The sequence below is a fragment of the Lactiplantibacillus xiangfangensis genome (assembly GCF_001438845.1).
GTDB lineage: Bacteria > Bacillota > Bacilli > Lactobacillales > Lactobacillaceae > Lactiplantibacillus > Lactiplantibacillus xiangfangensis.
In genome coordinates, this window is record NZ_JQCL01000057.1 from 182911 (window position 1) to 240581 (window position 57671).

At 44.3% G+C, this 57671-nt stretch carries 56 protein-coding genes (1 of these 56 running past the window's edge); 23 read left to right on the plus strand and 33 right to left on the minus strand.

Going from position 1 to position 57671, the window contains the following annotated elements; translation table 11 throughout:
- Positions 1-130: 130 nt before the first annotated feature.
- The 6 genes from apf to IV64_RS06440 form a co-directional block, all read right to left on the minus strand.
- Positions 131-733 (minus strand): aggregation-promoting factor, encoded by a 603-nt coding sequence (apf, locus tag IV64_RS06415; RefSeq protein ID WP_057706340.1) that lies wholly within the window; start codon positions 731-733, stop codon positions 131-133.
- A gap of 404 nt (positions 734-1137) precedes the next feature.
- Complete coding sequence (locus tag IV64_RS06420; RefSeq protein WP_057706343.1) at positions 1138-1512, minus strand: glycine cleavage system H family protein; 375 nt, start codon at positions 1510-1512, stop codon at positions 1138-1140.
- Between the two features lies 1 nt (position 1513).
- Positions 1514-2425: a sce7725 family protein gene (locus tag IV64_RS06425; protein ID WP_057706345.1), complete on the minus strand. Its 912-nt coding sequence runs from the start codon at positions 2423-2425 to the stop codon at positions 1514-1516.
- Positions 2422-3138 (minus strand): hypothetical protein, encoded by a 717-nt coding sequence (locus IV64_RS06430; protein ID WP_057706347.1) that lies wholly within the window; start codon positions 3136-3138, stop codon positions 2422-2424. Before IV64_RS06430 ends, IV64_RS06425 begins: the two co-directional genes overlap by 4 nt.
- The gene (locus IV64_RS06435) at positions 3138-5513 is read right to left on the minus strand and encodes an ATP-dependent DNA helicase (RefSeq protein WP_057706598.1); all 2376 of its coding nucleotides are present in this window, start codon (positions 5511-5513) and stop codon (positions 3138-3140) included. The genes IV64_RS06430 and IV64_RS06435 overlap by 1 nt, the downstream gene beginning before the upstream one ends.
- 155 nt (positions 5514-5668) lie before the next feature.
- On the minus strand, positions 5669-6040 hold the full coding sequence (locus IV64_RS06440; RefSeq protein ID WP_237757317.1) for a hypothetical protein: 372 nt from the start codon (positions 6038-6040) through the stop codon (positions 5669-5671).
- Positions 6041-6226: 186 nt separating this feature from the next.
- Between IV64_RS06440 and IV64_RS06445 the strand changes: the two genes are divergently transcribed.
- Positions 6227-7435, plus strand: coding sequence for an acetate/propionate family kinase (locus IV64_RS06445; protein ID WP_057706349.1), 1209 nt, complete (start codon positions 6227-6229; stop codon positions 7433-7435).
- 390 nt (positions 7436-7825) lie between these two features.
- A complete protein-coding gene (locus tag IV64_RS06450) occupies positions 7826-9028 on the plus strand; it encodes an NAD(P)/FAD-dependent oxidoreductase (protein ID WP_057706350.1) in 1203 nt (400 codons plus the stop codon).
- A 79-nt stretch (positions 9029-9107) separates the two neighbouring features.
- Here IV64_RS06450 and IV64_RS06455 read toward each other — a convergent pair whose 3' ends face one another.
- From IV64_RS06455 to IV64_RS06525, 15 genes are all read right to left on the minus strand, one after another.
- Positions 9108-9629, minus strand: coding sequence for a hypothetical protein (locus tag IV64_RS06455; RefSeq protein ID WP_057706353.1), 522 nt, complete (start codon positions 9627-9629; stop codon positions 9108-9110).
- A complete protein-coding gene (locus IV64_RS06460) occupies positions 9619-10251 on the minus strand; it encodes an ATP-binding cassette domain-containing protein (protein WP_057706355.1) in 633 nt (210 codons plus the stop codon). The genes IV64_RS06455 and IV64_RS06460 overlap by 11 nt, the downstream gene beginning before the upstream one ends.
- A gap of 15 nt (positions 10252-10266) precedes the next feature.
- Positions 10267-10995 carry a hypothetical protein gene (locus IV64_RS06465; protein ID WP_057706357.1) on the minus strand — a complete coding sequence of 243 codons (729 nt, stop codon included), beginning with the start codon at positions 10993-10995 and terminating at the stop codon, positions 10267-10269.
- A gap of 1 nt (position 10996) precedes the next feature.
- Positions 10997-11683, minus strand: a complete 687-nt coding sequence (locus tag IV64_RS06470) for a hypothetical protein (RefSeq protein WP_057706359.1) — start codon at positions 11681-11683, stop codon at positions 10997-10999.
- A complete protein-coding gene (locus tag IV64_RS06475; protein WP_057706362.1) occupies positions 11670-12464 on the minus strand; it encodes a hypothetical protein in 795 nt (264 codons plus the stop codon). Before IV64_RS06475 ends, IV64_RS06470 begins: the two co-directional genes overlap by 14 nt.
- 51 nt (positions 12465-12515) lie before the next feature.
- On the minus strand, positions 12516-12926 hold the full coding sequence (locus tag IV64_RS06480; RefSeq protein ID WP_057706364.1) for a hypothetical protein: 411 nt from the start codon (positions 12924-12926) through the stop codon (positions 12516-12518).
- Positions 12927-13271: 345 nt separating this feature from the next.
- Positions 13272-14063, minus strand: a complete 792-nt coding sequence (locus IV64_RS06485) for a CPBP family intramembrane glutamic endopeptidase (protein WP_057706366.1) — start codon at positions 14061-14063, stop codon at positions 13272-13274.
- 230 nt (positions 14064-14293) lie between these two features.
- Entirely contained in the window at positions 14294-15073 is a 780-nt protein-coding gene (locus IV64_RS06490) for a CPBP family intramembrane glutamic endopeptidase (RefSeq protein ID WP_057706367.1), read from the minus strand.
- 200 nt (positions 15074-15273) lie between these two features.
- Positions 15274-16422, minus strand: coding sequence for an RNA-guided endonuclease InsQ/TnpB family protein (locus tag IV64_RS06495; protein ID WP_083491597.1), 1149 nt, complete (start codon positions 16420-16422; stop codon positions 15274-15276).
- Between the two features lie 410 nt (positions 16423-16832).
- A complete protein-coding gene (locus IV64_RS06500; RefSeq protein WP_057706372.1) occupies positions 16833-17903 on the minus strand; it encodes an ABC transporter substrate-binding protein in 1071 nt (356 codons plus the stop codon).
- Positions 17900-18715: an ABC transporter permease gene (locus IV64_RS06505; protein WP_057706374.1), complete on the minus strand. Its 816-nt coding sequence runs from the start codon at positions 18713-18715 to the stop codon at positions 17900-17902. Before IV64_RS06505 ends, IV64_RS06500 begins: the two co-directional genes overlap by 4 nt.
- On the minus strand, positions 18712-19545 hold the full coding sequence (locus IV64_RS06510; RefSeq protein WP_057706376.1) for an ABC transporter permease: 834 nt from the start codon (positions 19543-19545) through the stop codon (positions 18712-18714). The genes IV64_RS06505 and IV64_RS06510 overlap by 4 nt, the downstream gene beginning before the upstream one ends.
- Before the next feature lie 12 nt (positions 19546-19557).
- Entirely contained in the window at positions 19558-20655 is a 1098-nt protein-coding gene (locus IV64_RS06515) for an ABC transporter ATP-binding protein (RefSeq protein WP_057706378.1), read from the minus strand.
- Positions 20656-20676: 21 nt separating this feature from the next.
- Positions 20677-21219 carry a helix-turn-helix domain-containing protein gene (locus tag IV64_RS06520; RefSeq protein WP_057706380.1) on the minus strand — a complete coding sequence of 181 codons (543 nt, stop codon included), beginning with the start codon at positions 21217-21219 and terminating at the stop codon, positions 20677-20679.
- A 206-nt stretch (positions 21220-21425) separates the two neighbouring features.
- The gene (locus IV64_RS06525) at positions 21426-21893 is read right to left on the minus strand and encodes an ASCH domain-containing protein (RefSeq protein WP_057706382.1); all 468 of its coding nucleotides are present in this window, start codon (positions 21891-21893) and stop codon (positions 21426-21428) included.
- Positions 21894-22086: 193 nt separating this feature from the next.
- Here IV64_RS06525 and IV64_RS06530 point away from each other — a divergent pair, with 193 nt between their 5' ends.
- The 4 genes from IV64_RS06530 to IV64_RS06545 all read left to right on the plus strand — a co-directional run bounded on the left by IV64_RS06530 (position 22087) and on the right by IV64_RS06545 (position 25209).
- A complete protein-coding gene (locus IV64_RS06530; RefSeq protein WP_057706383.1) occupies positions 22087-22575 on the plus strand; it encodes a GNAT family N-acetyltransferase in 489 nt (162 codons plus the stop codon).
- On the plus strand, positions 22575-23102 hold the full coding sequence (locus tag IV64_RS06535; RefSeq protein WP_057706385.1) for a GNAT family N-acetyltransferase: 528 nt from the start codon (positions 22575-22577) through the stop codon (positions 23100-23102). Before IV64_RS06530 ends, IV64_RS06535 begins: the two co-directional genes overlap by 1 nt.
- 102 nt (positions 23103-23204) lie before the next feature.
- Complete coding sequence (locus IV64_RS06540; RefSeq protein ID WP_057706387.1) at positions 23205-23390, plus strand: hypothetical protein; 186 nt, start codon at positions 23205-23207, stop codon at positions 23388-23390.
- Between the two features lie 445 nt (positions 23391-23835).
- Positions 23836-25209, plus strand: a complete 1374-nt coding sequence (locus IV64_RS06545; RefSeq protein ID WP_057706600.1) for a glycoside hydrolase family 1 protein — start codon at positions 23836-23838, stop codon at positions 25207-25209.
- 50 nt (positions 25210-25259) lie between these two features.
- Here IV64_RS06545 and IV64_RS06550 read toward each other — a convergent pair whose 3' ends face one another.
- The 3 genes from IV64_RS06550 to IV64_RS06560 are packed head-to-tail and all read right to left on the minus strand — an operon-like array spanning position 25260 to position 29926.
- Positions 25260-26276: a LacI family DNA-binding transcriptional regulator gene (locus IV64_RS06550; RefSeq protein WP_057706390.1), complete on the minus strand. Its 1017-nt coding sequence runs from the start codon at positions 26274-26276 to the stop codon at positions 25260-25262.
- 14 nt (positions 26277-26290) lie between these two features.
- Positions 26291-28582, minus strand: a complete 2292-nt coding sequence (locus IV64_RS06555; RefSeq protein WP_057706392.1) for a glycoside hydrolase family 3 N-terminal domain-containing protein — start codon at positions 28580-28582, stop codon at positions 26291-26293.
- A 27-nt stretch (positions 28583-28609) separates the two neighbouring features.
- Complete coding sequence (locus IV64_RS06560; protein ID WP_057706394.1) at positions 28610-29926, minus strand: PTS sugar transporter subunit IIC; 1317 nt, start codon at positions 29924-29926, stop codon at positions 28610-28612.
- Positions 29927-30126: 200 nt separating this feature from the next.
- On the opposite strand from IV64_RS06560, the gene IV64_RS06565 reads away from it, so the two are divergent.
- Genes IV64_RS06565 through IV64_RS06580 form a run of 4 tightly spaced genes read left to right on the plus strand, consistent with a single transcriptional unit; the run spans position 30127 to position 32659 of the window.
- Positions 30127-30486: a GntR family transcriptional regulator gene (locus IV64_RS06565; protein WP_057706396.1), complete on the plus strand. Its 360-nt coding sequence runs from the start codon at positions 30127-30129 to the stop codon at positions 30484-30486.
- Entirely contained in the window at positions 30483-31376 is an 894-nt protein-coding gene (locus tag IV64_RS06570) for an ATP-binding cassette domain-containing protein (protein WP_057706400.1), read from the plus strand. Before IV64_RS06565 ends, IV64_RS06570 begins: the two co-directional genes overlap by 4 nt.
- A 14-nt stretch (positions 31377-31390) precedes the next feature.
- Positions 31391-32392 (plus strand): hypothetical protein, encoded by a 1002-nt coding sequence (locus IV64_RS06575; RefSeq protein WP_057706401.1) that lies wholly within the window; start codon positions 31391-31393, stop codon positions 32390-32392.
- A 51-nt stretch (positions 32393-32443) separates the two neighbouring features.
- Complete coding sequence (locus IV64_RS06580; protein WP_057706404.1) at positions 32444-32659, plus strand: DUF3955 domain-containing protein; 216 nt, start codon at positions 32444-32446, stop codon at positions 32657-32659.
- A gap of 86 nt (positions 32660-32745) precedes the next feature.
- Here the strand turns inward: IV64_RS06580 and IV64_RS06585 are convergent, their stop codons facing one another.
- Positions 32746-34116 carry an aldehyde dehydrogenase family protein gene (locus IV64_RS06585; RefSeq protein ID WP_057706406.1) on the minus strand — a complete coding sequence of 457 codons (1371 nt, stop codon included), beginning with the start codon at positions 34114-34116 and terminating at the stop codon, positions 32746-32748.
- Between the two features lie 449 nt (positions 34117-34565).
- Here IV64_RS06585 and fba point away from each other — a divergent pair, with 449 nt between their 5' ends.
- Positions 34566-35429, plus strand: coding sequence for a class II fructose-1,6-bisphosphate aldolase (gene fba, locus IV64_RS06590; protein WP_057706408.1), 864 nt, complete (start codon positions 34566-34568; stop codon positions 35427-35429).
- A gap of 337 nt (positions 35430-35766) precedes the next feature.
- Here the strand turns inward: fba and IV64_RS06595 are convergent, their stop codons facing one another.
- The 3 genes from IV64_RS06595 to IV64_RS06605 form a co-directional block, all read right to left on the minus strand.
- Complete coding sequence (locus tag IV64_RS06595) at positions 35767-37089, minus strand: MFS transporter (RefSeq protein WP_057706411.1); 1323 nt, start codon at positions 37087-37089, stop codon at positions 35767-35769.
- Positions 37090-37237: 148 nt separating this feature from the next.
- Positions 37238-38140: an SPFH domain-containing protein gene (locus IV64_RS06600; RefSeq protein ID WP_057706413.1), complete on the minus strand. Its 903-nt coding sequence runs from the start codon at positions 38138-38140 to the stop codon at positions 37238-37240.
- 4 nt (positions 38141-38144) lie between these two features.
- Positions 38145-38354, minus strand: coding sequence for a hypothetical protein (locus IV64_RS06605; protein WP_057706415.1), 210 nt, complete (start codon positions 38352-38354; stop codon positions 38145-38147).
- A 947-nt stretch (positions 38355-39301) separates the two neighbouring features.
- On the opposite strand from IV64_RS06605, the gene IV64_RS06615 reads away from it, so the two are divergent.
- The 7 genes from IV64_RS06615 to IV64_RS06645 all read left to right on the plus strand — a co-directional run bounded on the left by IV64_RS06615 (position 39302) and on the right by IV64_RS06645 (position 46380).
- On the plus strand, positions 39302-40060 hold the full coding sequence (locus IV64_RS06615) for a WxL domain-containing protein (protein WP_057706419.1): 759 nt from the start codon (positions 39302-39304) through the stop codon (positions 40058-40060).
- A gap of 68 nt (positions 40061-40128) precedes the next feature.
- Positions 40129-41178 carry a WxLIP family cell surface protein gene (locus tag IV64_RS06620; protein ID WP_057706421.1) on the plus strand — a complete coding sequence of 350 codons (1050 nt, stop codon included), beginning with the start codon at positions 40129-40131 and terminating at the stop codon, positions 41176-41178.
- Positions 41179-41211: 33 nt separating this feature from the next.
- The gene (locus IV64_RS06625; protein WP_057706424.1) at positions 41212-42762 is read left to right on the plus strand and encodes an Ig-like domain-containing protein; all 1551 of its coding nucleotides are present in this window, start codon (positions 41212-41214) and stop codon (positions 42760-42762) included.
- A 198-nt stretch (positions 42763-42960) separates the two neighbouring features.
- The gene (locus tag IV64_RS06630) at positions 42961-44373 is read left to right on the plus strand and encodes a C69 family dipeptidase (protein ID WP_057706426.1); all 1413 of its coding nucleotides are present in this window, start codon (positions 42961-42963) and stop codon (positions 44371-44373) included.
- A 62-nt stretch (positions 44374-44435) separates the two neighbouring features.
- The gene (locus tag IV64_RS06635; RefSeq protein ID WP_057706428.1) at positions 44436-44687 is read left to right on the plus strand and encodes a hypothetical protein; all 252 of its coding nucleotides are present in this window, start codon (positions 44436-44438) and stop codon (positions 44685-44687) included.
- A 139-nt stretch (positions 44688-44826) separates the two neighbouring features.
- On the plus strand, positions 44827-45390 hold the full coding sequence (locus IV64_RS06640) for a biotin transporter BioY (RefSeq protein WP_057706430.1): 564 nt from the start codon (positions 44827-44829) through the stop codon (positions 45388-45390).
- Positions 45391-45408: 18 nt separating this feature from the next.
- Positions 45409-46380 carry a biotin--[acetyl-CoA-carboxylase] ligase gene (locus IV64_RS06645; RefSeq protein ID WP_057706601.1) on the plus strand — a complete coding sequence of 324 codons (972 nt, stop codon included), beginning with the start codon at positions 45409-45411 and terminating at the stop codon, positions 46378-46380.
- A gap of 73 nt (positions 46381-46453) precedes the next feature.
- Here the strand turns inward: IV64_RS06645 and IV64_RS06650 are convergent, their stop codons facing one another.
- Positions 46454-47620 carry a hypothetical protein gene (locus IV64_RS06650; protein ID WP_057706432.1) on the minus strand — a complete coding sequence of 389 codons (1167 nt, stop codon included), beginning with the start codon at positions 47618-47620 and terminating at the stop codon, positions 46454-46456.
- A gap of 161 nt (positions 47621-47781) precedes the next feature.
- Here IV64_RS06650 and IV64_RS06655 point away from each other — a divergent pair, with 161 nt between their 5' ends.
- Positions 47782-48321, plus strand: a complete 540-nt coding sequence (locus IV64_RS06655) for a PadR family transcriptional regulator (RefSeq protein WP_057706434.1) — start codon at positions 47782-47784, stop codon at positions 48319-48321.
- A 5-nt stretch (positions 48322-48326) separates the two neighbouring features.
- Positions 48327-49760 carry an MFS transporter gene (locus IV64_RS06660; RefSeq protein WP_057706436.1) on the plus strand — a complete coding sequence of 478 codons (1434 nt, stop codon included), beginning with the start codon at positions 48327-48329 and terminating at the stop codon, positions 49758-49760.
- 153 nt (positions 49761-49913) lie between these two features.
- On the opposite strand, the gene IV64_RS06665 is transcribed toward IV64_RS06660, so the two are convergent.
- Together IV64_RS06665 and IV64_RS06670 are read right to left on the minus strand one after the other, a co-directional pair.
- Positions 49914-50180, minus strand: coding sequence for a hypothetical protein (locus IV64_RS06665; RefSeq protein WP_057706438.1), 267 nt, complete (start codon positions 50178-50180; stop codon positions 49914-49916).
- A 117-nt stretch (positions 50181-50297) separates the two neighbouring features.
- Entirely contained in the window at positions 50298-51260 is a 963-nt protein-coding gene (locus tag IV64_RS06670; RefSeq protein ID WP_057706441.1) for an L-lactate dehydrogenase, read from the minus strand.
- 363 nt (positions 51261-51623) lie between these two features.
- On the opposite strand from IV64_RS06670, the gene IV64_RS06675 reads away from it, so the two are divergent.
- Positions 51624-52940 (plus strand): ammonium transporter, encoded by a 1317-nt coding sequence (locus IV64_RS06675; protein WP_057706445.1) that lies wholly within the window; start codon positions 51624-51626, stop codon positions 52938-52940.
- A gap of 132 nt (positions 52941-53072) precedes the next feature.
- Here the strand turns inward: IV64_RS06675 and IV64_RS06680 are convergent, their stop codons facing one another.
- A complete protein-coding gene (locus IV64_RS06680) occupies positions 53073-54059 on the minus strand; it encodes a LacI family DNA-binding transcriptional regulator (protein ID WP_057706448.1) in 987 nt (328 codons plus the stop codon).
- A 13-nt stretch (positions 54060-54072) separates the two neighbouring features.
- On the minus strand, positions 54073-55557 hold the full coding sequence (locus IV64_RS06685) for a sucrose-6-phosphate hydrolase (protein ID WP_057706450.1): 1485 nt from the start codon (positions 55555-55557) through the stop codon (positions 54073-54075).
- A 204-nt stretch (positions 55558-55761) separates the two neighbouring features.
- Between IV64_RS06685 and IV64_RS06690 the strand changes: the two genes are divergently transcribed.
- Positions 55762-57591 carry a beta-glucoside-specific PTS transporter subunit IIABC gene (locus IV64_RS06690; RefSeq protein ID WP_057706452.1) on the plus strand — a complete coding sequence of 610 codons (1830 nt, stop codon included), beginning with the start codon at positions 55762-55764 and terminating at the stop codon, positions 57589-57591.
- Between the two features lie 11 nt (positions 57592-57602).
- On the plus strand, positions 57603-57671 hold the beginning of the coding sequence (locus tag IV64_RS06695; RefSeq protein ID WP_057706455.1) for a Nif3-like dinuclear metal center hexameric protein. Its footprint extends 771 nt past the window's final position; only the first 69 of its 840 coding nucleotides appear in the window; the start codon lies at positions 57603-57605; its stop codon lies beyond the right edge, outside the window.

A 57671-nucleotide genomic window follows, 5' to 3' on the forward strand; every position in this document is an offset into this window, starting at 1 on the left:
CATGCTAATTTTCTAATGATAAGTAGTGCTATCGCAACGCTTGAACTAGTTTTAGAGCTTTCAATCTTTAGCTCAGACAAAAAAGCACCCAATTCGCAAAGGAATTGGGTGCTGAGTTGAATTTTAAATTTTAGTACCAGCCGTTTGATAACCAGTGGCTCTTAGCGTTGTCCCATGAACCGTAACGGGAAGCAACGTAGCTATCAGCAACGCGTTCTTGGTTAGCAGCGGAGTAGTCACCGTTTAAGTATGAAGCACTTAATTGGTACTTACCGATGTATTGACCGTTACGTGCTGAGTATGAACCGCCAGATTCTTTTCCAGCGATCCAAGCTTTAGCGGAACCACCACTATAGTTAGAAGTTGAAGCGGTGTTAGTGCTTTGAGTGGTCGTCTTAGCAACTGGTGCGCTGTAGCTTTGCGTCTGAGTTTGGCTCGATTGAGTGCTTTGAGTCGTTGCTGCAGGTTGGCTAGTTTGAGTTGCTTGAGTGGTCGTGGTTGCGGCAGCGCCGTTACCGTTGACTTCAAGTTGTTGACCAACAAAAATTAAGTTAGCATTCTTTAATTGGTTAGCTTTGGTAATGGCGTCAATCGTGGTGTTATGTTCAGCAGCGATTGCGGAAACCGTATCACCGGATTTAACAGTTACAGTTGCGGCTTGAGCGGTTGCGCCAATGGCAAAGAGACTAGCAGTAGCGGCAGCGGTAGATAATAAAGCATTCTTAATTTTCATACGTTAGGTACACTCCTATTTTTTAGTCTGAATTTGGCTTGGCCCCGTGTTTCTTCCAAGCGCTTTAACTATGAAATAGTATAACTGCTGATTGTGACAGGATAATAGCAGTAACTTTACGAATTCAGGGGTTAACTGTAATAAAAGGGCCTTTTTGTAATCTTTTGTAATATAAATATGGGGTTTAAGTGATTGAAAAAAAGTAAAATTGCGATTAATGGTTTAACAGATTAAAGATTATCGCACGATTGATTAAATAATAATTTGATAAAAAAAGCCCGTCCAACAGCGTTTATACGCTATGGACGGGATAAATGTTAAATTGTAACGGTAAGTTGGTGGCACGTTCAGACAGAAATGTAAACGCTTTTACGAAAACTGAATACTTACTTTTGGTAACAGCACTAATCCGCCTTTAAAATTAATAACCAGTTATTTTTCTGTGCGTTATTTGCTAAATCACTGGGTTGAGCGGTCAAATCAGTATTGATTTTTTGGACAGTTCCGCTAAATGGCGTCGTAAAAGGATGGGCCCCCTGGTCATCAGTAACGGTGGTCAGGACATCACCAGTCGTCAGGTGTTGGCCTTCCGAAGGCAATGTTAGGCCAGTAATACTCGTCAAAGGTGCGGTAGCTGGATCCGTTAACCCCAGGACGAGTCGCTGGTGAGACTTAGTCTGGAGCCAGATGTCACCGTATAGCATTGGCGCGTGTTTTTCGTGATATTCGTCACGGTAGAAGTGAAACATTTGTTTCCAAGCAGATTCATGTTTTGCCATTTTATTCTCCTATTAAACGGTGCATCAGTTGTAAGTGGTGCATTAATGATAGCTTTTTAACGGTGCCGAGTCCAGGAAACTTTGCGGTGTGTTCGTAGGCTAATAGACTTTCGAGGGCCGGTGTTCGGTTTAATCCGGTCAAATGCGCTGGTGCCCACGCGGTCAATTTTGCCAAGGCTTCCGCAAATTTTTGCTTTTGGCCCCCTAGATGCTCGTTACTGTCAGAGACGCAGTGGTGGATTCGTAGCTGGCCGTCCGGCGTCACGTAAATCAGGTGTAACGCGATGGCCCGGGACGGCATGCCCTTGTCGTAGTACGGCTTCCCGACGAGTGAAAAATCACCGAATCCCTGGTAGCCAAATGGTGGGGTGGCCCAGCTGGCCGGTTCAAAGTATTCGTCGGTCAAGAGTCCGTAATCAGCGACGTGGTGCGGTGTCGCCATGGCATCGGTTAGGAGGATTGCCTGGTTACCGGCAATTTGGTGCAGACGGGCCTCGTCGTCAATTACGAGGGTCGTGTGCTGCAACACGTCTGAGTCTTGGTAGGCTTTAAGTAACGGATAGTTAGGGGCAACTAGGAAACTGGACTGGCCGGGACCACACGCTAAGAAGTCCCGACTAAAGTCAGCAGCTAGAATGGCTCCGGGGTGAAAAAATGGCACGGTACTGAGGTCGGGGAGCGGATAAAGCTTATTCGGATTTAGGCCGTACACGCTGACTTGCGGGTTAGCAATCAGGCTAAAGGGTTGCTGGGCTTTGATGAACGCCGCCACGGTCTGTTGTAATTCTTTGGAATCGCGAACCGGTTCGATGATGGGGATGATGTTTGGCCCTAACTGCCCCTGTTCGCACAGCGCCTTTAGCGCCAATAAATCGTACATCCGGCCACGAAAATAGGGCGTATAAATCGTCATAGTTGGTCCCCCAGATCCGGTGCAATCAGTTGTTGATAAGCTAACTTGAGTGCCTGGTATTCAGCGTTACGCGCGTCTAATTCTTCTTGCAGCGCCGTTACGGCATCGTTCGTGGTATCGTCGATAAATCGGTCGTAGAGGTTTGCTTCGGGGTCGTACACGTCGTAGCCTTTACGGGCCCGTTTGCGCAGTTCTTTAAAAAGTTGGTCGTCGGAATAGAGTGCCAACCCTTTTTTGACGCGCTTGGCCTTATCGACTTCCCGAAATAATGAAGCGATGAAGTGCCCGGTTAGCGGCGCTTCTGGGACTTGTAAGTCTTGATGCTGGGCTTTTTTAGCCACAGTTAGGAATCCGGGTGCCCGTAATGGTTGTGGCGCTAGGGCGACGGCCTCCGGGTCAAAAGCGCGGTAAATCAAGACACCAATATGGCTCGGAATTTCGTCTTTGACTTCCTCGTAAAGGGCTTGTGGGAGCACAAAGTAGTTATAGTGCCCGATAAAGGATAACTTAGCTTTCGAATGGAAGTCATTTTTAGTCACCTTTAACTCGTAGCACCGCCACTCAATCTGACCGTCAGGAAGCTGTTGGTAACTGAGCGTATCAACAATGCCCTTCTTATCAGGCATACTAACTTCTTCAACAACGTAGGCGCCCTGTTCCAAACAGTACTGATAGAGGGTACTTTCAAGTTGGCGCGTTAGCTTAGTCTTCATTAATTAGTAGATTCCTCCTTAGTCTGGTGCCAAAAGTTGGCAATGGTGGCGCTGAGTTGCGGTAACGATTGAATCGTTTGGTAGTATTGCCAGTGCGATGGAAATAAATCGACGTACCGTTGGCTTGCAAAGCGCTGATCCAATAATAAAATGATCCCGGTATCGTGACTGCTACGAATCAGTCGGCCAGCCGCCTGCAAGACGTTATTCATGCCGGGAAGCTGGTAAGCGTAGGCAAATCCCTGACCGTTTTGGTGGTCATAGTAGTCCCGAATCAAGTTGGTTTCGGGATTTAATCCGGGTAACCCGACACTGACGACGGCGACGCCAATCAACCGGTCGCCACGTAAATCGATGCCTTCTGAGAAGAGGCCGCCGAGGACACAAAAACCGACGAGGGTACTCGGATTATCCGCTTGAAATTGATCCAAAAAGGCTTGGCGGGCCGCCGCGTTCATGACGGATTCTTGGCTGGTCGTGGCAATGTCAGGATAGGTTTGTTCAAAGGCTGACTTGATTTGACTGAGATAGCCATACGATGGAAAGAACACGAGATAATTGCCAGTTTTCCCAGTAACCAGTGCGTGCAAACTTTGAATAATGCGATCGACGTTACGCTCGCGTTCCCGGTAAGTCGTTTGGACGTACTGCGTTACCAAAATCGCCTGGTGCTTCGGTGGAAACGGGGAAGGCAACTGATAAGCGAGACTGTTCGCTTCGCCCCCCAAGACCCGCTGGTAGTACGCCATCGGAGATAGGGTTGCGGAGAACAGGACCGCACCGGCCCCCAGCTTAAGCGAGCCGTCTAAAAAGTCGCTAGGATCAAGGCAGAGTTCTTTAACGGTTAGGTGGTGGCCGTCTAAAACAAACCGGGTCTGATAGCTTCCATCGTACAAGTCCCCGATTTTAACGAAGGTTAAGCACGCAAAAAAGTAGTCACGGACGGCGTCTAAGAGCGGTGATGGCTTTTGTTGCGTCATCCAGTCAGTGACAAATTCGTTAAACGTCCGTAGCGTTCGCAAAAGGGGTTCCGGTGGGTCCGGGGTCACTTGTTCGGTGACGCCGTCATCTAATAGGGACTGACTGATCCGTGTGAAGCTGCGGCGCACTTTTTTGAGTGCTTGCTGTAAGTCGTCGCTTGGTTGCGTTTTGTCAGGACGGGCTAGCTTTAATAAGGACCCAATTGCTTGGTCGCTGACAGCTGCTGAGTACATGTCCCGGGCCCGGCTGACGAGGTTGTGGGCTTCGTCAACGAGGAAAAAGTTGTCGTCGTCACCCTCACTGAAGAACCGTTGTAAGTAAACGAGCGGGTCGAATAAATAATTATAGTCGCAGATAATCACGTCACAAAATAGTGAGGCGTCCAGTGAAAATTCAAAGGGGTCCACGGTGTGCTTACGAGCGTAGCGTTCAATGACGGGCCGTGTGATCTGATTTTCGTGAGTGAGTAAGTCTTTGAGGGCCGGTTTTAAGCGGTCGTAGTAGCCAATCATAAACGGATTTTCTTCCGGGAGTAAGTCCTGTTCTTCTGGGAAACGGATCTGGTCTTTGGCCGTCAAGGTGATACTTTTAATGACCAGTCCGTCGTGCTTCATGAGGTCGATGGCTTCCTCAGCCACGTGCCGGGTGCTTTGTTTAGCAGTGAGGTAGAAGAGGCGTTCAATTAAATCCTCACCGAGCGCTTTGACGGCTGGAAAGAGTGTCGAAATCGTTTTGCCAGTTCCCGTCGGTGCTTCGACAAAGAGGCGCTTGTTGAGTCGCACGGTCTTGTAAACGGCCGCTGCAAGCTCACGTTGCCCGGGGCGAAACGCGGGAAACGGAAACGGGAGGTCGTTAATTGAGGCGTTGCGCTGCTTGCGAAGGTCCGCCCGTAACGTGAGCCAGTATTCGTATTCGGTAATGAGGTCTTTGAAGAACTGGTCGAGTTCGGCGCGTCGCAGGACCTTTTGTTCTTTGGTCACTTTTTCGGTACTGACTTGAAAATAGGTCAATTGTAAGGTGACTTTATCAAGTTCAGGGTGTTCCTGCAATAATAGGTAGCCATAAACTTTGACCTGTCCCCAGTACAGGGTGCGGGTGTTGTCACTTAGGTCGTCATACGCTTGATCGGACGTTTTGATTTCTTCAATCAGGGCGCCGTCGTCGTTTAACTGGATACCGTCAGCACGGCCAGAAATGACGTAGTCGCTTCCGTTCATCGTCACGGTCTTTTTAAGGTAGACTTCGCTGTCATAGTCTTCACCACGACTACTTTGGAGCCGCCGATGAATCTTAGCCCCGTTTAAGGCGGTATTTTGACTGTTTTTAACTTCGTTTAGGTCGCCTTGACGAAGAACGAATTCAACGAGTTGACGAATGCCAATTTTGGGTGCCATCATGCGGTTCCTTTCTGAATGGATTGACTTTCATTATAAAACATCTGTTCGGTTTTGTCTGCGCTAAGTCGGGTGACTGTATGAATAACCGGTTAGACCGCATAAAAAAGGGCGCCCCAGCTGTTTGGGACCCCCGATAACTGCAACTTAGCTCATTATTTTTGATACCAATTACTGTGGCGCTGACGAATCGTTTTACGGAGACTAAAACCGTAGCTAACGATTAGTGCGGTTAGTAGGGTTGCAACCGCGGCGCCTAACCAGGAGTGGGGACTACTGAAATAGCCCGCGTAACCCGCGCCAACACTAACGAAACCGATGACAGGAATCAATATGTTGATAGGTGCCGGGTGTAAGAAAATGATCCCGACAATCCACAAGCCAGCTGCTGTAACCACGGCGTCGACACTGACGGTTGTCCCGAAATTAGTGATTAATGCCCATAATGCGACGATTGCCCCAACGACTAACAATAAAGCGGCGAAACTGTTACTGAGAGTCCAAGAAAAATGCTTCTTCGTCATCATGATCATCGCCTCGCTTTCTTTACTTTTATTATACCGTAAAATGGGATAATGAAAAAAATGATAAGTCGGGAATATTGTTTACAATGATATGAAAATATAAGCTTTTTGAATAAAGCCTTGAAAGCGCATCCATTATTGGCTAAACTGGCAGTAGGCACACTTGATGATGGATGGAGGAAATATAGCATGGCAAAAATATTAGCAATTAACGCTGGTAGTTCAACTTTAAAATGGAAGTTATTTAGCGTTCCAGAAGAAACGGTGATCGCCTCAGGGATGGTTGACCGTTTAGGATTACCTGATTCAGTTTTCGTGATTAAAAAGGCGGACGGGACGAAGTACAAAGAAACTCGTCCAACAATCGATGCAAAAGAAGCGGCTGCGATGGTCCTGACGCGCTTGAAGAGTGATGGCATTTTGGCCCACTTATCCGAGATTACAGGAATTGGTCACCGGGTCGTTGCGGGTGGCGAACACTTTAGAGATTCAGTGATCATTACCCCCGAAACGTTAAAGGAAATCAAAGATTTGTCTGAGTATGCGCCGTTACATAATCCAACGCAAGCTTATTACATTGAAGTCTTCCAAAGCTTATTACCAAAGGTAGTCCAAGTGGCCGTCTTTGATACGTCGTTGTTTGCAACGATGCCAAAAGTAAATTACTTATATAGTATTCCTTACGAATATTATGAAAAGTTTGGGGCACGGAAGTACGGTGCGCATGGGACTAGTCACCGTTACGTAGCAAACCGAACGGCTGAAATTTTAGGCAAGCCGTTAGACTCACTCAAATTGATCACGTTACACTTAGGATCGGGTGCTTCAATCACCGCCTTTGATCATGGTAAGGCCATTGATACGTCCATGGGCTTCACACCGTTAGCGGGGATCACGATGAGTACCCGTTCTGGGGACATTGATGCGTCCTTGATTCCATTCTTAATGCGGCACCTTGGAATTTCTGACGTTCAAGACTTTATTGATATTTTAAACCACAAGTCAGGATTACTCGGTATTTCTGGGCTATCACCTGACATGCGTGACTTGGATAAGACGAAGGACAGTCGTGAACGTTCCGAACTTGCTTTGGAAATCTTCGCAAACCGAGTCGTGAAGTATATCGGGAGTTACATTGCTGAAATGAACGGCATCGACGCTTTGATCTTTACGGCCGGTGTTGGTGAAAACTCCTTTGCAATGCGTGCACGGATTTTGAAGCAATTGAGCTACTTTGGTGTGACGGTCGATGATGAAAAGAACCACGTCCACGGGAAAGAACAAGTTATTAGTAAGGATGGCGAACCAGTTAAAGTGATGGTCGTGCCAACTAATGAAGAGTTAATGATCGTGCGTGACGTTGAACGTTTGACTGCCAAAAGTCCAGTAACTGATTAAATTAAAAATGAAGGATCGTGGTTGTTATGACCACGGTCCTTTTGTTTTGAGTTGAAATAGGTCGTAGCACACGGATGTTGTCCGACATCACTAAAATTGGTTTGCTTATTAAAAATGGGACGGTGGACTAGTTGACTACTGGGTAGTGATGGCTATTGTTCAAAGTGATCAACCTAGTAACGGTTAACTTTAAGTCCCAGTCTTAAAATTAGCTTTTTAATGATACTCATAAAAAATTAAACGGCTTTTTAGCTGAATTTTGCGGGCTTTCAGTGTACGATGTACTTAACCATATAATGGCATTTGAGCTGTCAAAAATGACCAGATCCACAATCAATTGAGCGCGCTGTGGGGGTCGTTTAGCTGAATGATGAAAGGGGTAAACAAAACATGTCAACAACTTTAGTGCTTGGCGGGGGCTATGCTGGAATGAGGGCCGTCAAGTTTTTAACGAAAGGGTTACCTAGTGGGGATCAATTGATTTTAGTTGATCAAGTCCCGACACATACGGAGAAAACTAATCTCCATGAAGTCGCGGCCGGAACGATTGATCCAGAGCGGATCACGTATAACATTCCGTCCGTCATTGCAAAGCGGGTCACGTTTGTGCAAGCGACGGTTAACAATGTCGACGTCGCTAACAAAGCTATCAGTTTCGAAGACCATGATGACATCAGCTATGATTACTTAGTCCTTGCATTAGGGTTCCAGTCCGAAACTTTCGGGGTACCGGGTGCGAATGAAAATGCGTTGGCAATGGATGATCTCCAAACGGCGCAAGCAGTCTATCAACACATTGAAGAACGGGTCAAGGCCTATCAAACTAGCAAGGATCACAATGATTTGAAGATTGCGGTCTGTGGTGCGGGCTTTACTGGGATTGAATTGTTAGGTGAACTGACACAGTCATTACCTAAGTTACAGAAGAAGTATCAGGTTCCCGCAATCAAATTAGTTTGCTTGGAACGAATGCCATCGATTTTACCGATGTTCAATCAGGACTTGCGGGACTATGCGTTGGCCTTCATGGAAAAGAACAACGTTGAAATGCGATTAGGTTCCGCTATTACGGCGATTAAGCCTGGCGCCGTTGCTTATACGGATACGGACAAAGTTGAACATGAATTTGCTGCTAATACGATTATTTGGACAGTTGGGGTCAGTGGGTCGCACGTCATTGCGGATTCTGGCTTCCAGCAGCGTCGTAACCGGGTCATGGTTCAACCAGACTTGTCACTAGAGGACCGGCCAGAAGTCTTTATCGTGGGCGACGTGGCGGCGGTAATGCCACCCGACGGCGAACGGCCATACCCAACGACGGCTCAAATTGCGCTAGCTTGTGGTGAACAAGCCGCCAAGAACATTGTTGCTTTGCGAAATGGCAAGGCCACGACACCGTTTAATTATCAATCTAGCGGAACGGTCGCATCGCTCAGTGACCGCGACGGAATTGGTGAAATTTTCAGCAGTAACCGCCCCGTTAAAGGGTATCCGGCTTCAGCGCTGAAAAAGGTTATCACTGACCGTTCGCTGCTTGAAAGTGCCCATTTAGGTACGGTCTTTAGTAAGGGACGTTTCGACTTATATCATTAAATGTAGATAAAAAAACCAACGCAGTCACCAATCGGTTAACGATTGGTGACTGCGTTGGTTTTTATTCTATATCGGTGTATTAGAAGTCAAGTAGGTAGGAATACTTCACGTATTGTTTGCCATGGGGGACTAAGAAACTAAAGCGGGGGGTGGCATTTCTGGAAGCATAGTTGTCGCGGGGAGTTCGAAACGACATGACGATTACTCGCCAGCCTTTCTTGGGCATGTCACTCATGGACAGTGCCTTTCCTGTAGTTGTAGTTGGTCCTTTGGTCATACTATAGTAGCCGTAAGGAATGTTAAACCACATGTTTTCATCAAAGTTGGGATTATTGGTTTTAAAGCCGTAGTTGCTAGGACCAACTTGATTGATGCTCATCGTCACGTCCATGAGGGCTTCGTCACTCGTTAGCTTGGTTTTGGCTCCTAAAATCTTGAAACGGACATCTGGGGCCTTAACAGTTTGATTACGTTTAACAATAATTTCTTTAACGTTTTGGGGTAGGTATCCGCGGTTAACCACCCGATAACGCCAGCCTGCCAAAATACTCAACAGGAAGATTAGGCCGAGCGTTAGGGCCCGTTTGGTTTCAGATTTCATGAGCTTGCCCCGCCTTTACTTGGAAACGGCGACTAGCAACTTGTTCCACGAAGTCGCGATCGTGTGAAGCAATGACAAAGGTACAGCCCCGTTGCTGTAATTGATGTAAGTAAGTAACTAATTTGTCGATACTTTCAGCGTCTAAGGCGTTGGTCGGTTCGTCCAAAATGATAAGGGGACTTTGACCAAGGACCGCCTGTGCAATGCCTAATTTTTGACGCATTCCAAGTGAAAATTTACGGACCTTCTTATTATCGTTTATGGGCAGCTCAAATTGTGTTAATAAATTGTCAATCTGTTGATCTGTGACTTCAGGCAACAACCGTGCTAATAATTCCAGGTTCTTTTTGGCAGTAAAGTTGTCGATGATACTCGGATTTTCGATAAGAATGCCGGCACGAATTGGAAACTTTCCGCCGACAGTTAGTTTCTGATCATTGATTAAAACATCACCGGTGGTACGAATCAGGCCAAGAATGGCTTTTAAAATCAATGTTTTACCAGAGCCGTTAATGCCTTCTAAAGTGACAATGTCACCCGCATTAACGGTTAGCGATACGTTAGTCAGTAGGGCCTGATTTTTAACGGATTTGCTTACATTTACTAATTTAATTAAACTCATCATTATTCCCCCGTATTAATGATTTTCAAGGTAGCGATAACTGATTAGATAACCCCCGATTAATAGAACTAAACAGCCCAGTAACCACAAAACACTGGCTGGTTGAAGGGCTGGTAATCTGGAATAGATTGCTAGCCCAAGTGGGTTTTGTGGGTTAGGCCAATAGATGGTCAAGACTAATAAAACGACGGGGATGATTAAGCCAATGGCCGGACTGACTATGTTACAGAGCTGTTGTACCATGAGAAGTAGCAGTAACTCTAGAAATAGGATTGCGGCCCAAAGTGCCCACGCGCTAGCGCCCTTGATGGGTCCCACGCTGAATGCGACTTTGGACCACCAACTTTGCGTTAACCACAGCGTAACAATCGTCAGTCCGTCGATAGCAAGTGCAGTCAGGCCCAGTAGTTGTAGATTGAGTCGGCCAAAGCTTAATTTTGAAAATTGGAAGCCCCGGAGTTGCACCGCGTGTGCTTGCCATAACTGCTGAAAACTATTGTTGACGATGATTAGTGGAAAGCAGAAGTAACCTAACCAGAAGACCGGAAAAGTGATTTCACCATGAGCCAGTTCGACGGCTGTCGGTGCGGCAAAAAATTGCGCAATTGCGTGTGGATAGTTGCTGTCAGTCACTTGGTAGCCAACGGTTAGCATCAGGCTGATCAGGACAGGCATAATGAGTCTAAAGCGCACCTTGATCAGTTGCCAATAGTGGTACCCTTGGACTTGTCTTAAAGTGCGCATCTTAGAATTCCCTCCATTGAACGAGGTGGTAGGTCACTAATCTAATCAATAGGATTAGGCCAATCAGGTTTATTAATTGAAGTAGCCGGGTAGTAACGTCGGTTGGCTGAGCAAATGCGTATAGTAAGACGTTCTTTGTACGGACGGCTTGTTCAAAGAGTAAGACGTTGCTGAATAGAGCGATTAGCACCGCGATTAGTTTGCGGTGAATTAAGAAGTAGAATAGTAGGGTGCCCGCGCTGAAAGTCACCTGAACGAACAGAATAAAAATTGCTGCCAAGCCTAAGTCAATCAAAATAGTCGGTTTAGTCGCAATTAGTTGTGCTTTGCCGAATAGAATACAGCCAGTTGTCAGGACCCAAATAAGCCAGATACCAATGATGATCATTAGATTTTGAACCACGGTCTGCCAATATAAAGTTGAACGGTGTTGGCTAAAGAAGCTATCGTTTAAGTGATATTCCGTCACGATGGAAGTTGCAATAATTGAGAGTGGTAGGTAGCGTTCGTACACTAAGTATGAATTCGCAGTGTTTTGGTATAGGAAGTTTAAATCACTACTGTCCGATATGATTCCAGAAAGGTCACTTAGTCCGCATAGTAGTGTAAAAATCCCAATAATTAGAAGCAATTTCCAGCGGGCGCGTAATCGGTAAAACTCTTGGGCACTAATATTATGCAGTAACACGATAACGCCGCCCCCCCAGTACTAACAGGCTAGTGACGACAAGCATGATTATAGTAATGCTTGTCGTGAGTAAAGCACTTGTATCCAATTGATTGGTTTCGGTTAAGAAATAGTAGGGTGCAAAGCCAATCCCGTTATTACTAATGCCTTGCAGCTGTAGTAAACCAAGCTGTAATAGAAAGCCCATTGTCATTGCGACAAACCGGTTAGGTAGTAGCAGCGACCAGCCGAGGGTAAACCAGGCAAAGAGGGCGCCCCAGAAGCCAGCAAATAGAATGGCGAACGTAGCGTGAATTAAGGGGCGTTGGTAATATAGATTAACTAACAAAGTATTTTGATTAATAACCATAATGTTGCTGTTGAGTAAGTGATCGGGATGAATATTAGGTAAAATCATGAAATAAGTGAATAGGTTGATGATGAGTGGGAAGGCCACAATTAAGAAGCCCAGAATGCCAGCCCACCAAAAGTAGCTGAGAAAGACTTTACGCTCACCGAGCTTGACTTGGAGTTGGTTGAAAAAACCGTTGTCTAGGTCTTTACGAATTAAACTGGCCGTCGGTAACGCTGCTAATAAAGGAATGATCAAGTAGAAGGCGGTAGCGGAAAAGTGAAAACTATCGATTCCCATCCACTTGGTATAAGGTGAATCAAAAAAAGTGTTCTGAGTGAGTAAGCGGTGATTAAGTGATTGAACCACTTGAATGAGTGGTAGTACGAGTGCGATTCCCCCGAAAAGCCATAATTGTAACTTGTTGAATCGATGCCAAAGTAATTGCATGTTGTCCCCTCCAAAGATCAATATGTAACACAACGACGAGTTCGTGCTTACTTATTTAGAATCTGGACTCCAAACGCCAGATGCAGATCCGTTAGCTTTACGAATACTATCGATTCGAACGGCTACGCCATTACCATGTGTTTCAACGGCGTTATTCCATAATTTTGTCGTCGAACCCACGTATGACTTGTATTCGTGTCCCCCTGAGACATCTCGACCATCGTAGAGTGCTGCATGAATATTGATATATCTTACAGCCTTAGATGCCTTCTTCGTATAATTATAATAAGCCGAACGATTAGTCTTTTTGCGTGCTGGTGTGTGGTCTCGCGTACTTTTAACCCTATACTGATTCGACCATCCAGTATCCCCTGTATTTGATGCTGAGGCTGATACGACGCCCATACCACTTCCCATGAGTAAAATTGATAAAGCGCCGATAGCTAATGACTTATGTTTCATTATTATGTCCCCCCGGTATTTTAATGAATAACTCGTCGCTGCTGATGCGAGTATAGCAGATTTTGATAATAATTTTCATTAATGATAAGAAAGATTTATTAACATATAAATATATTTATACCAATTATTCAGTTAATTAGTCTCACAAATGTAGAATGTTAAAGCGTTTACATTCGAACTTGAAATCTAATAAATGATTTTATTTTTTTATCATTTAATTATCAATTAAAATAGATATATCTAAATAAAGGGTTATTTGTCATAAAAAAGGAACGACTAAGCAGAATTAATCGTTCCGTTTTTGATTATAGACAATTATGACATGACATGTTTTATACCATGTTTCTATGACTGGGACTCTCTTTTTAACCGTTCCGTTGGGATTTTAACGTTTTGGACTTGGCGTGCGGCCACTAAAATTGCGAGCAGTAGTAATGCGCCGTAAAAGACTGATACGACAATTGAAACGTTCCGGCTAAAGTCCAGGTTGGCGTTACTATTCGGATGTTGCGTCAACTGAACGACCACTGACAGGTCGGTAGCGGCGTGCATTAGGATCGGTAGTCCCAAGTTGCGCGTTCTGATATAAACGCCCGCAAATAAGGTGCCGAGCGCCATGGCAAATAGAATCTGAGGTAATACATACGTTAATGATAAGTGGGTGCTATTCATCAAGTGCAAGCCCCCGAAAAGAAAGCTAGAAATTAAGACGACGGCGAGATTCTTACCCGGTAATGAGCGGGCTAGTAACGGAATCATGACGCCGCGAAAGACGTATTCTTCGGTTAAGCCGACTAAAATGATATAGCCTAAGTACATTAAAATTAAAGGTGTGAAGGGGACGGTGAATAACCTAGTTAGGTTGGCTGAAACGAGTAAACCGACCACTAATAATGCCGGTACGGCCTGTTCTAGTTGTCCCCAACCGTTGTGATGATTCCAAAATAATACCGGGACGTGTGCTAAGTAATGATTGAAAATCCAAACGCCGAATAGGACGATGGCATCTTGAACGATTCCAGAATACTGCTTCGGAATCAAGCCGAAGCTGAATAAGACGGCCGTGGCAAAAAAGAGGGCGATGACCCATATGAAGCATAGTAGGGCTAATCCCCAGCCCCGTTTAAAGTTTTTCATAATTGGTTACACCTCATTAAGTTTGTCTTGTCACTATTTTAGCATGGAACTGAAAGTTGAAAACTAAAGATAGTGTTTTGACATTGGTATAACAACGTTGATTCTCCCAGAAATAGTTCAGATGATTGCTTCTAACCACCCATGGGTTCACCTACCGTAGCGATTCGTTCCCAAAAATTGTAAACGTGTGAGGTTTCTTCCATACCAACCAATCTAAGCTAGAAAGTCACTTAGTTCGTTGCAGATCGTTCCGTTAGAATTTCGGCGGGCCAGACCTGTCGATCAGCCACAAAGAGTGTGATTATTAGGATGATACCGCACAGTGAGATAGCCACGATTGAAATGTAGAAACTGAAATACAGGTTGGCGTTGCTAGGGTGTTGTATCAGTTGAACCACGAGGGATAGATCCGTCGCGGCGTGCATTAGAATCGGTAAACCTAAATTGCGGGTTCGAATATAAACCCCTGCAAATAGGACCCCCAACGCCGTGGCAAAGAGAATTTGTGGTAGCACATAAGACAGTGACAAGTACGTGCTGTTGATCAGGTGCAAGCCGCCAAAGAGAAAACTGGAAATGACGACAACGGCAAAATTACTATTTGGTAATGATCGTGCTAGTAACGGAATCATGACGCCGCGGAAGACATATTCTTCCGTTAGGCCAATTAAGAAGACGTAGTCTAAATACATTAACACTAGTGGTGTAAAGGGCAAACTGAGAACTTTTGGTAGGTTGGCCACAACCAAGTGACCGACAAGGAGTAGAGCCGGCACGGCCTGTTCCAACTGACCCCAACCGTAATGCCGGTTCCAAAAGGAGACCGGGACATGGGCGATGTAGTGGTTAAAGAGCCAAACACCGAGTAAGACAACGGCTTCTTGAACGATGCCGGCATAATGCTTAGGTATCCAGCCCAAAGCGAACAAAAGGGATGAGGCAAAGAAAAGGATGATGACCCAGATGTAGCATAGTAGGGCTAATCCCCAGCCCCGTTTAAAATTTGTCATAATAAGTACTGCTATGCAAAATATAGAGAAATGTAGAAAATCATGGCTGATTTCTACATTTAGAAAGATTACATATTTCCTTTCTTGATTTTACTTGCTGCCGTTATGACGCCGGTATTCCGATATTCCACTAAGGAGTAATCGCATGGACCAACTATGACAGTTTAAGGACTTAGCCAGCCCCGTTAAGTTATTATTTTTTAGATTAAATCCAGTAGATTGGCAACGGCATTTTCATCACGATCGAGTACTGCGCCGCAATTGTAACAAACATATTCACTATGCTTAGTCCGATGTGTTGTATTACCTTGTAACGTTATTTTATCGTTTCCAGATTTGATATGACCGCACTTTGAACAGCGCTGTGTTGAAGGATATTGGCAATCTGCAAGTATTAGCTCTTTACCGTACCACTCACACTTATAGCTTAATGTTTGCCGAAAGTAGCCAAACATTGAGCGTTGCAAACCTTTAGAAGCAACGTGACTCATCTGCATAGCTTTGACGGATAGGTCTTCAATCACGATTTTGTCGTAATCATTGACGAGGTCCGTCGTGAATTTTTGCATGATGTCATGTTGGATATTGGCAACTTTGCGATAGTCACGCTGCAATTTGTTTCTCATTGCAACGTAGCGACTGCCCTTAGTTGCTTTGTTCCCATTCACGACTCGCTTATGAGCTAGCTGTTTCTGGTAAAACTTGATTCGCTGATACAGCTTACGTAATCGTTTCGGCAAGGTATTAATGACGCCAGCCGTGTAATCTAAATGACCAACGTTCACGTCAACAGCTGAACTATCACCAGTTTGTGGCTTGTCATCAAGATTAACTTCAAAGGGAAAACTAGCCCAGTATTTACCATTTTCACGGTAAATACTGACCACCTTCAGTACACCTGACAAATCAACGTGTCGGCTAATCCTGATGTCATACCAATTTTTAACGCCATGTGGTTTATCCAAGTGAAGCTTACCAGCGACAATTTTTGCTCGATCGGTTTTAAAGCCCTGCCGAGCAGACTTTTTCGACTTGAATACCGGTTTACCCCAATAAGGTTGTGTCTTATCAAAGAAGTTCTGCCAAGCGTTTCCTAAATCAGCAATCGCCAATTGTAAGGTACGCGCTGATAATTCATATTGCCAATCAGCTTTATTCGCAACTAATTCATTCCGAACGGAGTAAAAACTGGGACGGGGACTGCTGGAATCAATCGTATATAAGTCATACATGTCATTCCAAGTAGCCAATCCTTCATTCCAGCAATACCTGCGATAATCACAAAGCCTATCGAGTGCTTTTGCCATGTGACGATTAGGATAAAGCATTACTTTTTGTGTTCGAATCATCAGCATCTTCACCACCCAAATTAGTGTTGTCTTTTCACTTCTCATTATAATTTAGGCCGTTATTGATGTCAGTGATTTGATCATCGAGAATGATTTCTTTAACAAAACTGACTTAGTTGGGCAAGACGCATCGCGCATTTTCACTTTTACAGTGATTGAACTGTGATGGCATATCGCTAGATTTAATCATCACCAAGCTCGCCACCTCCGTATTTACTCTCTGTGGGAAGCTTGGATTTCTTTTCTACATAGTTCTACACTTTTCTATATTTTAGTTAATGATTAACTTCCTCCTCGTTAAGCTAGTCTAGTCAATTATTTTAGTGTGAAACTTTAAAATAACAGTCGTATACTTCTAGTTACGCAAAAAGTCCCGGAATTATTTTCCGGGACTAAAGAAGCAAATTAATTTAATGGTGCATCTTAAATTCAAGGTACCGGTCATTGTATAAGCCAACTTTGGCTGGCGAGAGGTCCTTGTAAATTTGTAAGTGCCGAATCGTTTGGTTGTCAGGATAAAACTGACGATCGTTACGAATAGACTTTGGTAACAGCGCCTTAGCTTTCTTGTTTGGTGTGGCGTAACCGATGTACTTGGCGTTTTGGGCCGCATTTTTCGGTTCACTCATGAAATTCAAGAAAGCGTAAATCGCTTTGAAATGTTTCGCCGTTTTTGGAATGACGAGGTTGTCAAACCAGAGATTACTACCTTCAGACGGGACAACGTAGTGTAGGTGGGAGTTGCTATCCAGCATTTCACTAGCCTCACCGGACCAATCGACAGCGACGGCGGCTTCGTTTTGAATCATGTACATCTTGATTTCGTCAGCGACGACCGCTTTTACGTTGGGAGATAACCGGTTGAGCTTGTTACGCGCGGCTAATAAGGTGGCGGGGTCGGTCGTGTTCATCGACTGGTTCATGGATGCGAGCGCAAAGCCCATGACGTCACGGGCGCTGTCGATCAGCATCACCTTATTTTTATACTGCTTTTCCCAAAGGTCGTTCCAGTGCTTGATGCTGCCGGGCTTAATGTACTTGTCGTTGTAGATAATCCCTAAAGTTCCCCAGAAGTAGGGCACGGAGTAGCGATTGTCCCGGTCAAAATCAAGGTTCATGAAGCGTGGATCGTAGTTATGCATACCAGTCAGCTTACTTTTATCTAACGGTAACAGTAAGTTGGCCTTTTTCATCTTTTCAATCATGTAGTCGCTCGGCACGGTCAAGTCGTAACTAGTCCCACCCTGTTTGATTTTTGTAAACATGGCTTCGTTACTGTCGAACGTTTCGACGTTGACGTGGTAGCCAGTCTGCTTTTGGAACTTGGTGAGCAGGTTCGGGTCAATGTAATCGCCCCACGTATACAAGTTCAAGACCTTTTTCCCGGTACTGCCAGAAGTGGTCTGGAGTTGATGGGCACCGAACGCGAGTAACCCACAGACGGCCAATAGGGCGAGTACGACGCTTAGTAATTTTTTCATTTCCGCCGCCCCCTCGTTGCTGTCCGTCGATGTTTACGACTGTATTGATTAATGAAGTAGTAGCCAACGACGAGAATCAGGGCCATTAAGAACATGAGGCCGGATAGCGCGTTGATCTCCAAGTTGATGCCTTGACGGGCCCGTGAGTAGATTTCAACGGATAGGGTGGTAAAACCGTTCCCCGTAACGAAGAAGGTGACTGCGAAGTCGTCTAACGAGTAGGTCAGGGCCATGAAGAAGCCAGAAAAGATGCCGGGCATGATGTACGGCACGATGACCTGGCTTAAGAGTTGCCAGTTGTTGGCGCCAAGGTCGGCCGCCGCGTCGAGCAAACTACTGCTCATTTCTTGAATTTTAGGCAACACCATCAAAACGACGATGGGAATCGAAAATGCGATATGACTCAAGAGAACTGAGCCGAAGCCTAATGGAATCTTTAACGCCGTGAAGAAGATAAGAAAGCTCGCCCCAATGATAACGTCGGGGGAAACCATCAAAATATTATTCAGCGACAACAGGGTGTTTTTTGTAATGGCCTTAGTCGTATTGTTGATGCCAAGCGCCCCCAACGTCCCAATCACCGTGGCTAAGATGGACGATAGCAGGGCGACGAGTAAGGTGTCGAGAAAAATGGCGATCAGACGGCTATCTGCGAACAGGTCTTGGTAGTGTGACCAAGTGAAGCCGTGAAAGTTATTCATCGTGTCGCCCTTACTGAAGGAGTATACGATTAGAAAAATAATTGGGGCGTACAATACGATGAAAACGAGCCATAAATACAGGTTACGCCACTTAAAGTTACGTAAGCTCATTTGGTCATCCCCTTTCGCGTGCGCCGTTTGCCACCGCTAGTCAGCATCATAATGATGACCATGGCGATGATCAAGACGACCCCAATCGTGGAACCCATGCCCCAGTTCATCGTCGTCAAGAAATGTTCTTCAATCGCAGTCCCTAAGGTAATCACCTTGTTACCACCAATCAGGCGGGTCAACATGAAGAGGGAGAGCGACGGGATGAAGACGGCTTGAATGCCGGCTTTGACCCCGGGCAAGGTGAGTGGAAAAATCACCCGACTGAAAGTTTGCCAGTTGGTTGCGCCCAAGTCACGACTGGCGTTGACGTAGGACGGATTCAGTTCGCTGATCGAGTTGTAGATGGGTAAGACCATGAACGGAATCTGGATGTAGGCCGCGACAAAAATAAAGCTAAAGTTAGTAAAGAGCAATTGTTGTGGGCCAATACCAATGAAGCTGAGAAATTGATTGGCGATCCCGGACTGACTGAAGATGCCAATGAAGGCGTAGGCTTTAAGCAACAAGTTAATCCAAGTCGGCATGATAATGAGGAGTAGCCACAGTTGGGGATACTTCGTCTCATTAAGGACGTACGCCGTTGGATAACTAATGAGTAACGTCGCCAGAGTAATCAAAAAGGCGTACCAGACGGAATTAAGCGTCATCATCAGGTAAGTGTTTGATGAAAAGTAGGTCTGATAGTTCGCGAAGGTAAATTGGCCGTCAATGTTAAAAAATGATTGATAAATCAGTAATAGGACCGGCGCAATGACGAATAGTAAAATCCACAGCATGTACGGGATGAAGTAAGCCGTGTTGCGGCTCAAGCGTTGTTTTCGTTGCATTAGCTTCGCCCCCTAATCGTCTTCGTATTGTTCGAGTCGGGCATCAAAAGCAGCTTCGCTTTCGTTTAACCGCATGACGTGGATGTCTTGCGGATCGAAAGTCAGGCCAATGGGTTCCCCTTCGTCGGCCGGGTTCGTTGAATGAACGAGCCACTCGTTGTGGTCGCTGTCGTAGGCGACGATTTCAAAGTAGTTGCCTCGGAACAATTGCGAATCTACGGTCACCACGAGTTTACCTTGATTGGCGGCGACAATGTCCAAGTCTTCTGGGCGAAGGACCACTTCGACGGCTTCGTTAGGACGCATCCCACCGTCGGCACATTCGAAGGCCTTGCCAACGAATTCGACTTCAAAGTCTTTTAACATTTTGCCGGGGATGATGTTACTTTCCCCGATAAAGTTAGCGACAAAGTGGTTGATGGGTTCGTCGTAAATGTCGACTGGACTGCCACCTTGTAAAATGGCGCCGTCGTTCATGACAAAAATCTCATCACTCATCGCGAGGGCTTCTTCTTGGTCATGGGTGACGAAGAGGAAGGTAATCCCTAACCGCTGTTGTAAATCGCGCAATTCGTACTGCATGTCCTTGCGTAATTTAGCGTCCAACGCTGAGAGGGGTTCGTCAAGGAGCAAGACTTTTGGCCGCATGACGAGTGCGCGGGCAATGGCGACCCGTTGTTGTTGCCCACCGGAAATTTCACTGATTTCGCGATCACCAAAGTCCGCTAGTTGAACCATGGCTAAGGCGTCTTGAACCCGTTGGTCAATTTCGTCCTTGGAAACTTTATGCAGTTTAAGGCCAAACGCCACGTTTTCGGCGACGTTCATGTGTGGGAAAAGGGCGTAATCTTGGAACACCGTGTTCACTTGCCGTTGGTTGGCAGGCAGGCCGTTGATGACCTTACCGTCGAATTCAACTTCACCGGAAGTGACTGCGGTGAACCCTGCAATCGTCCGCAAAATGGTTGTTTTCCCACAACCGGATGGGCCTAGTAAGGTATAAAATTTACCGGCCTCGAGTTCTAAGTTGATATCTTTAAGAATTTGATGATCTCCATAACTTTTACAAACGTGATTTAGCCGCACGATCGGCTGTGTATTAACCGCCAATGGAAAGGACCCCCTAATAAATTATAAGTAGGACGCGGTCGTAACTAAGGTAAATGTGCAGGGCGACGGTCCCACGTTACGAATTTGATGCGTCTTGGTTGCGTGAAAGTAAAGCGTATCACCCGCAGTTGCCACGTGTTCCTGACTACCGAGGCGTAAGTGTAAGGTGCCGGTTTGGACCATGATGAAGGTCTCCGCCGGCGATGGCTCAAAGGATTTGAAGCAACCGTTGGGCGCTAAAGTGACCGTGACGGGTTCGAGTTCGTTCTCATTTGAAGCCGGGACGAGCCACTTTAACTGGTAACCGAGTGCTTCATCGTCGTAAATTCGGTGTTCGCTTGGGTGGTAGACGATTTTATGATTGGGCGGTTCGGGCGCAAAAAAGGCGGCCGGAGTCATCCCAAGTACTTCAATGATGGCAAAAAAAGTTTCCATTGAGGGTGAGGATTGGTTATGTTCTAGTTGCGATATGTAACCCTTACTTAAATCAGTCCGTTCCCCCAGTTCTTCTTGTGTCAGTTGTTTTTGCATCCGTAAATTACGGATACGCTGACCGATGTCCATGACATTCACCTCGAATCGTAGTTTTGTTTAAGTAAACAATAAGTTTAGTACAGCTTTTAATTATAGCGAAAAAGATTGGTGAGACAAGTTAAAAATGCGTGTGATTGATATGTTATTCTAATCGAACATATAAGCTGGTTCGTTAGCTTTCGCTAATTGCAAAAAAGAGTCTGGGTGATTATCCCAGACTCGTCATGGTTATTAGATTAGTCGGCGCGATAAACAACTTCGAAGACTTCACTGACCATTGGTGTGTCGGAAGATAAGTTGTGTCCGTGCGCTTCAAGGGTCGGGGTAAATTCATCCGTTTTACGTTGGCGCCAGTCGCCGATGGTCCGGTCGCCTTCATCTTCGTGCCAGGCGTGTTCCGCGGAGATCCGGTAGAACGGGATCAGTTCGGAAACGACCGTTTTAATCACGGCAACTGGTTTCATATCGCCGTTGAATAACACGTTGTAGTCACCAGGCTGGGGGATGGCAACTTGTTCATTGGTATAGGTGTCCAATGGGGTCGTCGTTGCGGTTTTAGTCCCAGCTAAGATGGCATCCGTTGCGGCTTGAACCTCGGCTGGCTTGTTCTGATTGCCGAACCAGCGGGTCTGATAAGAGGCCCCGTTGGTATCGGTCGTTTCAGTATATGCTTTCCATAATTCTTCTGCTGATTTTGCTGGCATAAGCTTCACCTAATTTCAATAAGAATAGTGGATTCATGGTCATGTAACCGAATTCACAACCTAAGTATAGCATGTCGTTTCTCAAAACGACACGGCAGTGACTGCTTTTCATTTAGAAAACGGGTGTTAATCATTACGGCGACTTAACGATTGAAATTTTGCTATAATAAAACTATGAATTGGGGGTAACGATATGCAAATTACACCAGTCAAAGTGACTGATTTACCACAAATCATGACCATTGAACGGGCGGGCTTTTCCGACGCTGAAGCGGGGAGTCAAGCGACCTATCAGGAGCGGATTCAAAAGTTGGAATCGACCTTTTTGGTTGCGCGTGATGATGATGTGGTCCTAGGCTTCATTGTGGGACCCGCGACAACGGAACGCTACATTGAAGACGAAATGTTTGCGACGACCCCGACGAACTTAGCACATGGTGGCCACCAACTCGTCTTTACTTTGGCCGTCGCACCGGCAGCTCGTCATCAGCATGTCGGTAGTCAACTATTGGCAGCGCTAGAAGCTGACGCCCGCGCAAAGGGCCGGACCAGTTTATCGTTAACGTGTCTAAAACGACTCGTGCCATTTTACGAGCAGAACGGATTTACGAATCAGGGTGTCGCGGCGTCTAGCCACGCTGATGAAACTTGGTACAATTTAGAGAAAGTCTGGGACAAATAATGAAATTATCAACGCTACAAGCAGAACTACCTAACTTTAAAATCCGGTTATTAACACTGGAAGATCAAGAAGAATTACTCGCATTAGAACAGAGTAATCCGGAATACCACCGCTACTTTTCACCAGAACCGTTGACCACGGAAGAAGTGCAGCACGACTTAACGGCAACGCCACACACGGTTGTACCGGAACAAAAGCAGGTGTTTGGTTTTTATTTGGCCAACCGGTTAGTGGCCGTCTTGGACGTATTAAACCAGTACCCGCAAGAACAATTTTTATTCATTGGACTACTAATGGTTAATCAAGCTTACCAACGAAAGACGGTCGGCAAAGTGATTATGACCGGTTTAATGCAAGCGGCCATGAAGAGTGGGGTTGTTTGCCTACAACTGACCCGGGTCGCAACCGATACCGGGGTGGAAACCTTCTGGAAAAAGCTTGGCTTTGAGAATGGCGACCAACTCTTTTTGCCACTTAAACATGGCGGTCGGCTACCGGTAACGACAATGTCCCGTCTATTAAAATAAAAGGTGCAATTCTCATCGGATTTTGACGTGTCCAGCCACCTAAACTGATGCGATTCGTGTTAAACTCATGATGATCATATTATAGAAATGAGGGTAAATACGATGCTTAAACGATGGGGAAAGGCCGATACTGGCATGCTGATTGCGGCGGTTATTTTACTGGCGGTGCTCTTCTACTTCTTCGAGTTGACTGCTAGCTTAACAACCAGTGTGATTGCCTTTCCGATTAGTTTAGTTGTCCTGATGGGAATCATGGAATACGCCGCTTACGAATTGCGGAAAAAATAGGAGCTCAAAAACAGGATCTCAGAAATTCTTATGTGATTTCTGAGATCCTGTTTTTATGTCTGTACTTGCTTCCGGCGGCTCGTAATGAGTGCCGCTATGGGACCGGTGAAAGCCTGAGGAACGGTCTTTCACCTCGCTTTAATGCTTTGCCTAACCCGCAAATCATTAAAGACGTCCGTGGTGTAAACGGGAAAATTCATCCCGTCAACACCACCTTCACGGCGGCATTCATTACGAGCCGCCTGCAGCCGTACTAACGGAAAGTGTAATTGCAGTAGATATTGGATAAATAGCACATAGGTTTCGGTCAATATGTAAGCCCTTGCAATAACTGTGAGATGGTTTATACTTATTTTTGAACCGGTTCAAAAATAAGTGTGATACCGAATTAATATGATGAACTAAATGAATATAATTCATGAAGGGAAGCTGATTACCAGTGAAAATGACATTACCAAATGGATTCTTGTGGGGAAATTCGACCTCTAGCATGCAAACGGAAGGTGCGACCCATGAAGGTGGTAAGGGGGCCTCGGTCTACGATTTGCGTAAACCGAATGCAGACAATGCGGGCTGGGATGTAACGATTGACGAATATCACCGATATGCTGAAGACTACGATTTGATGCAGGCTATGAATATGAACTGTTACCGACTTCAAATTTCGTGGAGTCGGGTTTGTCCCGATGGTGATGGTGACTTTAATGAAGCTGGGATTGCCTTTTATCACCAATTGATTAATGCGTTACTAGCCCGTAACATTACACCGATGATCTGCCTGTATCATTTTGATATGCCGTTGGCGCTGGCACAAAAATACAACGGCTTTTTGAGTCGCCACGTGGTCGACGCTTTTGTACGCTTTGGTAAAAGAATGGTGGATGAGTTCGGTAAGCAGGTTCCGTATTGGATTACTTTTAATGAACAAAATCTTTATTCTTCTAGTTATGCCCGAGTTTATGCGGGCTGCTTAAAAGATGGTAAGCAGGATGCAGAAATTTATACGATTGCCAATCACGTGATGGTTGCTCATGCGCAAGTTGCAAATTACTTACACGCCACCACTACGGCTAAAATTGGTGGTATGTTGGCGTACGAAGAATGCTACGCTGCAACGGCTAACCCTAGAGATAATCAGTTTGCACGTCAAGTTAATGAGTTTTTGAACCGCAACTTATTAGACGTGTTTGTACATGGTCATTATTCAAACCAAGTTTTGACATATACGAAAAACCACCACATTGATTTTGACTTCACAGTAGCTGATCAGAAAGACTTTGATGAGTTAAAGAGTGATTTTATCGCATTTTCTTACTATCGAAGTAGTCTGATTGATGCTAGTCGAGTTCCCATTAATACTATTCCTAACCGGTACTTAGATTATGGCGAAGTGCACAACGCGTATACGCCGTATAATGAATGGAATTGGAACGTTGATGCGCTCGGATTCCGTGATGTATTAACGCGTGTTTACAATGAATATGGCGTACCAATGTTTCCAATTGAAAATGGGATTGGGGTACGCGAGAACTACGATGGTCACGAGATTCAAGATGATTACCGAATCGACTATCACCGTCAGCACATTCAGGCAATGAAGGCGGCCGTTGCCGAAGATGGGGTAAAAGTGATTGGTTATTTGGGCTGGGGGTTGATTGATATTCCAAGTTCTAGTGGTAATGTCGATAAGCGTTATGGCGCAGTTTATGTCAATCAAACGAATACGGATAGCAAGGATCTTAAAAGGATTCCTAAAAAGTCGTTTTACTGGTTCAAACATGTCATTGCAAGCAATGGTTCAGATTTGTCGTCAGATTAAATGATAAAGGTAACAAAAGCGTCCCAGCACATGCTGAGACGCTTTTGTTATTACGATTTAGTGATGATTTTAGGCTTGTTAATGGCGTTTTGGTCATCGCCTAAGCCAACGATGAGGTTATCAAAAATGAAGGTTGAGCCAACGTCTTTAGCTTGATGGTTAATGCGGTCTAACAATCGTTCGGCACACATGCCACCAATCTCTTTGGCTGGTTGTTGAATCACGAGCCGATTAGAAATTAAATTGCTCATTTCATCTAAATAATCAAAGTGGCTAAAGGACAAATCTTGATCAATCCGAACGCCAGCGCGATTACAGTATTCTAAGGCGCCGAGTGACATGTTGAAGTTGCAGACGAATAATGCGTCAATATGCCTATTAATAAGTTGCTGGGCACCTTCAAAACCACTTGGCCGTGAATAATCTCCGTAAAAGGTACTAACTTTTACATCGGGATGGTCACGGACAGCTTCATGAACGCCGGCAAGTCGTTCGCGGGCAGTGTAATCCGATTGAGGCGCGGTGATGATGCCGATGTGATGATGCCCTTGAGCAATCAGATGGCTAATCAAGCGGCGCACACTACCACGGTCGTCAACTAATACCGTGTCAACGTTAGGCAGGTCGCTAGGATTGTTAAGAGAAATCACTGGAACTTTGACATTGGCTAGTTTGGCCATACCAGGCCAACTTTTGTCTGCTTCAAAGATGATTAGACCATCAACGGCATGACTGATAAGATAGTCGATTTTATTAACAGCGCGTTCAGGTGAACCTTCAAATCCGCTTAGCAAGATGCTATAACCAGCGTTTTCCATGACCTCTTCAATACTGGAGACAATATCCATACTTAGCCGACTAGATATGTTGTTCATTAATAAGCCCACTGAAAAACTTTTGTTATTTTTCAGACCCTTGGCAATGATGTTTTCTTGATAACCAAGGTCATCAATTGCTTTTTTAATTTTTTCCATATTGGTCGCTTTAAGCTGTTGCCCGTTTAGATAGCGTGAAATACTACCAACAGAAACGCCCGCCGCCTTAGCGACTTCACGAATGGATGCCATGAGTGTCCCTCTTCCTATAAGTTAACTGTGACCGTTTGTTTACCGATGCTGATTGTTAGTCGGTCGGCAAGTTGCGATTGCATATGTTCATTATAGAATAGCGCACTAGTTAATGGTAATTCAAATCGGACTCGAAGCCCACTGTGCGGTGCTAGCGTGACATGCTTGAATGCTCGGAGCATCCGTTTGCGTTGGATAACGTGTCCGCCGTGAAGCTTTAAAAATAGGAGGACACTATCGTTACCAGAACACTCCCCGGTGTTGGTGACTGTTAAAGTAACATGCAGCATCCGATCTGTAACTTGTGCGGTTAAATCATGATATTTAAAGTTGGTGTAGCTAAGTCCATAACCAAAATTAAATAATGGTTGACCTTGCTCATCATAATAATCGTCTTGTTTAGTCACGGCACGTTGATAATAATAAACGGGTAATTGCTGACTATTAAGTGGATAGGAGAGGCTTAGCCGACCACTAGGGTTGTAACGACCGCTGATTAATTTGGCCAGAGCAACGGCCCCCATTTGTCCTGGGAACCAACCGACTAATACAGCATTCGATACCGCTAAAACGGGTCGAAGGTCGTAAGGGCGACCTTGAATCATCACTGCAACGGTTGGTTTGTGGAGGTGACTAATTGCTTTGAGCAATTGTAATTGTTCGCCACCTAGGCTTAAGTCAGCAACGTCAACGTTTTCACCGGAATCCATATTGATTCCCTTGGATGAAACCGCACCATTCCGTAAGAATTCCATGTTAAAGTTACGGGCGCTAGATCCACCTAATGCTAATAGAATCACATCTGCATTTTGAGCCACTGAAATTGCAGTTTTAATTTTCCGTTGTTGGTCTTGGTGATTGCGAATTTCACAACCCTGAGCGTATGTGATAGTTGCATTGGGAAATTCACGCTTTATTTCGCTGACAATGGTTTTGCGCTGGTACTGGTCAGACTGGGGCGCCGTATAATCACCTAACAGATTGTAGTATGCGTTGGCGTTAGGGCCAATCACAGCAATGTTTTGTGGCTGCCCAGTCAAGGGTAACGTACCGTCATTTTTAACAAGCGTGATACTTTCTGCAGCCAGTTGTTCATTGACTTGTTGTGAGGATTGAATGACGTCGTCTAATTGGTGGCCAGGGTCACTAACATAGGGATGCTCAAATAAACCTAGTAAGAATTTAATGCTTAATACGTGGGCTACAGCACGGTCGAGTGCCTGACCGTCGATTTTTCCGGCATGAATTCCCGCTGCAATTTGGGTATAGGTGTCATCCCATAAGCTGAGATCAACCCCTGCATTAAGTGCAGCCCCAGCAGCTTCGGTTTGATCATCAAAAACATCATTTAATCGATCCAATGCAGTACCGTCCGCCATAACGAGACCTTGAAAACCATACTGGTCACGAACTAAGTCTTGCAATAAGTGGTGATTGATATGGCAAGGAATTCCGTCAACGTCGTTGTAGGCGGCCATGATACCCGCTGCATTTTGAACGCTCTGTAGCAAAGGGTGGTAAACTTCAGAAAATTCACGGTTCCCAAGAACAACGGTACCCGAATTGTGACCACCCTGTGCTTCGCCTTGAGCAATACAGTGTTTTAAGACTACACCAATCTGATCTGAGTGCTTGTTAATCTCGTCCGTCGAATCGGCAGTGAAGGGGTGGTCAGGTCTGATTAAATTTCCTTGGAAGCCATCAACGACTGCTTGGCTAAACCGAGCGGATAAGATAGGATCTTCGCCAAAACACTCCTCAGTTCGGCCCCAACGAGGATCCTTAGCTAAGTCTAGGGTCGATACTAGGGCAAGATTAACGCCCTTTAAAGCTAGTTCACGCGCCATCTGATGAGCGGATTCTCTAATCAAATCGGTATCAAAACTATTTCCACGACCAATATTAGTTGGATATGAAACTCCGCCCAAGCCTTGGTGCCCATGGGGACATTCTTCGGTAATTAGCGTTGGAATCCCCCAGCGTGAATGGGTAATAGCTGCGTGTTGGATGGCATTGCTGACGCGCCAAGCATCTTGGGGTAAGACGCCATTAGCGTAGTCTACTTTGGACCACGGGTCAGCCCTAAAAAGGCCGTAGATTGCACCTAACCCAGCACCCCAATCTAAATGTTTCGTAAAATCATCAGTAAGCTGAACAGCTTTTGTGGCAGGATCAAAATGGTATGTTTGCCAGCCGTAAAGATGTTGGTTCACTTGACCAACTTTTTCTTTTAAAGATAGCCGTCCTAAAAGGTCCGCGACTCGTTCCTGAATGGGAAGTGCGCTGTTTTGATATGGATATTTCATTATTAGCTCATCCTTACTTGTGAAAATCTAGTTGTCAGGGACAGCCTTGTTAGAAGCAACGACAAATGGCATAAAGAGAAAGACATCTAGTGCGATTAGCAAAATAGTTAAAATTGCAGCCATCCAGTTCCCACCGGTTGATAAGAATGCCATAAAGACTGGTGGCGTAATCCAAGGTGCTTGCGCAACGGTTCGACCGACTAAACCTACTGCGGTTAAAATATAAGCAATAATAATGTTAATTGATGGAATTAAGGCACATGGAATCATTAAGATTGGGTTCATAACAACTGGTAAACCGAACATGACAGGTTCAGTAATGTTGAAGAGGCTTGTTGGTAGGCCCAATTTACCGATTTGACGAAAGTCTTTCCGTTTAGAGAAAACAAAGATTGCAATTAGGAGTGGTAGGACACAGCCACCACCACCGATTAAGCCAAACGAGTTAATGAATGGTTCTGTAATAATGTTAGGAATCGCTTTATGTGCAGCGAATGCAGACATATTTTCCTGAATAGATTGCAGTAATGGTGCTTGGCGGATGGGTGCCAAAATATCAGAGCCATGCATCCCAAAGACCCATAAAACGTCAGAAATAAATTGAAGAAAAATGGTCCCACCAACGGAAAGAACGAAGCCCTTCAAGGGTGCTTGGATAGCTAAGTTAATGAGCGCTGGTACGTCTAATCCTGTGGTTTCAAACAGGGTGTAGGCAATCACCCCAAAGATTAAGACGACTAATACTTCGGGAACAAGTGAGTTAAATGAAGTTGCAACGGCCGGTGGAACAGTTTCTGGCATGTGAATCTTCATCTTTTTAAATTTAGTCAAATGAACAAAAATTTCGGTAGCAATGAGAGCACAGATCATAGCGGTGGCAAGTCCGGAAGCGGAAGTTAAGGTACTTGAGTAGACCCCGGTTGCTTGTGCAGTTTTGCCGTTAAGAAGCGTGACGGTCGTATTGATTGGCATTAAAATAAATAGGCAGGCAACGCTGAGAATGCCGGCATGGATTTCATTAAAAGACGGATCGGTAATCCGTTTATTAGCGACATACCAGTGTGCCAAGTTGGTCCCGATTTGATAGCAAACAACGATGGCTAAAATATTCATGGTCCCGTTATTGACAATCACAGCAAGATTAGCTAATTTACTCAGATTAATAAATTTATTAACCCATTCGTTCGAAAAAACAAGAGCATTTAACAGAATTAAGAACGAGGCGGCCATGATTAATGGCATCGTCACAATAAAAGCGTCACGGATGGCGAGTAAATGGCGTTGCTGGTTGATTTTTGACATGACTGGTAGTAATCGATCAGCCATTTTATCAACGAATTTCATGATATTCACACTCCTGTAGCAGTATTTTTGAACCGGTTCAAAAATAAGTATACTCGGTTATACCAACTTTGCAAGGGCTTTCATTATGATGGTTGTTGTTTTGTATAAGAATATCTATTCGAGTTGCATTTAACCGTACTACGCTGTACTATTTACTGATAACTAGTACAGTACCATACAGTGAAAGAGGTAATGGCCCTATGCAGATTGATCATGTCAGTGGCCAACCGTACTACGCCCAGCTCGTTGAGGGTGTTAAACAAGATGTTGAACACGGTATTTTACAAGTGGATGACCAGCTGCCGTCCGTTCGTGAAATGGCCCGCCAACATTTGCTTAATCCAAATACGGTCAGCAAAGCGTACAAACAGTTGGAAGCCCAACAAGTTATTCGCACGGTGCCGGGCAAAGGAACTTACGTTAACGCCTTTAACCCGACCTCAGTGCGCACCGAGTTACAAAAGAGGTTACAACAGATCGTCAGTCAGGCCCAACAAGCAGGCATTAGTTTTAATGAAATGCGGGGCTGGCTCGACCAGATGGAAGGAACGACGTTATGAGTTTAGTTATCAATAAGTTAAGCAAGCAAATTGATCAGCACCCAACCCTTGATGGCATCAGCTTCACGGTGCAACCGGGTCAAATCATTGGTGTTATTGGTCGAAACGGCGTTGGTAAAACGACCCTGTTTCGAACGATCAACGGCCAATATTTAGCCGACAACGGCAACGTGACGATTGATGGTCAAGTTTTGTCGGAGCACCCAGAGTTAAAAACGGAGCTGTGTTTCATTGATCCGTTAGCGAACTTCTTCCGGGGCGCCACGATTAAACAGATCCAAGGTTACTACCAGGCGGCGTATCCCCAGTTTGATGCTAAGAAGTTTGAATCGTTACTGAAACGGTACCACCTAATGGGCAAGCAAAAGTTACGGCACTTTTCAAAGGGAACCTTTGGCTTGTTTACCATTATCCTAAGCGTGGCGACGAATGCGCCGTACCTTTTCTTGGACGAACCACTCGACGGGTTAGACGTTTTGATTCGTAAAAACATTCTCAGTATTCTGATTGAGGAAGTCGCTGGGGGCAAGCGGTCGATTTTAATTGCGTCGCATAACTTGGTCGAATTAGGAGGTGTGATCGACCGGGCGTTAATGCTTAAGGATGGGCAGGTCGTCAATGATTACCAGCTCGAAGATATGCGGAGCCAAGCTCGTAAGATTCAGTTAGTTTACCGGGATAAAAAAGTACCGGCGTTGCTGCGGCAAGCGGGGCGGGTCGTTCACGTTTCGGGACGGGTCATCATTGTGGTATTTGAAAATTACACGGAAAAATTGCGGGAACAATTGGCTGCGACTCAGCCAGTCTTTCAAGAGGAACTACCGCTTTCGTTAACGGACCTATTTATGGCTAACTTAACGGATGAAGCGGATTACGAGCTATTATCATAGGAGTGAACGAGAACATGTCAAATCAAAAATTAAGACGGTTACTGTGGCGACATTACCGTATTTGGCTGTTAACAGCAGTTATTGTACTGATTGCGGCTGGACTAAAAGAAGGTATGAGTGTTGTCAATCAACCTAATATTTATGTGCATCCGGGGGCCTTTACCTTAGAAGAAGGTGGGGTATTAAGGATGCTCATCGCCGTGGTCGTCTACTTTGTGCTTGGGTTAACCATGTTTTTACATGATAATTGGACGAACTTCAATCACTATCTGTTTGCTTTACCCGTGGTTCGGCGACGAATCTACCGGCAAAAAATTGGACTGATGGTTGTAGCGGTAACGATTGGGTACATCTTGATGCAAGGCATTTACTTTGTCGCGATTCAGTCCGTTTTAGCTAAACGCCACGCCTACTTTATGTGGGGGAATTCTTGGCGAATCGAATTATCACGACTGATCCTGTTACTGGTCTTAATGATGATTGGGACGACGTTTGGCTTGTGGGTCGGTCATATTTTTGCAAGTGTCTTTGCTGGAATCGTCTTCTCCCTTAGCATGATTTTTGCGTATAATGGGATGATTAATTTATTATCCGGGATCTCAGGGATGCAATATCGTCAATTGGATATTTTAAATCGGTTGGATTCGGGCAGTTGGCTTGAATTAGGAGTTGCAATCATTGCGGGTGTTGTGTTTGGTGGCTTCCTATACTGGTTAAATGCTTGGGGCTTTGATCACCTATCGTTAGAAGATAGTCGTGAATTTTTCCGCTTTCCAGAGTTACGTTCCGCCGTATTATGGTTTTCCATTATTTATTTAATTATTGCGACCAGTTGTTCAGAATTTGGTCTGGAAATTCTGGGGATAATCACGGATAATTATCCAGAGCATATGCCAATCGGAACAGGGATTGTTATGGGCTTGGTGATTGGCTATTTGACCTGGAGTTTAGGCCGGTGGTTCTTGTATCGTCCCGATAAGTTTCGAGATGTATGGACGTTTAAAAAACTAAGTTAAGGTTACAGAGGCTTAGTCGCTTTCTGTGAATCCAAATTAGGAGGAAACATCATGCGGATGCATCGTTCAGTTTGTGGGATGATATGGCTTAGCGCCATTCTGTGCTTTATTTTAAAGATAGCGATTGGGGTGCGGGTAGACGCCGACGGATTGTTGGTGGAACCATTCTTCCTACTGCCATTGGGTTACGGATTACTTGCGTTAGCCATCGTGACGACCATTGTTTTAGCCGTGCAACGTTGGCGCCGGCGTGCCCATCATAATTAATAACACTAAAAACCGCCTGAGTTGTCAGCTGTACTGACACACTCAGGCGGTTTTGTTAGCGGCAAATTCTAGTGATCTATGAAGGATTAACGAATCTTATCAAGGCGTTTTGCAACGGTCTTGATGTTTAACAGGTCCCAGTCTTCCAAGTTATGCGAAATGGAGTTGTGACCCCAAGTCCCACAGCCAAGCGTTAGGGAAGGTGCAACGTTATCGTACTTGAAACCAATGGCCCCCTGTGAAGAAGGAACGTTGATCAAAGCCCGGCAAGCCGTCATTTCAAGCGCAAATTGGTTCATGACTTTTTCATCAGTTGTGTGTAGCGTTGCCGTGTGACCTAAGCCACCCAAGGAAAGGCTCCGCTTCATTAAATTGAAGCCGTTTTGCGTATCTTTAGCGTGAACGACCGCCAGAACGGGTGATAACTTTTCACGTGAAAAGACTTGGTCGCCACCGATATCTGGAATTTCAACGGCTAAGACCTTGGTGTCAACGGGAACGTCAAAACCGGCCCACTGTGCAATCTGCCAAGGCGTTTGACCAGCAACTTTCGGGTTAACGGCTTGCTTTTCCAAGTTCATAACGGTACTTTCAAGTGCTTTGAAGTTATCGGGGCCAACGAAGTAAACCCCGTTGTGACTGAGTTCGGATTTAACCTGATCGTAAATGCTGTCATCGACGATTAAGTTCGATTCGGACGCACAAATCATCCCGTTATCAAATGACTTGGAAATAATAACGTCACTAACGGCTTGTTTAACGTTCGCCGTTTTCTCGATGAAGCATGGCACGTTACCAGGGCCAACACCTAAGGCTGGTTTCCCGGTTGAGTAAGCCGTCTTGACCATGCCGGCACCACCGGTAGCAATAATCGTTGCCACACCTTTATGGTTCATTAAAGTGTTGGTGGCTTCTAAGCTAGGTTCCTTGATCCATTGAATCCAATCTTTAGGCGCACCCGCGGCTTCAGCGGCGTCACGAATGATGCGTCCAGTTTCAACACAAGACTTTTGTGCAAAGGGGTGGAATCCAAAGATGATTGGGTTACGCGTCTTCAACGCAAGCATGGCGTTAAAGATAACGGTCGATGTTGGGTTCGTCACTGGTGTAACGCCGGCAATAATCCCAACGGGTTCAGCGACTTTAGTAACCCCACTGACAGGATCGTCGTTGATGATGCCAACGGTTTTATCATCTTTAATGTAGTTATAGATATTTTTAGCGGCAAAATCATTTTTAGCCACTTTATCACGGTAGTTTCCACGACCAGTTTCTTCCACAGCCATGGCAGCTAGCATTCCCCGTGCTGCGTGGGCGGCGTGCGCCATGGCAGTAACGGCTTTATCAATCTGATTCTGATCCATGACTTCCAAGCGGTTGGCAGCCAAAGAGGCGTTTAACACAAGCCGATCAATTGATTGTTTAACTTCAGTTTTTTTATCAATTTCTTTCAACATCGAGGATTCCTCCTAAGCAATACAGTACTTGTTGTTTATTTCACAAACCCTATTATAAACACTTCTTCACAAATGTAAATACCTTAGATTGATTTCATTTATAATTTATATAATTGCGATGATGCCGGCATATAAGGACTGTATAGTGAAATTTAAGAAAGCGTTTACATTATTGGTGCTACGGCAATTAGTTATTTTATTCACAAATGAATTTAAGCTGAATTAAACCTAACAAAAGTTAGGACATAAAGATGGTGGTCCAAACTAAAATTTGAATTTAGGACGGTGATGGAAAGGCTTACATTAAAAAGTGGGCCAACTTACTGGTATTGCGGGAATTGTATTGGGTAATAAATATCGCAAATCGGTTATCACTGCCAAGTAAAGTGTGCTAAAATGAATGTGATTCAAAAATCGTATCTCTTAATTAACCTAGGAGGGTTATTTTTATGTCATTTGTAAATGCTGTTGATATGACACAAGACGCATACAAGAACCATTACGCTATTGGTGCGTTTAACACTAACAACCTTGAATGGACTCGTTGCATCTTAAAGGGTGCTCAAGACACTAACACCCCAGTTATTCTTCAAGTTTCAATGGGCGCTGCTAAATACATGGGTGGCTACAAGTTGGTCATGGACTTAGTTGCTGATGAAATGGAAAGCATGAACATCACTGTTCCTGTTGTTATGCATTTAGACCATGGTAACTACGAAGCTGCCAAAGAATGTATCGAAGTTGGTTTCTCATCAGTTATGTTTGATGGCCATGACTTACCATTCGACGAAAACTTAGCAAAGACTAAGGAAATCGTTAAGTTAGCTCATGCCAAAGGTATCTCTGTTGAAGCCGAAGTTGGTTCAATTGGTGGTGAAGAAGACGGTATCATCGGTGAAGGTGAATTAGCATCTGTTGAAGAAGCTAAGACTTTAGCTGCTACTGGTATCGACATTTTAGCTGCTGGGATTGGTAACATCCATGGTAAGTACCCAGAAAACTGGACTGGCTTACATTTCGATCGTTTACAAGAAATCTCAGACGCCGTTAAGATGCCATTAGTTCTTCATGGTGGTTCTGGTATTCCTAAGGACCAAATCGTTAAGGCTGTTGAAATGGGTATCAGCAAGGTTAACGTTAACACCGAAAACCAAGTTGCTTTCGCTAACGCTACCCGTGCCTACATCGAATCTGGCGCAGACCAAATCGGTAAGGGCTATGATCCTCGTAAATTATTAGCACCTGGTAAGAAAGCCATCGTTGATGTTATTACATCACGTATCGGCTGGTTCGAAACTCCAGCAGTTAAATAATTGGATTTTTGACTCAAAGAAAAAAGTCGACTTCGGTCGGCTTTTTTGTTTACTATTAAAACGAAATCAACCGTTCCGGCGGGTAGAACCGGTGTGCTGTGGCGGACGGCTCCAGCCATAGTGCGGTCTGGAGCCTCGATTCAAAGCCGACAAACCACGTCTTTGAATCGCCTTGCAACATCAGTCGGCTAGAAAACACCGTCTGATGTTGCTGACACAGCACACCAATTCTACCCGCCTTCGCTGAATACAGCTTTACAATTACTATTAGGTTTTAACTTAAGCCTGAAAAAATCGGAATCCCTAACCAAATTGTGGCAGGAGATTCCGATTTCTTCTATGCTTCCTGATTAACGGCCGCTAATAATTGCCGCTCGTTATAAAAGAGTAATGTGATAAACATGATGACGTATAAAATTAATGGCAACCAGGCGTAATTCAACGTGATCATGTGTTGGGTCGCGAGGTTTTGCGCGTGATTAGCCGTGTAGCCAGACAAGTGGAACAGTCCGGCCGTAATAAGACCGCCAAATCCGAGGCCAACGTTAACCCCGAAGTCATCCGTCGAAGCTAAAATTCCTTCGGCTTGGATACCCATAGTCATGCCGTAACGAATCGTATCGGCAATCATGATTGAAACGAGTCCAATAATTAAGCCGTTCCCAATTGAATTAATAAAGGTCCCAGTAAAAATAACGGCTAACTGATTGAGAATGGTTCCTAGGGCTAAAATTAATTGGCCAATGGTTGCTACGGCAATCCCGGTAAGCATCGTTTGTTTCTTGCCGATTTTTTTGGATGTCCGGACGATCAAAACCACGCCAATCAACGCTGCAAAGGTAAAACCGTTGACCAGTGGTACTAGGTTTTCGTTGTTTTGTAAATATTTAAAGTAGTAGATGGTCGTTTGATTCTTAATGGCGGTCGTCAGCCAATATAATAAAATGACGATGGAAATAATAAACCACTGTTTATTTTTCTTGAGCATTTTCCAAACGTCTTTGAGTGGTTGATGGGCCTGTTCTGGTTGGCTAAAACGTTCTTTCACTTGGAAAAAGGTGTTCCAAATCAGTGCTAGCGAAATTAGACCAAACAGGATAATGGTATAGAGAAACCCGCTCTGTTGATTACCCTTACCGAAGAAGCTGACTAGTGGCAACGTGAAGACCGCTACGATAATTTGAACGGCGCTACCGAAAAATTGGCGAATCACGCCGAGTAACGTTAGCTCATGCTCGTTTTTAGACAACGTCGGTAAGATGGATGTAATGGGTAAATTGACTGCGGTATAGAAGAAGCCTAAGCCGAGGTAGGTGATGTAAGCCCAGATGAGTTTACCGTTCCCACTAAAGTTGGGGGTAACGAAAGTCAACACGGCGAAGATCACGTACGGCAGCGCGTACCAGAGAAAGAAGGGGCGGCTTTTCCCAAAACGTGAATGGGTGTGGTCAATCATAATCCCAATAATCAAGCTTTCGATGACATCGGCTAAGCGCGCCACCACGAATAGAATGGCCGCCGCGCTAGCGGATAACCCGTAAACGTCTGTGTAAAAGAAAAGTAAATAGGTCGTCATCATTTGAAAGACTAGATTATCGGCCGCATCACTAAGGCCGTAGCTGATCCGCTCCGGCCATTTAGTTTGCCAAGGTTGATTCAAAGTATCACCTCATAATTAGTTTCGCATAGTTAAATTGTACACCAATTAAAAAGGTGGGCCCACCTATAAGCATCTGGATAACGGTTAGTTGCCATAAAAAAACTGATAAACAATAACAAAATGTTATGTTTATCAGTTTTTGTCATGCTTATTTAGTGGTCAGTTTACCGACTTTAGTTAGGGCTGGAATTAAGCCCAGGCTGTCCAAAGTCTGGTTAGGTAAGACGATCGTGTTGGAACTGCCGTCAGCCAAGGCTTTGACCGCTTCCGTGTTTTGGAAGATGAAGTAGTTCTCGGATGAAGCGGCTAAGGCTTCGTTTAAAATCCGGGTCCGGTAAGCATCGGCGTCAGCTTCCGTTTGGATTGCGGTTGCTTTAGCCGTTGCGCTGTTAACGAGCGCCTCGTTTTGAGCCTTGTTAGTTGCTAATAAGGCGCGGTTATTGGCTTCGTTTTCCAAGGTGATCGACTTGCTCTTCCCTTCGGCGGTCGCAATGGTTGCGTCCCGTTCCCGGGTGGCTTGCAAGAGCTTGTTCATTGAAGCTTGAATATCAGCGGAAGGGTTAACTGAGTCGATGTTGACCCGGTCGACGTTCAACCCGTAGCCAGCTGTAACGGAAGAAATTTCTTTGAACAACGCTGCGTTGATTTCTTGCGTCCCGTTCAGGACTTCGTTCAGTTCTTTGTTCCCAATGATGCCCCGTAAAGCGGCCCGGGTATCTTGAATCATACTCCGAACCGAGTCTTCGTTTTTAAATACAAAGTCTTCAATGTTGGTAACGTGGTATTTCAGTGAAATTTTAACTGAAATTTCGGCGTTATCCTTGGTAATGACAACTTGTTGGTTCAAATCGACTGGTGTTTGTGCCGTGTTGACCGTAATAACTCGTGAAATGAATGGTTTGATGAAGTGAAAGCCGGAACTCAAGACCCGTTCGAATTTACCAAAGGTTAAGACGACCCCCTGATTGGGTTGAGTAATGATGCGAATACTTGCAGCTAGGATCGCTACAACTAGTAAGATGATGATTAGCGCAATAATAATGGTTAGCATATTTTTAGTCCCCCTGTTGGTGGGAAACCACAATCTTAACAGTTAACCCGTGTGGTGTTGTCGCGACAACTTCCACTAAGTCCCCCACGTGTAACGAGGTTGTTGCTCGTAAGTTGTAATAAATGCCATAAAATGAAACACCATCGAGTAAATCAGCCAGTGTAATCGTAAACTGTTGGCCAATTAAACGCTCGTCTAGGTAACCTTCAGACATGTGTATCCCCACCTTTATTGTGATGTATTCAGTATAATCGGTTTCTGTTAAAATTCATAGTCACAGACCGGTAGGGAAACTTGACTGAGAAAACGGCCAATCAGCGTGTCTATTTATAGTATTAATCAATTATTTTATACAAAAAAACCTTCGTACGGGAATACGAAGGTCAAAAGGAGTAGGTCAACATATGACGGGGAATCATATGTTGATAAACTTGATGAACGTTTATTCATATAAGCGGGGGGACGTTCACATGCCGCTCATCAAGCTGTTAAAGCTTTTACACTTTAACGGATTTCATTACTTTGGAGGAGTAAATGAAAAGAATGTTAATTATTATAGTAGCAACCTTGGAGGGGGATCCTTAATTGCTATGAGTAAACTATAACAACGAAATATGAAGAAAGTGTGTCGTGAATTTTTCAAAAGTAAGAATAATTTTTTAAACTAAACTGATTATTGCTAAATGAATAAATTAATTTTTGGATTCATGATAAGTGTTGTTAAAATTTAGTTTTAAAAATTTGGAATCTGAATGTGGGTCCCGTTGAGACGTGCTTATCAGTAGATAAACTTTGTTAAAACAATATAATTCATCAACTAATTTTGATAATTGATTAGTGACAGAAACGGGTGCAATCGGTTGGCAATTCTAAGGGTTACACAAAGTGAATCAGTAAAATCACAGGTTTTATTAATGATTAATTCAAGGGCTTAATTACATTATTGATATTTGATATTATCAATTGTTTTGATTATCTGGTGATTATACATATTTATTAATTTTTAGCTGAAAATTAAATTATTTTTTATTGCGAATTGACACGCAAGCTGACTATTGCCAGTCTACCTAAAGCCACTTATACTCTAGTTGCACACAATTAAGGTGCTTACCATTTTTATTTCAGGGTAAGGCCATTAATAGAAAGAGGAGTGGCGTAAACATGAAGAAAACAATGATTGGGTCAGCATTACTTAGTGTCGTAGTGCTACTAGCGCCAATGAATGTTCAGGCGGCGGGAGATGGGACCACTACGGGTAATAGTGGTGAAACGAATGCGCAAATTACTTTTGAAGCAGCGAGCACTGATATTAAGCCAGTTAATCCTAATACGCCAAGTGAGACTGATACTACGAATCCTTCGACTAGCAATGTTACCTCACATGAAAATTCTACGGGACCGGCGTTGATTTATGTGACGCCCCAAATGACTTTTCATGGTGCTGATAACAAGACGCTGATTGACTTATATCAAAATAAAAGCTATTTTGCAACGGTTAGTAAGGATCAACCTGCAGCGAAGGCGGCGGAACCTTTTGATTGGAATAGTAAGTTCGTCGTGGAAGTTGCGGATGGTCGGGGCGCCGCTGCTAAATGGCAAGTCAAAGTTGCCGGAGATAAATTAAAGGGCGGGACTACTCCGGATACGATTGAAAACGCGACGATGGCTTGGCCGCAAGCTATTGTTAAAAACAGCAGTCAAGGTGATCTTGATGCGAAAGTTTCCAAGGACAGTTTGGAGATTACCCTGGGAGATCCCGCGAAAGCTATTTTAACGGCAGACCAAGGTGTGGGGGCCGGAGTTACGGCTGCCCAATTTGATCCTAGTGCGATTAAATTAACTATTCCTGTTAATTCGGCAAAGCCCGAAGCTTATTCAACGACTTTACATTGGACGTTGACGGATGAAGCTCAAAGTTAAACTAGACTAAGAGAGGCGGTCAACTGGGCCACCTTTTATACATAAGGTCGCAGTGCAAGGGGTAAAAAATGCAAGAAATAAAACGATTTTGGGGAATCGTCAGTTTAGGTATTGGCGTTGTGATGGGATTAGTGAGTAGTCAGGTGGGTTACGCCGCATCCACTAATCCGGAAAATAATATTGGGTTTAGCGTCTCCGCTCAGTTACCGAGCAATCAGCTGAAAACGGGACAATCGTATTTTGACCTCAAGATGCAGTCAGGACAGAAGCAGACGCTCAAAGCGGTTATTTATAATAGCACTAAGCGAGATATTAAAGTGCGGACGAGTATTCATACGGCTTATACGAATCAAAATGGTGCGATTGAGTACATTACGGCGGCCAAGACCTTTGATCCTTCATTGAAGTTTTCGTTAGCTAAGTTAACGAAGATTGATGGGGAGGCCGTTGTCACGGTACCGGCGAATGGCACTAAGACGGTCACCGCCAAAGTTAAAATGCCGACGACCGACTTTCAAGGGGTTCTATTGGGTGGTTGGAATTTTGAAAAAGTTGATGAGCAAGTCACTGGCCACGTTGACGGTGCCATGAATGTGCGTAACCAGTATGCTTACATGATTGCCATGAAGTATACGTTAGGAAAAGTGCCCGCACCAAAATTACTTTTAGCGCAAGTTAAGCCGGGGGTTGACCATGGCCATCAGACCATCTTTCCGATATTACGAAATGTCTCAGCGGTCATCGTGCCTAAACTAACTTTGAAGACTGAAATTACTGACCGCAAAACTGGCAAACTTGTTAAGCAGGCGACTAAGTGTGATGTCAGGTTGGCACCGAATTCAGTCTTTAAGTATCCAATTTTAATGGCGCCGGAACAATTAGCTGCTGGGCACTACCATTTGAAAATGACTGCTAAGAATCATCAGGGGCACTGGACGTTCGAAAAAGATTTTGATATTACGGCTAGTGCTGCTAAAAAATATCGGCGTGCATCAAACGAACACCGTGAAATCCAACCGATTTGGCTAGTTGCGTTGGGGGTTCTAGGTACGCTGATTTTTGGGGCGATAATTGCTTTGATTATTTTAATTATTCGTAGACATCGACAAGCAAAATAATTGGCGTGGACATGGGTAGGAGGAGTCGGAGCAGTGGTTGAATGGAAATGGGTCAAATGGGTGCTTCTCAGCGCGATTCTGTTAGTATTGCTACAATGTGGCACTGTTGTTAACGGTCAAGCAGCTAGCAGTGGGATCTATAAGGAAGATGTAATGAATGATAGCCATTTTAAACCAGTTGAAAAATCTGACAGTTCGCTGATTGACGGACCAGATATTAAACTGCAATCGTATCCATCTCTTGATAGAATCACCGCAAATTACGTTGATAATGGTCGTATAACAACAAAGACGACCCGAGTTTGGGTGCACATGCTAGGGTGGGCTATTTTACCATTTGGCAGTACCAATAAAATTACTGATGCACAAGTAGTCTTGATGACCGGTGATGGTAAACGACAACCAATTGTTGACATTGCCACAAATAAATTTTTTCCTAAATCGACAGATAATGAAAAAAGTAAGGACAGTATGCTTTTTCAAAGGTCACCTGACTTTCGTTTACAAGTTGATTTTTCAAAATTAAGTAAACTGTTTCCATTGCGTATTGGGTACCAATTAAAAACCACCCAGGATCCGAACCACTGGAGCACCTATTACTTAGGAACTTTCACCACTGATGGCGTGCTTAAAGTACCGACCATTGACGATGGTTTAGGGCCGACCAGTACGGTGATTACAGGAACTGGTTTGCCGGGATGTACTATAACGAGCGATGTTAATAATGAGACGACTACGGTTAAGGATGATGGGACGTACGCATTAGATTTAAAAACGCCCCTAGCAGACCATTTATTAGCTAATCCCGAAATAACAATCTCTGAAAATAATCAATTTGGTGATTTCTCTGAAGCGTCACAAAAGCAACTGAAAATGTCCAAAGCTGAAAATAATCCGGCCTTCCATATTGAAGATAATTTATCCTATCCTGAGGGAGCGACGGATGCTGAAGTCATGGACGATCTGCGCAAGCGCCTTGAAATTCAAGTTGATGATGAGCAATTGAAAGTGCAGTATGGAAGTTCTAAGCAGAACCTCGCCGCGTTTATTAATTCACAGGCGTGGGGAACGACGATTGCGATTCCAATATATGCCAAGATCCCTGGCTATATTCAGTCCAACGATATTATCGTAAAAATCACTAAAAAGATGGAGAACGTCATTTTTACGAACCAGAAATCGAACCTCTATTTTCCTAATCAACCACTGCCGTTAAATAATACTTCGATATGGTCGAACGATGTTTGGAAACTGTCGGTCGTTGATAGTCGGGTCATTGACCAAAAGTGGTGGACCTTAACGGCAATTGCAACAGAGTCGACTAAGAACAATGACAAACGAGATCTGAGTCCCTTTTTGTGGTACGTTGATGGGCAACAACAGCAGTTTCCGCTAAATCAGCTTGTAACGATCTTAGATTCACGGAAGACGACGCCGGTCAGTGACGTTGACGGGTCTAAAGTGTACGAACAAGTTTTTAAAGCGCGTGACAGTGGAATTATCATAAAAACCGATTCCCGAATGTCACCGGGTGCTTATGAAGCCACGATTACGTGGACCTTACAAATGGAGGCGCAAGATTAATCCTGAACGATGATATCAGCTAGTTAGTAGCGAATCATCGTTTTTTGTTGTTCGAATGCTTGATAAGTACGCGGTGGCCCATTAAAATTGCGTAAGAATTTTTTGTTAACGTTTCCATCAACCTAGCAATTTTAATTAGAGCGTGTAAAATTGAAGTGGTAGAACGTATTCATAATGATTATATAGAGGAGTGTTTACATGAACGAACAAGCATGTACCACCATTTTAGTTGGGAAAAAGGCGACCGTGGACGGTTCCACGATTATTGCCCGTAACGACGATACTTTTATGCCGATTACGCCACAAAAGTTCATCGTTCACCCAGCAGTTCACGGGCGGCACGAAACGCTGACTTCTGGTAAGAACGGTTTTACCGCACCACTACCAGAAGACGGGTATCGTTACCAAGCCGTTCCAAACATTGAAGTTGCCGAAAAGGGTGTCTTTGAAGAAAACGGCTTTAACGAAAAGAACGTTGGGGTTTCCTCAACCGAAAGTGTCTATGGTAACGAACATACTCTGACGTTCGACCCATTTATTAAAAATGGTTTGGCAGAAGATTCTTTACCAACGATGCTGACACCATTTATCGATTCCGCCCGTGGTGGGGTTGAATACTTGGGTAAATTAATTGCTAAGTACGGCTCACCCGAAGGTAACGGGGTCCTCTTTAACGATAAAAATGATGTTTGGTACATGGAAATCGTTACCGGTCATCACTGGGTCGCACAACGGATTCCTGACGACGCGTACGCAGTTGCCGCAAACCAAGTTGCCATCCAGTGGGTCGATTTCAATGATCCCGATAACTTTATGTGGTCCGAAGGCATTCAAGAATTCGTTGAAGAACATCACTTGAATCCGGATAAGGAAGGCTTTAACTTCCGTCATATTTTCGGGACGGATAATGAAAAAGACCGTCACTACAACACCCCACGGGTTTGGTATGGTCAACATTACTTCAATCCAGAAATCGAACAGGATCCACAATCTAGCGAATTACCATTCATTTGCCACGCTGACAAGAAGATTTCCGTTGCCGATGTGGAATATGTTTTAGGGTCACACTACAACGAAACGAAGTACGATCCATTCTTGAATACGCCGGAAGCGAAAAAGTTCCGTCCAATTTCAATGAACCGGACCCAAAACTCACACGTGATGCAGATTCGTAACGACGTGCCTGAAGAACAGAGTGCCATTATGTGGATGACCTTTGGGACACCTGCGTTCGCACCATTCTTACCATTCCACGCCAACGTTTCTGAAACTGATCCTAGCTTCGCGAACACACCGTTGAAGTACGATATTAAGAGTGCTTACTGGTTATACCGGACCGTTTCAATGATGACGGAAACCCACTACGCTGATTTCGTTCAAGATAACATTGATTACTTGAAAGAATGCCGCATCGAATTAGGGCAATTTGTTGCTGAAACGGATAAAAAAGCAGCTAAGTTGTCTGGAGATGAATTAACGGCCTTCTTAACGGAACAAGACAAAGTCATGGTTGCGAAGATGCGTGATAAGGCCCAAGATTTCATTGGCGCCTTAGTTACAAAGGGCTTAACGCTTTCAAAGTTAACTTATAACGTTGATATCAACCTTTAAACTTTCGCGTTGAGGACGTAAGTGTGTATAATTAAGGTACCAATCCTAAGGAGTTGATCGATATGGATGAAAACGTTCTTTTTAATCCAGGCGATGCGATTTCAGAATCGCATGATTTTAATCAAGCGCTCCGGAGTGCCGACATTTATAATGCACAGCACGGTCGTAAGCGTGGGTTACTGATTGCGCGCCCGCTGGAAGAAGAGCACGGTTATTCGGTGTTTTATGCGGATGATTTGATTGCAGCGGATGGCCCGAAACCTAAGCCAGATGCACGTAAATACCACGTAGAGAAACGAATTCCCAAAGAATAATGTAATAGTTTAACAAGTAACGGAACGACCCTTAACGGGGGCGTTCCGTTTTTTTGAGATTAATAGTAACCCACCATATTGAAAACGGGTTACTGTTAGCTTAAACTGTTAGTAATTCATAAAAAGGGGTGTGCGGGGCATGACAAATCAACAACAGATTAAGCACTTAACACAGACCGCAATGGTCACGGCGCTAATTATTGTTTTAGGCTTCTTTCCGGGGATTCCGTTAGGCTTTATACCGGTACCGATTATTTTGCAAAATATGGGGATCTTTTTAGCGGCCGAATTATTAGGGCGCAAATACGGCACGGTTGCCGTAGGACTGTTTCTAGCCTTAGCTGCGTTGGGACTACCAATTCTATCGGGTGGTCGCGGTGGTGCCGCGGTCTTCGTCGGTCCAACGGGTGGTTACTTAGCCGCGTGGCTGTTGGCGCCGGTCTTGATTGGCACCTTGTTACAACGCACGCACGCCGCGGAAGCGCAAAACTGGTGGCGGGAGTTATTGATCGTTTGGATTGCCGGAATTGGGTTCATCGACATTGTCGGGGCTGTTTGGTTGGCCGTTCAGTCGAACATGGCCTTGCCCGTCGCGCTGTTATCCAACTTAGCGTTTATTCCTGGGGATTTGATCAAAGGGACGTTAGCCGTCGTTATTGCCCGCCGTGTTCGTAGTGTTGTTGACTTTGGCATTCCGGCTTAGAGGGAGATAGCAATGGTTATATCAACAAAAGAAAAAATCTTAACGGCGTTGATGGCCCACCCCGATGAGTGGTTATCTGGGGATCAGTTGGCACAACAAGTCGGTATCAGTCGTGAAAGTGTTTGGAAAGCCATTAACAGCTTACGCAAACGGGGCCACCAAATTGCGAGCCGCAAGAACCGGGGGTATCAGTACGCGGGAAGCCAACAATTGGACGAGTTGGCGATTAAAGTCACGGCTGGCACTGGGTTTGACGGCGTGATTCAGGTGACTGACCAAACGACCTCAACGCAGGACTTAGCGAAGCAATTTTTAAGTCAGCACGCGCAACCACAGTTGGCTGCTTTTATTGCCAATCAGCAGACGGCTGGCTATGGTCGGTTAGGGCGGTCATTTTATTCACCTGGTCAAACGGGATTGTATTTCAGTTTAGTTTTACCTAATCCTAGTAACGACTTGTCGCGGGTTGGTTTACTGACTACCGGTGTCGTTGTCAGTGTTGTGAAGGTGTTACAGCGTTTTTTTCCAACCCAAGATTTTGGGATGAAATGGGTCAACGACATCTTTTTAAACGATTACAAGGTTGGCGGAATCATTACCGAAGCTAGCATGGAATTAGAATCAACCTCGGCGTCCGCCTTCATTGTTGGTGTCGGTTTAAACTTAACGACCGCAACGTTTCCACGGGGACTAACGGCCATTGCTCAGGGGATTGATCCCCAAGCGAGGGTGGACCGCAATCGGTTAGCAGCCGCCTTACTCAGCGAATTAGTCGCGGCTTATCAGCGCTACCCGACGACCGCATTTTTACCCTTTTATCGGGATAAGTCGGTGGTGCTTGGCCGTGCAGTGACGTTACAAGTCGGACAACGGACGGTTAACGGAACGGCGGTAGCCATCGATGATCAGGGCGGCTTAGTCTTGAAATTATCAAATGGTCAGCAACAAAGTTTTACGAGCGGTGCAGTGACGCGGGTGCGTCGAGCTTAAAGCACACTAACAAAAATGACCCGTCAGAAATTAAAACTTTTCTGACGGGTCATTTGTATTAGTAGCTTAATTTTTAAAGGTTACCGGTACTTTTCAGCCGTTTTTCTAAGAGGTAAGCGTCCATGTAACCAAAGGATAATTCAACAACTTGGTCAAGTTCAATTAACGTGCCAACGTGGTTGATTTGGTTTTCTTCATCCACACTGTAGAAAATGAAGTGGCCGTTTGTGATGGCCCCAGGATAACCGGTCATCGCTGGTAACATTGGATTTTCAGTCGTTAAGTGGACCAGGTTATTGAAGGTTCCCGATTGACGTAAAATGGCCTCGAATAAATCGGTCGTTGCGTCGAATAGGCGTTCATTGTTCAAAACAGGTTGAACGTCGAGTTCGTATTGCCGGTTTAATTCGATGAATCCACACATGGTTTGTAAGTAGTCGGACTGAACTGTTACGGATTCAATTAACGACTGCCGGCAAAGCGTGTACCCGCCGAACTGGCCGGTCATGTCGACTAGGTTTAATAGGACGCTATCGCTGTTGAGGGCGTTAACAAAGCCAACGAAGAACATGTCGGAGCCGTCCGCTGAACGGATCGTGATCAGTTGATGTTTCTGTTGGGCCTGTTTTAAAGTTTCAGCAATTGCAGCTTTGCCGGAAATCTTAATGGCATCTTCATGCTGGTACTTCGTTTTAACAAAGGTACTCTCTAATAATAGTTCGTTGCCACGAAATTCGATAATTTGAACCGCGTCAAGAGCTAACGACTGCGTGTCGTTGTTGTGAAAGTTAAATTTATCGAACGTCTTGAATTCAAAATCGGTTGCATTAATGTTGGTGACTTGGCCTTCAATGTACTTATCGTTATTGGCCAAGACGAGTAGGACGACTTGCTGGCTAGCGACCGCTTTACCCATGATTTGGGATAAAGCAGCGTGACGGTCATCTAAGTGGAGTGGTTCTTGTGGTACGGCATTCAGACGCTCTGCCGTGGCATTCTCCAGTCGAAACGCCATGTTGTCTAAGTCTTCACTCATCATTTCGACTTCATCGATAACGTCGTAGCGCATAAAAACGGCGCCATCCTGTACCCCGGCGTCATCGTAAGTGTTCATGACCACGCCATCGGGTGCCAGACTATCGATATAACCGGTATAAACCACTTCGCTATTAGCCTGATAAAGATTGATGAGGTGGGCTTGTTTTGCTGCTACTTGCAGGTCTTCCATAATTGTACTCATCGTGTCTAACCCCCTTAAGTTTGTATGCTTTATCATAGCACTTTTTGGCTAATTGCCGGTACTTTTAGTCACCTGGGGCCTGGTTTGGTAAGTGACTAAGCTTGCAATATATCTAAAAGATATATATACTAAAACACGCGAAAGATAGGTGACATTGGACGATGTATGAACTTTTTATTCTTGGCCAGCTGATGGATTATCCGATGACCGGGTATCAACTGCGCAAAGCGTTGACTAGCGTGGTTGGTCAGGAGTTAACGATCAGTTTTGGGGCACTCTACCCCTTGATGGATAAGTTAGCTGCGGCGGACTTGCTGACGATGGATTTCAAACGCACACCAAGTAAACGACCGCAAAAGCTAGCGACGATTACGGCTCGTGGGCAAAAACGGTTTCGCGCGTTGGTCCTAGCACCCGTAGCGCTCAATAAGCAAACCCAATTGACTTTTCAAATGAAGGTCAATTTTTTACATTTGCTGACGATGGCGGAACGCGTCATGGTACTAACGGATTTTCAACAATTTATCAGTGGCCAGTTAACCCGCTTGGCGAGCCAAGCGACACATATTCATCATAATCCCAATATGTTAGCGGCCGATATTCAAGACGCGTTATTGGTGAATGACTTGCAACGCGTACGGGCGCAGGCCCAATATAACTGGGTGACCCAACGATTAAATCAAATGGAACGGGAGAAATAGAAAACATGAAAAATACAGCTTTTGCGATGGACCCGCAAATCCAAAAGCACCGCTGGTGGATTTTAGTAGCGGTTTGCCTATTTACCTTTATGTCGACGCTAGATGGTAGCATCGTTAATATTGCGTTACCAGTGATGAGCAAAGACCTAGGCATACCGATGAACCAAGCGGAATGGGTCGTTTCGATTTATTTGATTGTGATTTGCGCACTACTGCTATTATTCGGAAAATTGGGCGATACCTTAGGTAAAATTCGAATCTTCAAAATCGGATCCGTTCTGTTTACGGTGGGGTCGTTACTGGCAGGATTTAACTCTGGGCTGACCTTGCTGCTGGTCTCACGGGCCGTTCAGGCGGTGGGCGCAGCCATGACGATGAGTACGAATAACGGGATCATCACTGAAGTGTTCCCGTTTAAAGAACGCGGGCGTGCACTGGGGATGATTGGGTCCTTCGTTGCGCTTGGAAGTATTGCTGGTCCTGGGATTGGCGGGTTAATTCTAGCCCACTTAAGTTGGGGCTATATTTTCTGGATCAACATTCCGGTTGGCATTGTTGCCATTATTTTAGGCGCTATTATCTTACCGAAAGACGTAACCACGACGGCCCAACCACTGGATAAACTCGGTTCCGGATTGTTCGCCGTCTTAATGGTGACGTTGTTTGCGGGAATCTTCATTGGGCAAGAGATTGGGTTTGCGAAGCCCGTCATTTTGTTGCTATTTGCGGTATCCGCCATTATCTTAGTCGCCTTTATCCGGGTAGAATTACACCATGATAACCCAGTGTTAGCGTTGAAGCTGTTCAAGAATGCTCAGTTTAGTATCAGTATTCTCTGTGCCTTACTGATTTTTATTGCTAACTTTTTCTTCAACGTTATCGCGCCATTTTATTTGGAAAATGCGCGGGGCTTAGCGGCTAATTACGCGGGTTACGCATTGATGACGTTCCCCATTGTCCAGGTCATTGTGGCCCCGATTGCCGGGGCGGTTTCGGATAAAATTGGCCCAGAATTATTAACGTTTATTGGCTTAATCTTGATTTCAATCAGCCAGATTGGTTACATGATGGCCAACTTAGCAACACCGTTGTGGATCTTCATGGGCTTTATCGGCCTCGTTGGTTTTGGTAACGGGATCTTCATGGCGCCGAATAACTCGATTGTAATGAGTTCGGTACCAGTCAAAGACCTTGGTGTTGCTGGCGGGATTAACGCGTTAGCACGTGAACTGGGAATGATTATCGGAATTTCAGCTGCAACGACCGTGCTATTCTCAGCGATGAGTCGTTCAGCGGGGTACAAAGTTACATCGTACTTGCCAGCTCACCCAGAAATCTTTATCTCCGGGATGCGCGTGGCCTTTATGGTGTCACTAGTGATCTGTTTGGTTGCAACGGTGATTACCGGGATGCGGCTGTTTAAACGGCAACGTGCTTAAAATTAATGCCTAAAAAAGAGAGTGGGCCAAAAGGCGGTTAATGCTCGCAAATTGCCTTTTGGCCCACGTTTCGACCATAACAATAGGAAAAGCCAACCAGAAATTTTCTGATTGGCTTTTTGAGTCTTATCCCGAACTCTTTTTGATTGAATGTTAACCCTTTAAGTAACCGTAACTCCCTAAAATAACGAGGATGTAGCCCGCGACAATAATCAGTGACAACAACATGCCACTGCCTTGCTTAAAGCCGCGCGACTGACAAAAGTTTAAACAACTACTCGTTACAATGGTGAGCGTTAACCCAATAAGAATGACGCTAAGTAATTGACCCCAACGACCAAATAGAGCACAACCAATCCCAACAATCGTCAATAGAATAATCACCAACCAGCGTTGGCGCGTCGCTAATTGTCGTCGCATGTTTGATCCCACCATCTAAATAGTTAATGTGTTGAATGTTCTGTTTAGTAAAATTTTAACATTGACAGTAGACTTTTTCCAGTCGTTTCAGGGAATTTGCGGGCTAATCTGGGATTCTTATGCGCGTTTTTCTTGTTGTTGATTGGCTTGCTGGGCCAAAACGTCATCAAAAGCGTGGAACTTTTCAATAATGGTGTTGGCAGAGGCTTGAAATTTAGTTTCTTCATCATTGGTCAATGCTAACGTCGTGACACTTTCAACGCCGTCTTTACCGATGATGGCCGGTTGTCCAATGTAGGTTTCGAAACGGTCACTGTAAGCAGATACTGGGCAGGCGAGGCGGGCGTTAGCGAAAACGGCTTCGCTAAGTTTAACCGCGCAGGTCGCAATGGCAAAACTCGTGTAGCCCTTCCCAGAGTGAACCGCCCAGCCACCGTGGCGTGCTTCAGCTTCTAGCGCGTCTAAATCGAGGTCGTTCGTTTTAGCTAGTTCAGTGATTGGAATCCCGTTGACTTGGACGGTGGACCAGGCACTGAATTGGGATTCCCCGTGTTCACCGTAAACGTAGCCGGTCACGTTTTTAGGATCACAGTCGAAGACTTCGGCCACGACCTTTTGCATGCGGGCGGTATCGAGAAAGGTCCCGGTGCCGAAGACTTGCTGGCGGGAAAGGCCGGTTGCACGTTGGAAGTAGTGGGTAATGGCGTCACATGGATTCATCGTATCGATAACGACACCGTTAAAGCCGGTTGCTTTAACTTTTGGTGCGATATCTTGAACGATTTTGCGGGTGTATTCGAATTCCGCCCACCGGTTACCGGAAGCGTGATCTAGTGCGTGGATGTTGCCACTGGTAATGAATAAGATATCTGCGTCCGTTAGTTCCGAGTAGTCGTTAATTTTAATAATGGTCCGGCTATCCAAGCGCGCCTGAGCATCTTGTAAATCCAGTTGTTCGGCCCGGGCCTTTCCAACGTTCGTATCAATCAAAATCAATTCATCAGCGATTCCTTTACAGACAAGGGTATAAGCAATGGTGGCGCCAACGTGGCCCACACCGATAATGGCATATTTTCGCATAAACAAAGCCTCCGATTTTATTATTAAGACTATATCTAATAATCTAATCATTATTTAATAATGTTGACAAGTTTACAGCGGTGACCCGGAAGCGTCAATCAATGAAAAGGGTTACGTTTTAAAAACGTTATTTTCTTAATGGTGAAGGGGAACACACCCGTCGACGGCGTCTAAGTGCTTAAGATAACAAGCAAAATAGCAATTGTTACAAAAGATGACATCAATTTGTGGAAAGTCACTAAATTAACGCTAGAAATAGTAAAGGTTAAGAAAAATAAGCTTAAACATTAAAAAATTTTAGGTTTATTTAGCTGTACATGTTATAATTTCTGACATCAAGTGGTATAGATTGGAGCTGTTATTATGAATGCAGCAAACTCAACGTTTTTGATCCTTTCCAGCATATTGGTTTTCTTCATGACGCCCGGTTTAGCCTTTTTCTACGGTGGGTTAGTTTCTAAACGTAACGTTGTCAACACGTTATTATCAGTATTTATGATTTGTGGATTGGCGATTATTTTATGGTTGGCAGTTGGCTATTCGTTGTCGTTTTCAGGGAATGCTTTTGGTGTTGTTGGAGATTTGAAAGCGGTGTGGTTACACGGTGTTGATCTGACCGGATTGACGCCAACGAAAATTACCAATGGCTTGTACCTCATTTTCCAAATGATGTTTGCAATTATTACGCCCGCGCTGTTCGTGGGTGCCGTAGTTGGTCGCATTCGTTTTAAATTTCTATTATCATTTATTATTTGTTGGTCGGTATTGATCTATTACCCAATGGTGCATATGGTTTGGGACAACGGGTTCTTAGCTAACCTTGGCGTCATTGACTTTGCTGGCGGGACGGTGGTCCATATTAACGCCGGGGTGACCGCGCTAGTCTTGTCGATCTTTCTTGGCCCGCGGCGTAAGTTCGGTCAGGACACCGAAGCCCATTACAACGTCTTGTGGGTGTTACTAGGTACCGCGATTTTGTGGATTGGCTGGTACGGCTTTAACGCTGGGTCCGCTTTGGCGATGAATGACATTGCCGTTCAGGCTTTTCTCACGACGACGGTGGCGACTGCGACGTCGATGATGACGTGGATGATCATCGAAATGATTACCCAGGGCAAGCCGACGCTGGTGGGTGTCTGCACAGGAACGTTGTGTGGTTTAGTTGGGATTACGCCGGCTTGCGGGTACGTGACGGTTTCGGGGGCGTTTTGGATCGGACTGCTAGCGACTTTTGCGAGTTACGGGTTCATTAGCTTGATTAAACCGCGGTTGGGAATTGACGACGCACTCGATGCGTTTGGCTGCCACGGTGTTTCTGGAATCGTTGGGAGTATTTTGACCGGGCTATTTGCCAGCAAGCAGGTCAACAGTTCGATTGCCCAAAGTGGTCTGTTCTATGGGGGTGGGTTTAAATTGTTTGGCTTACAATTACTAGCCACGGCCTTTACGATCGCGTTTACCGCAGCGGTTTGCACCATCATTATTATTGGGTTGCGACGAGTCGTTAAGATGCGCGTTGACGAACAGGAAGAGGCGCTGGGACTCGATCAAGGTGAGCACGGCGAAGTGGCCGATTACACGGTCCCAATGAGTAAAGAGTTGAGCAGTATGCAGGCGCACAGTGAAGAGTTCAAGGGGCAGTTATCACAATTATTGAATCACCAGGAAAGGTTCCGATGAAAGCTTTTAACTAAAAATAAAACTAAAGTCCCATTTAAATCCGTTTTGAAAATGGATTTAAATGGGACTTTTACTATAAGTCGTAAGGATAAAACTAGAATAGAACCTATTTATATACTTTTAGGTAGAAGATTACTCTAAGGTCTGACTACGCAACAATGTATTTGGTAATTTGAAGTTCGTCAACGGTACTTCAGACTTGCTATCGATGCGTTCCAGTAAGATAGAGATGAGCAAGTCTGCCATATCTTCAATAGGCTGAACGATGGTTGAAAGTTCAGGATGATAATTTTGGATAAGCTTTGTGCCGTCGTAGCCAATCAATTTTAATTGCTCAGGAAGCTGAATACCAAGCTCTTTGGCAGTTTGCATAACTAGCAACGCGGTAAAATCGTCCGCTGCGAAGATACCATCGACAGGTTGATGAAGCAATTGTGCGATTTTAGCACGTTTAATTGTGACTGAATCTGTTGTACTCAGATTCCATGTGTGTGGTGTTAAACCATGTGCCGTTATGGTATCTTGAAAAGCTTGCTGTCGTAAATCGGTTGGGTTAACAGCACTAGCATGGTGTACGCGACCAACGAAGTATAAATTATGTGCGTTGTGATTCATGAGCTCTTCAGCGGCCATTTTACCGCCGGCCGCATTATCAGAACTGACAATTGGAATGTTGTCAGCTAGTTTGCGATCAAATGAGACAATCGGCAGTTCAACTTGTTGGTATTCTTTGATATCCACGTTATGTGTACCAACGATGATGCCGTCAACTTGATTGGCCAATAACATCCGTAAGTAATTACGTTCCTTATCAGAGTTATTAGCAGAATTACACAAAATGATTTTATAGTTATTTTTAAATAGTTTTTTTTCAATCAATTCAATTAACTCAGCATAGAATGGGTTTGAAACTGACGGAAAAATGACGCCAATTAAATGTGTTTGTTTTCCATGCAATGAGCGTGCTAAGGAGTTCGGTTGGTAATTTAGTTTTCGCATGGCTGCGTAGACATTGTTTTTAGTTTTCTCACTTAAATGAGCTTTATTGTTAATCACACGCGAAACGGTTGTTGGTGATACACCAGCTTCACGGGCGACGTCAGCTAGTTTTGGTCGCATCTTTGTTACTCGCCTACTTTACAGTGGATTGAAGATCCCAATAGTCACTATTATAGGTTAATTGTTGTGTGCTGACTAGTTTAATCAAAGTTTGTTCCGGTGCTACAAAGACGCGTTGTGTGAACACTCTCTCACCGTTGTTTACGAAAATTTCAACAAGCGAGTGATCAACAAAGATACGCAATTTTAATGTTTTATTGGATGTGAGACTAACTGTCCGTTGCTCGGTGCTAGTTTGAGTGAAACACTGACGTTGTACAGTTAACTGGCCACTTTTGGTATCAAATTTTAAAGTTAATCCTAATTTGCCTTCCTGGTTAGTCATCAGTTTTAATTGGCCCTGTTGGTCAGCGGAAATCGTAAGTTGTAATTCATAACTATTTGAACCAATTAAGGCCTGGCTAGTATTTGCCATCATTGTTTTAACGTGATGCTGATGGTTTTGACGCAGTTGAGATAATGCTACCAAGGGCATCTGATAAAGTTTGCCATTTTTAATGTGCAATTCTTTAACCATTGATAAGCAATTGCTCCAGCCTTCCTTGTCGGTGGGATAGTGCATATCTGGTAAACCAACCCACGTGATAGCCAGTGCACGACCATCAGGAGTTTTGAGAACCTGTGTCGCATAACAATCAAAACCTTCATCTAGTAAGGTTAACTGGTGACCCACTGCATCAAAGTTAGCCTGATCAAGGTCAGCATGGTTACCGATTAGATAAGTATTTGGGTAATTGTTATCATAGGCGAGGTCTTTTTGACTTAGCCCTTGAGGACAAAAAATCAAGAGTGGTTGACCGTCAACTTGAATTAGATTAGGACATTCGATCATGTAACCCATGCGAATATCAGTAAAGTTTAAAAAGCCAAGATTTTCCCAATGGTGTAGATTAGTCGATTTAAAGACATTGATCTGGCCACTCAAGTCTCGCCGGCGCTGAGCGCCTAATAAGGCGTAGTAACCGTGCTCAGTTTGGATTAACTGAGGATCACGAAAATGTTCTGTCACGTTATCTGGGCGTTGAATAATAGGATTGTGACGCTCTTTAGTAATCGTTCCTTTAGCAGACATAAGGGCATAGTTTTGGTAACTTTGTCGGTGTCCTGCTTGATCACGGACATTGCCGGTGTACATTATTAGTAAGTTTCGGTCGTTTAGAGGTAATGCTGATCCTGAATACACACCCTGACTGTCATATGGTGTGTCAGGATATAGTGCAATTCCATGTGATTCCCAATGAATTAAATCCTTAGATGTAACGTGGTACCAAGATTTTAATCCGTGGACGGGACCATAAGGATAATATTGATAAAATAAGTGCCATTCATGATTAAAATAACTAAAGCCGTTAGGATCATTTAAAAGCCCAGTTGGTGGTTGAATATGCCAAGCAAGACGATGGTTACTATTAGAAATTCGCTTTTTTAGATTAGTCATATAAGTAGCAGACCATTTGTTATATGGTTGATATTTAAGTTCTGTTGACCACTTTGTCATATGTTCACTCCCAGTTATGAAAACGTTATCTGTAATAGTATTTTATTTCTGTTTATCTTTAATGTCAAACGATAAATATAATTAAACTACTGATAAATCAACGTTTAATTATATTTTAAATTAATAATTGTCAAACGATTGACAATTACAAAACAAGTCCTATAATGTGAAATGTAAGCGTTACAAAAACGAGGAGGGTTAAAAATGAGTAATAAACAATTAGCCAAAGATATCGTCAAAAATATTGGTGGTAAGGGCAATGTTGTCAGCTTGACACATTGTGTGACACGATTAAGATTTGTTTTGAAAGACGAAAGCCTGGCGAAAAAGGCTGAATTGGAAAAGCTTGATATTATTCAAGTTGTGCAACAAGCTGGCCAGTACCAAGTAGTTATTGGACAAAATGTTGGCGAAGTGTATGAAGACGTGATGGATGTTTTAGGAGATATAAAACAGAATCCAACCAAGAATGGTCAGAAACCTAAAGTAATGGATCAAGTTTTTGAAATTATATCAGGTACATTTGCACCAATTATTCCTGCTATTATGGGATCTGGGTTACTAAAAGCGGTTATTCAGATGCTCACTATGGCGGGGTGGTTAGATGCCAAGAGTGGTACTTATGCAATCTTATCCGCTACGGGTAATGCGGTATTCTACTTCTTACCGATTATATTAGGCGTTTCCTTTGGGCTTAAGCTAAAAGTTAATCCTTATATTGCGGCAACAATTGGTGCAGCGTTACTGGAACCTAACTTTATGAATCTAGTAAGCAGTGGCAAAAAAGTAGTCGACTTTGTAGGTATTCCTGTTGTCTTAATGAATTATTCATCAACGGTCTTTCCAATAATTCTTGCAGTACTACTTTTGAAAGCACTTGATGTCTTGCTTAAAAGATATATTCCAAAAAGTGTTCAAAGTATCGTAACGCCCATGTTGGAATTGATTTTAGTCGCGCCGATTACAATGATGGTATTTGGACCAATCGGGGTTTCAATAGGTGAATGGATTGCTAAATTATTTGCTTGGGCAATGGTCAAAAATGCGATTATTTCCTGTGGCCTTTTCGGTGCAGTTGGGATTATTATTGTGGCTTTTGGTCTTCATTGGGCAGTCATTCCAGTCATTATTATGAATTTGGCTAGTCAGGGCTTTGATCCGCTGTTACCAACAGTGCAATCTACTGGATTTGCAGCGGCCGGTGCAGCGTTAGGATTGTTTATTTTACGGAAAAATAATTCTAAAGAACGTCAGAATGCTTTAGCTGCGTTTGCGTCTGCGTTCTTCGCTGGTATTACGGAACCAGTTATTTATGGGATTTACTTTAAATATCGGAAGTCTTTAATTTATGCAAGTATTGCTGGGATGGTATCAGGGATAATTAATGGGATTATTCAGATTAAAGCAACTCAGATTGCTGGCGGTGTTTTTACGATTCCAACGTTCAAACCAGCCTTTGGTTACGCATTCTCCATGTTAGTTGCTTTTGGACTTTCACTGGCACTGCATTTAATTCTAGGTGTAGATACTAAGAAAGTACAACCTAGTCAAGATGATAAGAAACATATCGATGCTAAAGTGGGACAAGTTGAACAAGTGATTGCGCCAGTTAGTGGGAAAACAACGGCATTATCAGAAGTAAAAGATGAAGTTTTCTCTTCTGGAAAGATGGGAAAAGGTTTTGCAGTGTATCCAACGAATAATAATTTATATGCACCCATTGCTGGGACGGTTACAACTGTGTTTCCTACTAAGCATGCTATTGGGATTACCACGGAAAGTGGCGTGGAGCTCTTAATTCATATTGGTATTGATACCGTTAATTTAAAAGGTGAGTTTTTTAATATCACGGTTTCCGAAGGTGATGTTGTGGCTCAAGGAGACTCACTAGGTACGGTTGATTTCACTAAGTTGGTAGAGAATGGCTACGATCCAACTGTTATGGTATTAATAACAAATGATGCTAAGTTTTCAAAGGTTCAGGAGGAATGGCAGTCAGAAGATAATGATTCAATGTTGAGTATTACGGTATAGGAGGAATTCAATTGAAGATTCAAGCAGTTATTGATGCTTTGAAACAGGAAACGGATCCAGAGAATAAAGTGTCACCCAAA

Coding starts and splice junctions, on each gene's coding strand:
- apf (WP_057706340.1), bottom strand. CDS start 733: ATGAAAATTAAGAATGCTTTATTATCTACCGCTGCCGCTACTGCTAGT.
- IV64_RS06420 (WP_057706343.1), bottom strand. CDS start 1,512: ATGGCAAAACATGAATCTGCTTGGAAACAAATGTTTCACTTCTACCGT.
- IV64_RS06425 (WP_057706345.1), bottom strand. CDS start 2,425: ATGACGATTTATACGCCCTATTTTCGTGGCCGGATGTACGATTTATTG.
- IV64_RS06430 (WP_057706347.1), bottom strand. CDS start 3,138: ATGAAGACTAAGCTAACGCGCCAACTTGAAAGTACCCTCTATCAGTAC.
- IV64_RS06435 (WP_057706598.1), bottom strand. CDS start 5,513: ATGGCACCCAAAATTGGCATTCGTCAACTCGTTGAATTCGTTCTTCGT.
- IV64_RS06440 (WP_237757317.1), bottom strand. CDS start 6,040: ATGATGACGAAGAAGCATTTTTCTTGGACTCTCAGTAACAGTTTCGCC.
- IV64_RS06445 (WP_057706349.1), top strand. CDS start 6,227: ATGGCAAAAATATTAGCAATTAACGCTGGTAGTTCAACTTTAAAATGG.
- IV64_RS06450 (WP_057706350.1), top strand. CDS start 7,826: ATGTCAACAACTTTAGTGCTTGGCGGGGGCTATGCTGGAATGAGGGCC.
- IV64_RS06455 (WP_057706353.1), bottom strand. CDS start 9,629: ATGAAATCTGAAACCAAACGGGCCCTAACGCTCGGCCTAATCTTCCTG.
- IV64_RS06460 (WP_057706355.1), bottom strand. CDS start 10,251: ATGAGTTTAATTAAATTAGTAAATGTAAGCAAATCCGTTAAAAATCAG.
- IV64_RS06465 (WP_057706357.1), bottom strand. CDS start 10,995: ATGCGCACTTTAAGACAAGTCCAAGGGTACCACTATTGGCAACTGATC.
- IV64_RS06475 (WP_057706362.1), bottom strand. CDS start 12,464: ATGCAATTACTTTGGCATCGATTCAACAAGTTACAATTATGGCTTTTC.
- IV64_RS06480 (WP_057706364.1), bottom strand. CDS start 12,926: ATGAAACATAAGTCATTAGCTATCGGCGCTTTATCAATTTTACTCATG.
- IV64_RS06485 (WP_057706366.1), bottom strand. CDS start 14,063: ATGAAAAACTTTAAACGGGGCTGGGGATTAGCCCTACTATGCTTCATA.
- IV64_RS06490 (WP_057706367.1), bottom strand. CDS start 15,073: ATGACAAATTTTAAACGGGGCTGGGGATTAGCCCTACTATGCTACATC.
- IV64_RS06495 (WP_083491597.1), bottom strand. CDS start 16,422: ATGATTCGAACACAAAAAGTAATGCTTTATCCTAATCGTCACATGGCA.
- IV64_RS06500 (WP_057706372.1), bottom strand. CDS start 17,903: ATGAAAAAATTACTAAGCGTCGTACTCGCCCTATTGGCCGTCTGTGGG.
- IV64_RS06505 (WP_057706374.1), bottom strand. CDS start 18,715: ATGAGCTTACGTAACTTTAAGTGGCGTAACCTGTATTTATGGCTCGTT.
- IV64_RS06510 (WP_057706376.1), bottom strand. CDS start 19,545: ATGCAACGAAAACAACGCTTGAGCCGCAACACGGCTTACTTCATCCCG.
- IV64_RS06520 (WP_057706380.1), bottom strand. CDS start 21,219: ATGGACATCGGTCAGCGTATCCGTAATTTACGGATGCAAAAACAACTG.
- IV64_RS06525 (WP_057706382.1), bottom strand. CDS start 21,893: ATGCCAGCAAAATCAGCAGAAGAATTATGGAAAGCATATACTGAAACG.
- IV64_RS06530 (WP_057706383.1), top strand. CDS start 22,087: ATGCAAATTACACCAGTCAAAGTGACTGATTTACCACAAATCATGACC.
- IV64_RS06535 (WP_057706385.1), top strand. CDS start 22,575: ATGAAATTATCAACGCTACAAGCAGAACTACCTAACTTTAAAATCCGG.
- IV64_RS06540 (WP_057706387.1), top strand. CDS start 23,205: ATGCTTAAACGATGGGGAAAGGCCGATACTGGCATGCTGATTGCGGCG.
- IV64_RS06545 (WP_057706600.1), top strand. CDS start 23,836: ATGACATTACCAAATGGATTCTTGTGGGGAAATTCGACCTCTAGCATG.
- IV64_RS06550 (WP_057706390.1), bottom strand. CDS start 26,276: ATGGCATCCATTCGTGAAGTCGCTAAGGCGGCGGGCGTTTCTGTTGGT.
- IV64_RS06555 (WP_057706392.1), bottom strand. CDS start 28,582: ATGAAATATCCATATCAAAACAGCGCACTTCCCATTCAGGAACGAGTC.
- IV64_RS06560 (WP_057706394.1), bottom strand. CDS start 29,926: ATGAAATTCGTTGATAAAATGGCTGATCGATTACTACCAGTCATGTCA.
- IV64_RS06565 (WP_057706396.1), top strand. CDS start 30,127: ATGCAGATTGATCATGTCAGTGGCCAACCGTACTACGCCCAGCTCGTT.
- IV64_RS06570 (WP_057706400.1), top strand. CDS start 30,483: ATGAGTTTAGTTATCAATAAGTTAAGCAAGCAAATTGATCAGCACCCA.
- IV64_RS06575 (WP_057706401.1), top strand. CDS start 31,391: ATGTCAAATCAAAAATTAAGACGGTTACTGTGGCGACATTACCGTATT.
- IV64_RS06580 (WP_057706404.1), top strand. CDS start 32,444: ATGCGGATGCATCGTTCAGTTTGTGGGATGATATGGCTTAGCGCCATT.
- IV64_RS06585 (WP_057706406.1), bottom strand. CDS start 34,116: ATGTTGAAAGAAATTGATAAAAAAACTGAAGTTAAACAATCAATTGAT.
- fba (WP_057706408.1), top strand. CDS start 34,566: ATGTCATTTGTAAATGCTGTTGATATGACACAAGACGCATACAAGAAC.
- IV64_RS06600 (WP_057706413.1), bottom strand. CDS start 38,140: ATGCTAACCATTATTATTGCGCTAATCATCATCTTACTAGTTGTAGCG.
- IV64_RS06605 (WP_057706415.1), bottom strand. CDS start 38,354: ATGTCTGAAGGTTACCTAGACGAGCGTTTAATTGGCCAACAGTTTACG.
- IV64_RS06615 (WP_057706419.1), top strand. CDS start 39,302: ATGAAGAAAACAATGATTGGGTCAGCATTACTTAGTGTCGTAGTGCTA.
- IV64_RS06620 (WP_057706421.1), top strand. CDS start 40,129: ATGCAAGAAATAAAACGATTTTGGGGAATCGTCAGTTTAGGTATTGGC.
- IV64_RS06630 (WP_057706426.1), top strand. CDS start 42,961: ATGAACGAACAAGCATGTACCACCATTTTAGTTGGGAAAAAGGCGACC.
- IV64_RS06635 (WP_057706428.1), top strand. CDS start 44,436: ATGGATGAAAACGTTCTTTTTAATCCAGGCGATGCGATTTCAGAATCG.
- IV64_RS06640 (WP_057706430.1), top strand. CDS start 44,827: ATGACAAATCAACAACAGATTAAGCACTTAACACAGACCGCAATGGTC.
- IV64_RS06650 (WP_057706432.1), bottom strand. CDS start 47,620: ATGAGTACAATTATGGAAGACCTGCAAGTAGCAGCAAAACAAGCCCAC.
- IV64_RS06655 (WP_057706434.1), top strand. CDS start 47,782: ATGTATGAACTTTTTATTCTTGGCCAGCTGATGGATTATCCGATGACC.
- IV64_RS06660 (WP_057706436.1), top strand. CDS start 48,327: ATGAAAAATACAGCTTTTGCGATGGACCCGCAAATCCAAAAGCACCGC.
- IV64_RS06665 (WP_057706438.1), bottom strand. CDS start 50,180: ATGCGACGACAATTAGCGACGCGCCAACGCTGGTTGGTGATTATTCTA.
- IV64_RS06670 (WP_057706441.1), bottom strand. CDS start 51,260: ATGCGAAAATATGCCATTATCGGTGTGGGCCACGTTGGCGCCACCATT.
- IV64_RS06675 (WP_057706445.1), top strand. CDS start 51,624: ATGAATGCAGCAAACTCAACGTTTTTGATCCTTTCCAGCATATTGGTT.
- IV64_RS06680 (WP_057706448.1), bottom strand. CDS start 54,059: ATGCGACCAAAACTAGCTGACGTCGCCCGTGAAGCTGGTGTATCACCA.
- IV64_RS06685 (WP_057706450.1), bottom strand. CDS start 55,557: ATGACAAAGTGGTCAACAGAACTTAAATATCAACCATATAACAAATGG.
- IV64_RS06690 (WP_057706452.1), top strand. CDS start 55,762: ATGAGTAATAAACAATTAGCCAAAGATATCGTCAAAAATATTGGTGGT.